The 57,671-nt window shown below is 33.9% G+C and carries 50 protein-coding genes (1 of these 50 cut by a window edge); 33 read left to right on the top strand and 17 right to left on the bottom strand.

Going from position 1 to position 57,671, the window contains the following annotated elements; genetic code table 11:
- The 5 genes from sufC to EOV51_RS04725 all read left to right on the top strand — a co-directional run.
- On the top strand, positions 1 to 55 hold the end of the coding sequence (gene sufC / locus EOV51_RS04745) for a Fe-S cluster assembly ATPase SufC (protein WP_128150374.1). Its footprint begins 680 nt before the window's first position; the window shows 55 of its 735 coding nt (coding positions 681–735); the start codon falls outside the window, past its left edge; the stop codon is at positions 53 to 55.
- Positions 56 to 98: 43 nt separating this feature from the next.
- On the top strand, positions 99 to 1,361 hold the full coding sequence (gene sufD / locus EOV51_RS04740) for a Fe-S cluster assembly protein SufD (RefSeq protein ID WP_128150372.1): 1,263 nt from the start codon (positions 99 to 101) through the stop codon (positions 1,359 to 1,361).
- A 340-nt stretch (positions 1,362 to 1,701) separates the two neighbouring features.
- The gene (yaaA, locus tag EOV51_RS04735) at positions 1,702 to 2,460 is read left to right on the top strand and encodes a peroxide stress protein YaaA (protein ID WP_128150370.1); all 759 of its coding nucleotides are present in this window, start codon (positions 1,702 to 1,704) and stop codon (positions 2,458 to 2,460) included.
- A 64-nt stretch (positions 2,461 to 2,524) separates the two neighbouring features.
- Entirely contained in the window at positions 2,525 to 3,385 is an 861-nt protein-coding gene (locus tag EOV51_RS04730; protein ID WP_128150368.1) for an SDR family NAD(P)-dependent oxidoreductase, read from the top strand.
- Positions 3,360 to 4,892, top strand: coding sequence for an AMP-binding protein (locus EOV51_RS04725; RefSeq protein ID WP_128150366.1), 1,533 nt, complete (start codon positions 3,360 to 3,362; stop codon positions 4,890 to 4,892). Before EOV51_RS04730 ends, EOV51_RS04725 begins: the two co-directional genes overlap by 26 nt.
- Here EOV51_RS04725 and EOV51_RS04720 read toward each other — a convergent pair.
- A complete protein-coding gene (locus EOV51_RS04720; RefSeq protein WP_164875245.1) occupies positions 4,889 to 5,434 on the bottom strand; it encodes an RNA polymerase sigma factor in 546 nt (181 codons plus the stop codon). The genes EOV51_RS04725 and EOV51_RS04720 overlap by 4 nt on opposite strands.
- 187 nt (positions 5,435 to 5,621) lie before the next feature.
- On the opposite strand from EOV51_RS04720, the gene EOV51_RS04715 reads away from it, so the two are divergent.
- The 7 genes from EOV51_RS04715 (at position 5,622) to EOV51_RS04685 (ending at position 11,900) form a co-directional block, all read left to right on the top strand.
- Positions 5,622 to 6,188, top strand: coding sequence for an HdeD family acid-resistance protein (locus EOV51_RS04715; protein ID WP_128150362.1), 567 nt, complete (start codon positions 5,622 to 5,624; stop codon positions 6,186 to 6,188).
- Between the two features lie 240 nt (positions 6,189 to 6,428).
- On the top strand, positions 6,429 to 6,707 hold the full coding sequence (locus EOV51_RS04710) for a co-chaperone GroES (protein WP_128150360.1): 279 nt from the start codon (positions 6,429 to 6,431) through the stop codon (positions 6,705 to 6,707).
- Between the two features lie 35 nt (positions 6,708 to 6,742).
- Positions 6,743 to 8,371, top strand: a complete 1,629-nt coding sequence (gene groL / locus EOV51_RS04705; RefSeq protein WP_128150358.1) for a chaperonin GroEL — start codon at positions 6,743 to 6,745, stop codon at positions 8,369 to 8,371.
- Between the two features lie 77 nt (positions 8,372 to 8,448).
- Entirely contained in the window at positions 8,449 to 8,973 is a 525-nt protein-coding gene (locus tag EOV51_RS04700) for an RDD family protein (RefSeq protein WP_128150356.1), read from the top strand.
- A gap of 94 nt (positions 8,974 to 9,067) precedes the next feature.
- Positions 9,068 to 9,994: a mevalonate kinase family protein gene (locus tag EOV51_RS04695; protein WP_128150354.1), complete on the top strand. Its 927-nt coding sequence runs from the start codon at positions 9,068 to 9,070 to the stop codon at positions 9,992 to 9,994.
- A gap of 47 nt (positions 9,995 to 10,041) precedes the next feature.
- Positions 10,042 to 10,944 (top strand): UbiA family prenyltransferase, encoded by a 903-nt coding sequence (locus EOV51_RS04690; protein ID WP_128150352.1) that lies wholly within the window; start codon positions 10,042 to 10,044, stop codon positions 10,942 to 10,944.
- Between the two features lie 50 nt (positions 10,945 to 10,994).
- Positions 10,995 to 11,900: a pseudouridine synthase gene (locus EOV51_RS04685; protein WP_128150350.1), complete on the top strand. Its 906-nt coding sequence runs from the start codon at positions 10,995 to 10,997 to the stop codon at positions 11,898 to 11,900.
- A gap of 68 nt (positions 11,901 to 11,968) precedes the next feature.
- Here the strand turns inward: EOV51_RS04685 and mltG are convergent, their stop codons facing one another.
- A complete protein-coding gene (mltG, locus tag EOV51_RS04680) occupies positions 11,969 to 12,991 on the bottom strand; it encodes an endolytic transglycosylase MltG (RefSeq protein WP_128150348.1) in 1,023 nt (340 codons plus the stop codon).
- Positions 12,992 to 13,088: 97 nt separating this feature from the next.
- Between mltG and EOV51_RS04675 the strand changes: the two genes are divergently transcribed.
- Entirely contained in the window at positions 13,089 to 13,805 is a 717-nt protein-coding gene (locus EOV51_RS04675) for a shikimate dehydrogenase family protein (protein ID WP_128150346.1), read from the top strand.
- A 1-nt stretch (position 13,806) separates the two neighbouring features.
- On the opposite strand, the gene EOV51_RS04670 is transcribed toward EOV51_RS04675, so the two are convergent.
- From EOV51_RS04670 to EOV51_RS04650, 5 genes are all read right to left on the bottom strand, one after another.
- Entirely contained in the window at positions 13,807 to 14,736 is a 930-nt protein-coding gene (locus tag EOV51_RS04670) for a hypothetical protein (RefSeq protein WP_128150344.1), read from the bottom strand.
- Between the two features lie 24 nt (positions 14,737 to 14,760).
- A complete protein-coding gene (locus EOV51_RS04665) occupies positions 14,761 to 15,522 on the bottom strand; it encodes an SDR family NAD(P)-dependent oxidoreductase (RefSeq protein ID WP_128150342.1) in 762 nt (253 codons plus the stop codon).
- Between the two features lie 92 nt (positions 15,523 to 15,614).
- A complete protein-coding gene (locus EOV51_RS04660; RefSeq protein ID WP_128150340.1) occupies positions 15,615 to 16,271 on the bottom strand; it encodes a hypothetical protein in 657 nt (218 codons plus the stop codon).
- Between the two features lie 18 nt (positions 16,272 to 16,289).
- Positions 16,290 to 17,654 (bottom strand): DUF5689 domain-containing protein, encoded by a 1,365-nt coding sequence (locus EOV51_RS04655; protein WP_128150338.1) that lies wholly within the window; start codon positions 17,652 to 17,654, stop codon positions 16,290 to 16,292.
- Between the two features lie 24 nt (positions 17,655 to 17,678).
- The gene (locus EOV51_RS04650; RefSeq protein ID WP_128150336.1) at positions 17,679 to 20,474 is read right to left on the bottom strand and encodes a carboxypeptidase regulatory-like domain-containing protein; all 2,796 of its coding nucleotides are present in this window, start codon (positions 20,472 to 20,474) and stop codon (positions 17,679 to 17,681) included.
- A 77-nt stretch (positions 20,475 to 20,551) separates the two neighbouring features.
- Here EOV51_RS04650 and EOV51_RS04645 point away from each other — a divergent pair, with 77 nt between their 5' ends.
- Positions 20,552 to 21,760 carry an endonuclease/exonuclease/phosphatase family protein gene (locus EOV51_RS04645; protein ID WP_228427726.1) on the top strand — a complete coding sequence of 403 codons (1,209 nt, stop codon included), beginning with the start codon at positions 20,552 to 20,554 and terminating at the stop codon, positions 21,758 to 21,760.
- A gap of 1,423 nt (positions 21,761 to 23,183) precedes the next feature.
- Here EOV51_RS04645 and EOV51_RS04640 read toward each other — a convergent pair.
- The 6 genes from EOV51_RS04640 to EOV51_RS04610 form a co-directional block, all read right to left on the bottom strand.
- The gene (locus EOV51_RS04640; protein WP_128150334.1) at positions 23,184 to 23,513 is read right to left on the bottom strand and encodes a hypothetical protein; all 330 of its coding nucleotides are present in this window, start codon (positions 23,511 to 23,513) and stop codon (positions 23,184 to 23,186) included.
- 107 nt (positions 23,514 to 23,620) lie between these two features.
- The gene (locus tag EOV51_RS04635; protein ID WP_128150332.1) at positions 23,621 to 24,067 is read right to left on the bottom strand and encodes a hypothetical protein; all 447 of its coding nucleotides are present in this window, start codon (positions 24,065 to 24,067) and stop codon (positions 23,621 to 23,623) included.
- A gap of 8 nt (positions 24,068 to 24,075) precedes the next feature.
- Positions 24,076 to 24,570, bottom strand: coding sequence for a transposase (locus tag EOV51_RS04630; RefSeq protein ID WP_128150330.1), 495 nt, complete (start codon positions 24,568 to 24,570; stop codon positions 24,076 to 24,078).
- A gap of 376 nt (positions 24,571 to 24,946) precedes the next feature.
- Positions 24,947 to 25,465, bottom strand: a complete 519-nt coding sequence (locus EOV51_RS04620; RefSeq protein ID WP_128150328.1) for a pentapeptide repeat-containing protein — start codon at positions 25,463 to 25,465, stop codon at positions 24,947 to 24,949.
- Positions 25,466 to 25,757: 292 nt separating this feature from the next.
- Complete coding sequence (locus EOV51_RS04615; protein ID WP_128150326.1) at positions 25,758 to 26,105, bottom strand: hypothetical protein; 348 nt, start codon at positions 26,103 to 26,105, stop codon at positions 25,758 to 25,760.
- 114 nt (positions 26,106 to 26,219) lie between these two features.
- The gene (locus EOV51_RS04610) at positions 26,220 to 26,771 is read right to left on the bottom strand and encodes a MepB family protein (protein WP_128150324.1); all 552 of its coding nucleotides are present in this window, start codon (positions 26,769 to 26,771) and stop codon (positions 26,220 to 26,222) included.
- Between the two features lie 483 nt (positions 26,772 to 27,254).
- Between EOV51_RS04610 and tgt the strand changes: the two genes are divergently transcribed.
- The 4 genes from tgt to tsaB are packed head-to-tail and all read left to right on the top strand — an operon-like array spanning position 27,255 to position 30,378.
- Positions 27,255 to 28,385, top strand: coding sequence for a tRNA guanosine(34) transglycosylase Tgt (gene tgt, locus EOV51_RS04605; protein ID WP_128150322.1), 1,131 nt, complete (start codon positions 27,255 to 27,257; stop codon positions 28,383 to 28,385).
- On the top strand, positions 28,382 to 29,482 hold the full coding sequence (locus EOV51_RS04600) for an LptF/LptG family permease (protein WP_128150320.1): 1,101 nt from the start codon (positions 28,382 to 28,384) through the stop codon (positions 29,480 to 29,482). The genes tgt and EOV51_RS04600 overlap by 4 nt, the downstream gene beginning before the upstream one ends.
- 23 nt (positions 29,483 to 29,505) lie before the next feature.
- A complete protein-coding gene (locus EOV51_RS04595) occupies positions 29,506 to 29,706 on the top strand; it encodes a hypothetical protein (protein ID WP_128150318.1) in 201 nt (66 codons plus the stop codon).
- 6 nt (positions 29,707 to 29,712) lie between these two features.
- Complete coding sequence (tsaB, locus tag EOV51_RS04590) at positions 29,713 to 30,378, top strand: tRNA (adenosine(37)-N6)-threonylcarbamoyltransferase complex dimerization subunit type 1 TsaB (protein ID WP_128153291.1); 666 nt, start codon at positions 29,713 to 29,715, stop codon at positions 30,376 to 30,378.
- Positions 30,379 to 30,390: 12 nt separating this feature from the next.
- On the opposite strand, the gene lpxB is transcribed toward tsaB, so the two are convergent.
- The gene (gene lpxB / locus EOV51_RS04585; protein ID WP_128150316.1) at positions 30,391 to 31,506 is read right to left on the bottom strand and encodes a lipid-A-disaccharide synthase; all 1,116 of its coding nucleotides are present in this window, start codon (positions 31,504 to 31,506) and stop codon (positions 30,391 to 30,393) included.
- A gap of 212 nt (positions 31,507 to 31,718) precedes the next feature.
- Positions 31,719 to 32,498, bottom strand: coding sequence for an alpha/beta fold hydrolase (locus tag EOV51_RS04580; protein WP_128150314.1), 780 nt, complete (start codon positions 32,496 to 32,498; stop codon positions 31,719 to 31,721).
- Between the two features lie 178 nt (positions 32,499 to 32,676).
- Here EOV51_RS04580 and EOV51_RS04575 point away from each other — a divergent pair, with 178 nt between their 5' ends.
- Positions 32,677 to 34,077, top strand: a complete 1,401-nt coding sequence (locus EOV51_RS04575; RefSeq protein WP_128150312.1) for an amino acid permease — start codon at positions 32,677 to 32,679, stop codon at positions 34,075 to 34,077.
- 30 nt (positions 34,078 to 34,107) lie between these two features.
- Here EOV51_RS04575 and EOV51_RS04570 read toward each other — a convergent pair whose 3' ends face one another.
- On the bottom strand, positions 34,108 to 34,452 hold the full coding sequence (locus EOV51_RS04570) for a hypothetical protein (protein WP_128150310.1): 345 nt from the start codon (positions 34,450 to 34,452) through the stop codon (positions 34,108 to 34,110).
- A gap of 190 nt (positions 34,453 to 34,642) precedes the next feature.
- Between EOV51_RS04570 and EOV51_RS04565 the strand changes: the two genes are divergently transcribed.
- From EOV51_RS04565 to glpC, 5 genes are all read left to right on the top strand, one after another.
- Positions 34,643 to 35,626 carry a glycosyltransferase family 2 protein gene (locus tag EOV51_RS04565; RefSeq protein ID WP_128150308.1) on the top strand — a complete coding sequence of 328 codons (984 nt, stop codon included), beginning with the start codon at positions 34,643 to 34,645 and terminating at the stop codon, positions 35,624 to 35,626.
- Between the two features lie 32 nt (positions 35,627 to 35,658).
- The gene (gene menB, locus EOV51_RS04560; RefSeq protein WP_128150306.1) at positions 35,659 to 36,477 is read left to right on the top strand and encodes a 1,4-dihydroxy-2-naphthoyl-CoA synthase; all 819 of its coding nucleotides are present in this window, start codon (positions 35,659 to 35,661) and stop codon (positions 36,475 to 36,477) included.
- Positions 36,478 to 36,697: 220 nt separating this feature from the next.
- Positions 36,698 to 38,353: an anaerobic glycerol-3-phosphate dehydrogenase subunit A gene (gene glpA / locus EOV51_RS04555; RefSeq protein ID WP_128150304.1), complete on the top strand. Its 1,656-nt coding sequence runs from the start codon at positions 36,698 to 36,700 to the stop codon at positions 38,351 to 38,353.
- Complete coding sequence (glpB, locus tag EOV51_RS04550; protein ID WP_128150302.1) at positions 38,350 to 39,633, top strand: glycerol-3-phosphate dehydrogenase subunit GlpB; 1,284 nt, start codon at positions 38,350 to 38,352, stop codon at positions 39,631 to 39,633. The genes glpA and glpB overlap by 4 nt, the downstream gene beginning before the upstream one ends.
- The gene (glpC, locus tag EOV51_RS04545) at positions 39,614 to 40,828 is read left to right on the top strand and encodes an anaerobic glycerol-3-phosphate dehydrogenase subunit GlpC (RefSeq protein ID WP_128150299.1); all 1,215 of its coding nucleotides are present in this window, start codon (positions 39,614 to 39,616) and stop codon (positions 40,826 to 40,828) included. The genes glpB and glpC overlap by 20 nt, the downstream gene beginning before the upstream one ends.
- 84 nt (positions 40,829 to 40,912) lie before the next feature.
- Here glpC and EOV51_RS04540 read toward each other — a convergent pair whose 3' ends face one another.
- On the bottom strand, positions 40,913 to 41,680 hold the full coding sequence (locus EOV51_RS04540) for a DeoR/GlpR family DNA-binding transcription regulator (protein ID WP_128150298.1): 768 nt from the start codon (positions 41,678 to 41,680) through the stop codon (positions 40,913 to 40,915).
- 285 nt (positions 41,681 to 41,965) lie between these two features.
- On the opposite strand from EOV51_RS04540, the gene EOV51_RS04535 reads away from it, so the two are divergent.
- The 9 genes from EOV51_RS04535 to EOV51_RS04495 all read left to right on the top strand — a co-directional run bounded on the left by EOV51_RS04535 (position 41,966) and on the right by EOV51_RS04495 (position 57,212).
- Positions 41,966 to 43,546: a glycerol-3-phosphate dehydrogenase/oxidase gene (locus EOV51_RS04535; protein WP_128150296.1), complete on the top strand. Its 1,581-nt coding sequence runs from the start codon at positions 41,966 to 41,968 to the stop codon at positions 43,544 to 43,546.
- A 30-nt stretch (positions 43,547 to 43,576) separates the two neighbouring features.
- Complete coding sequence (gene pgtP, locus EOV51_RS04530) at positions 43,577 to 44,938, top strand: phosphoglycerate transporter protein PgtP (protein WP_128150293.1); 1,362 nt, start codon at positions 43,577 to 43,579, stop codon at positions 44,936 to 44,938.
- A gap of 133 nt (positions 44,939 to 45,071) precedes the next feature.
- Positions 45,072 to 46,307 (top strand): glycerophosphodiester phosphodiesterase family protein, encoded by a 1,236-nt coding sequence (locus tag EOV51_RS04525; RefSeq protein WP_128150291.1) that lies wholly within the window; start codon positions 45,072 to 45,074, stop codon positions 46,305 to 46,307.
- A gap of 200 nt (positions 46,308 to 46,507) precedes the next feature.
- The gene (locus EOV51_RS04520; protein WP_128150289.1) at positions 46,508 to 47,368 is read left to right on the top strand and encodes a hypothetical protein; all 861 of its coding nucleotides are present in this window, start codon (positions 46,508 to 46,510) and stop codon (positions 47,366 to 47,368) included.
- Between the two features lie 119 nt (positions 47,369 to 47,487).
- A complete protein-coding gene (locus EOV51_RS04515) occupies positions 47,488 to 48,789 on the top strand; it encodes a hypothetical protein (protein WP_128150287.1) in 1,302 nt (433 codons plus the stop codon).
- Between the two features lie 75 nt (positions 48,790 to 48,864).
- Positions 48,865 to 50,370: a glycerol kinase GlpK gene (gene glpK, locus EOV51_RS04510; protein ID WP_128150285.1), complete on the top strand. Its 1,506-nt coding sequence runs from the start codon at positions 48,865 to 48,867 to the stop codon at positions 50,368 to 50,370.
- Positions 50,371 to 50,823: 453 nt separating this feature from the next.
- The gene (locus tag EOV51_RS04505; RefSeq protein ID WP_128150282.1) at positions 50,824 to 51,570 is read left to right on the top strand and encodes a hypothetical protein; all 747 of its coding nucleotides are present in this window, start codon (positions 50,824 to 50,826) and stop codon (positions 51,568 to 51,570) included.
- Between the two features lie 201 nt (positions 51,571 to 51,771).
- Positions 51,772 to 54,156 carry a hypothetical protein gene (locus EOV51_RS04500; RefSeq protein WP_128150280.1) on the top strand — a complete coding sequence of 795 codons (2,385 nt, stop codon included), beginning with the start codon at positions 51,772 to 51,774 and terminating at the stop codon, positions 54,154 to 54,156.
- A gap of 233 nt (positions 54,157 to 54,389) precedes the next feature.
- On the top strand, positions 54,390 to 57,212 hold the full coding sequence (locus tag EOV51_RS04495) for an FAD-binding and (Fe-S)-binding domain-containing protein (RefSeq protein WP_128150278.1): 2,823 nt from the start codon (positions 54,390 to 54,392) through the stop codon (positions 57,210 to 57,212).
- The last annotated feature ends 459 nt before the right edge of the window (positions 57,213 to 57,671 follow it).

Raw genomic sequence — 57,671 nt, 5'->3', positions numbered from 1 at the left:
CGGAACTAAAGAACTAGCTCTTGAATTAGAAGAAAGAGGATACGATTGGTTATAAAACCAAATAAATCAATTAAAATCTTGCTAATTAAATTTTTGAAATGAATATTTTACAACATACAGAGTTAGAAAAAATAAAAACACAGGCACAGTCTTCTGTTGAAAAGCTGGCATTTCCAAGCAAAAAAGACGAAGATTGGAAATATACACGGGTATCTGCATTTAAACCGGAAAATTTCATTCCGGCAGTTCATCAGCCCGCAACTCAGGAAATAATAAGCCAAAACTCCATACAAAATCTGGATTCTTTCAAAATTGTTTTTGTAGATGGCATATTTACTCCTGAATTTTCTAACTATCCAAAAGACAAACTTATAGTACTACCGTTTTCAGAAGCATTGAAAAATGAAAAGTATCAGCAGATTTTTGCAGAAAAATTCAATACGCTTACAAATCAGGAATATTTCACAATATTAAACACAGCCTCCACACAGGAAGGTACTTTTATCTATGTTCCTAAAAATACCGTAGAAGAAAAACCGGTGGAACTTTTGTATATTAACAGTTCTCAGGAAAGACCAGCTTTGCAGACTATCAGAAACTTATTCATTGTTGAAGATAACTCGCAGGCTTCGGTTACAGCAAAAGTACATACTCTTTCCGAACACGAATTCTTAACCAACATGGTTACGGAAATATTTGTGGGGAAGAATTCTCATTTCCGTTTGTATAAAATACAGGATGATGCTCCGGAAACAAATTTACTGGACAGTACTTTTGTTGCACAGGAACAAGATAGCCAGGCATATATACACACGTTTACCTTTGGAGGAAAAATCACTCGAAATGAACTTTCCTTTGATCATAAAGGTGAAAATATAAATTCAACTTTAAAAGGAATAACTATCATCGGAAATGGACAAGAAGTAGGAAATCATACGCTGGTACAGCACAATCAGCCAAACTGTGAAAGCCACGAACTTTACCGGGGTATTTATAATGGGAATGCGCACGGAATTTTTAATGGTAAAATAAAAGTGCATGAGATTGCACAAAAAACCAACGCTTTTCAGCAAAATAACAACGTATTACTTTCAGATAAGGCTAATATAGATACTAAACCACAATTGGAAATTTTTGCAGACGATGTTAAATGTTCTCATGGGTGTACTGTGGGTCAGTTGGATAACGATGCCCTATTTTACATGAAGCAACGGGGAATTCACGAAAAGGAAGCAAAAGCACTTCTTATGTTTGCTTTTGCCGCAGACGTAATGGAAACAGTTACCCTTCCTGAATTAAAAAATACAATTAATAAAGTAATAGCTAAGAAACTGGATGTTTCTTTAGATTTCGACTTTTAAGATACTATTAAAATATGTAAAAAAAGCTGCATGTTTTATGCGGCTTTTTTACTTAAAAATTAATTATTTGATTTTCAAATCAAATAATTAACCATTCGCATTATTACAAATTAAATCTGAATTTCAATACTGTTAATAAAAAAAGGCTTGTTTTTTTTAAACACTATTTAAAGCATAACCAACATTACAGTTGTTATAAATAACAAAACAGAAGAAAATATAGCCAATTTTATTATTATCAAAGTACAAGGATGTATCACAAATATTCTACGAATATTAATGAGAATAAAATGAGTCTAATCATTTTTTAATAACTTAGCAATAATAAACCTTATAAATCATGAAAATCCTTTTATCTCCAGCCAAGCTTATGAGCATGGAATCTTCATCAGAATGGAGCCAACGAACTCAGCCTGAATATATAGAACGTAGTAACCAGCTACAAACCATTCTAAAAGAATATAATCCTTCGGAGCTGGAAAAATTACTGGATATATCTCCAAAACTATCTAAAGAAAACTGGGAAAGGAATCAGGCATGGAAAGCAAAACCATCTAATAATGAGAGTCTTCAGGCGGTACTAGCATTTAAAGGAGAAGTATACAGAGGGCTGGAGGCAGAATCACTGTCAAAAAAAGGATTAGATTACTTACAAAAAAATCTCTTTATTCTTTCAGGTCTTTACGGACTATTGAAACCTTCGGATGTGGTTATGCCCTATCGGCTGGAAATGGGGAAAAAACTAAAAACCGGTAATTCTAAGGATTTATATGAGTTTTGGGGTGAAACCCTAACCACCCACCTGAAATCTACTTTAAAAAAAGACGAACCTATCATAAATTTAGCAAGTAAAGAATACTTTAAAGTTTTAAATACCAAAGAATTAAACCATCCGATTATAGAAGTGGACTTTAAAGATTTCAAAGATGGAAAACTTAAAAGTATTATGATGTATTTTAAAAATGCACGAGGAAAAATGACCCGTTGGTGCGCAGAAAATGAAATAAAAAAGGTGGAAGATTTAAAAACCTATCATGAAGATGGATATGAGTTTTCTGAAAAAAATTCGGACGATACTCGTTTAGTTTTCATCCGGTAACATTGCCGAAAGCTTATACTTAATTATTTGAGTTAAATAAAAATTTTCATTCGCCTACCCAAAAATGAATAAATTCAACTTTTGTGAATATTTTCTGTATCCTCCTTTAAATTTAAACAGGGAAAAGCTTGAACAAAAGTTATCTGGCAAAACCTTACTCATAACCGGAGCATCGTATGGAATCGGCAAATCTTTATGTTATTTACTAGCAGGAATGTCTGTTCATCTGGTGATTACTGCCCGTTCTACAGATAAGCTCTTAATCCTAAAATCTGAAATTGAAAAACAAGGAACCAAAGTATCTGTTTTTAGTTGTAATTTGTACAACACCTTAGAATGTGAAAATTTAATTAACTTCCTCAAAAATATAAGTGGAGGAATTGATATATTTATATCCAATGCCGGAAAATCAATTCGAAGACCGTTGAATCAGTCGCTAGAACGATTTCACGATTATCAGAGAACCATGAACCTGAATTACTTTGCTCCGGTTCAACTTTGTCTTTACTTAATACCGGTATTAAAAAAAAACAAAGGACATATTATCTCCGTCTCTGCCGTAAATGTTCTTCTTGAACCTGCCCCATATTGGGCTGCTTATCAAGCATCAAAAACGGCATTCGACCAATGGTTACGCTCTAATATACCCGAATTAAAAACCATGGACATTACTACTAGCATTATTTATCTGCCATTAGTGAAAACACGAATGATAGTCCCCACTCCGATATACAAAAATTTTCCTGCAAGAAAACCCATAGATGCTGCTATAATAATTGCAAAAGCGATTATTTCAAAACAAAACAGTTACAAGCCCTGGTGGTTATTTATCTGTCAGTTTGCCTCACTGACAGCAAGTAAATGGTTTAGAATAATATGTACTTTTTATGTGAAAAAAAATGAAAAAAATAGGAATTCTTTATAAAGCAAATTTCCTCTCACCGAAAGGAATTTTTTTTCTCATTTTAGCTTTTTGCCTGCATGGTATCAATTTATTAACTCTTTTAAAATTTGCTTCTAAAATATATCCCAACCGAATAGCTGTTAAAGATGATCGTGAATCCGTTACCTATAAGGAATTATATATTAGAACTCTTCAAACAGCCGTAAAATTAAAACATTGTTTCATTCTGAACCCAGGTAACAAAGCGGGAATCTTATGTAAAAATCACCTTTCTCTGCTGTATTCTATTTTTTCTTTTTCTGCATTAGGGATAGATATATATCTTTTAAACACAGAAATGTCTGAGAAACAACTTTCAGACTTTATACAATTACATCCGTTGGATCTCCTAGTTTACGATTCTGACAAAAGAAATGTAATTACTGCTCAGCCTGACCAGCGAGCTATTCCTGCTTACGGATTATTTGAAGATTCCATTCAATTTTTTTCAACTCAGAAACAAGTTAATTTATCATTACCCAAATCTTATGGCGGAAAACTTGTTGTTTTTACCGGAGGAAGTACGGGAAAACCTAAACCTGCGGAAAGGAAAACTTCAGTATCTGATTTCTTATCCCCTTTTTACTCATTACTTTCCGAACTAAAATTATATCAATACAATAACGTTTACATCACCACCCCGGTTTATCATGGATTTGGATTTGCTGCACTTTGTCTGTCAATTTCTTTAGGAAGCCATATAAACCTTACAGCAGATTTTGACTCTGAAAAATGTGCGAACCTTATTCAATCGGAAAAAATTGAAGTCATTACAACAGTACCCACCATTTTAAACCGCCTAATCTCTTATTCAAAAAAACTTAAAACTTTACGTTGCATTATTTCCGGAGGCTCTCACTTATCACCATCTCTAATTAAAAACATCAGTAATCACCTGAATCAGGTACATCTATATAACGCATACGGAACTTCTGAAGTTGGATTTTGCATTCTTGCAACCCCTTCGGATATTGCTCGTTTCCCTAACTCTATCGGAAAACCCATCAACAGGACTTTTGTAACGATTAAAGATCGTCATGGAAACACAACAAGCATTAATCAAATAGGACAAATTTTTGTATCCTGCCCATGGTCAGCTCATAAAAATCAATTAATAAATACCGGCGATTTAGGATATAAAGATAAATCAGGTTACATTTATCTTACAGGAAGAATTGATGAAATGATCATATCTGGAGGCATAAACGTATATCCCCTTGAACTGGAATTTATTCTTTGTGAACATCCATATGTACAAGAGGCAGTTGTAATTGGAATTGAAGATGACGATTTTGGTCAGAGGCTCTGGGCTTTTGTTGTAAGTAAAAACCGGAGGGTATCTGACGAAACAGTTTTACAGGAATGGCTTAAAGGGAGAGCTACCCGGTATCAGATTCCCAAAGGAATAACATTTATCAATCATCTGCCGCTTACCCCAATGGGTAAACCGGACAAAAATAAATTATTACAGCTACTCGCTCCTGTTTAATCTTTTAACTTTTTAGTTTCCTGCATTTCAACCAACAATTTTTTTGCTCGCATAAGGCTTACTTTAACATTCGCCAGAGACAATCCTGTTTTTTCTACTATATCATTAAGCTTTTTTCCTTCCAGATAGCGTAACTGTACCAGTTTACGATAGTTACCGGGTAAACTTTCCAGCTTATGTTCTAAAGCTTCCAGATTTTGCCGATTTATGAAAAGCTGCTCAGGAGAAGGTCCAGTATCTTCCAAATCCGGATACTCATCGGTATGTACCCCTCTGTCTTTACTTTTTTTTCTCAGATAATCGATGGTGGAATTGTGAGCAACGGAAATTAACCAGGTTTTAAAGTCAAAATCTGAATTATAAAGAGAAAGTTTCTGTAAAATTTTAGTAAAAGTCTCTACCGTTAGCTCTTCAGCGGCATCATCCTCCTTTACTAAAGAAAAAATATATCCTTTTATATCGGCCCAAAACAAGTTAACCAACTTGCTCTGTGCTTGTTGACGGGAATTTTTTGCTTCTTCTATTAATTCTAATAAGTCCACGTTTTCATCATTAATTACAGGTAATATAATAAACTGCAATAATAATACCTAAAATAATTGTATTCTATATTTCATAATCACACATATCATAACTACACATATTTTCTTGAAATCCGTTAATTAAAAAGAGTTTAATGGCATTATTTTTGAATCGTATAAATATAGAAACAATATAAAAATATATATTATGGAACCATTTCTTCAAACAGGCAAAAGAATTGTCAAAAATTGGTGGGTAATGCTTATTCTAGGTATTCTTTTCCTTATTGCAGGGGTAATAACAGTAACCCAACCTGCGCCCTCATTAGTATTCTTAACCACATTTTTTTCAGTTTCTTTCTTTGTTCTGGGTATTTTCGAAATTTTCTTTTCTTTAAGTAACACTCATACCAGTTCATGGGGATGGTATCTTGCCGGAGGTATATTAGATTTACTAATCGGTATCATATTATTAAAATCCAGCATGATTACACAAATGGGAATTTTAGCTTTCTTCATTGGTTTCTGGCTTTTGTTTAAAGGTGTAAGCCTAATAGGTCATTCCTTTGATCTTAAGAATTTAGGAATAAACAGTTGGGGATGGCTACTGGTATTAGGAATATTGGAACTCATTCTTTCATTTGTCATTATACTTTTTCCACCTGTAGGGTTAGCTGCTCTTCTAATTTGGATTAGTATATCCCTTATTTTCTTAGGTATTTATTATATAGGCCTTTCGTTCAGCCTTAAAAACATTAAAGATAATATAGAGTAAATTTTCTATCAGTTAAAAAATCCCGGCTTTTAAATTGTTGCAATACAAAAGCCGGGATTTTTTGTGCGTATACATCTTGAATATTTATCGTCCCGACTACAGTACTTTAAAACAACAAATTATAATGACAACTTGACACGTTTACTTTCATTTTGTCATTCAAGTAGGTATTGGCATGTTTTTCGAAAACTCAATAAGTACATTTTTTTAATTAAATTAAACAAAAAAAATTATAAGGTTATGTCAGAATTATCAATTAGACCATTAGCTGACCGTGTGGTAGTAGAGCCGGCAGCCGCTGAAACAAAAACCGCATCAGGAATTATTATCCCTGATAGTGCTAAGGAAAAACCTCAGGAAGGAGTAATCGTAGCCGTTGGAACCGGAAAAAAAGACGAACCACTAACTGTAAAAGTAGGTGATAAAGTTCTTTACGGTAAGTATTCAGGAACAGAATTGAAACTGGACGGTAAAGATTATCTTATTATGAGAGAATCAGATATTTTAGCAATCGTTTAATTAAAAATTCATTTTAATCATTAAAAAAAAATACAATGGCAAAAGATATTAAATTTAATATAGAATCTAGAGACGCTCTTAAAAAAGGAGTAGATGCTTTAGCAAATGCAGTAAAAGTTACTTTAGGACCAAAAGGAAGAAATGTAGTAATACAAAAACCTTTCGGAGCTCCTCATGTTACCAAAGACGGTGTAACTGTAGCTAAAGAAGTTGAGCTGGAAGATCCTATCGAAAACTTAGGGGCTCAAATGGTGAAAGAAGTTGCTTCTAAAACTAACGACATTGCAGGTGATGGTACTACTACCGCTACTGTATTAGCTCAGGCTATCGTTAGAGAAGGCCTTAAAAACGTGGCTGCTGGAGCTAATCCTATGGATTTGAAAAGAGGAATTGACAAAGCGGTTATTTCAATTGTTGAAGAATTGAAAAAACAATCTCAGGTTGTTGGTTCAGATTCTGAAAAAATAAAACAAGTTGCTTCTATTTCAGCTAATAACGACGAAACCATTGGTTCTTTAATTTCTGAAGCTTTCGGAAAAGTAGGTAAAGAAGGAGTTATCACCGTGGAAGAGGCAAAAGGAACAGATACTTATGTTGATGTAGTTGAAGGTATGCAGTTCGACAGAGGGTACCAATCTCCTTATTTTGTAACAAATACTGATAAAATGATCACGGAACTGGATAACCCGTATATTTTATTATGTGATAAAAAAATATCCAGCATGAAAGATTTACTTCCGGTTTTAGAACCAGTTGCTCAACATGGTAAATCTCTGCTTATCATCTCTGAAGAAGTTGATGGTGAAGCTCTTGCTACCCTAGTTGTTAATAAATTAAGAGGTTCTCTTAAAATTGCAGCGGTTAAAGCTCCAGGATTTGGAGACAGAAGAAAAGCTATGCTGGAAGATATCGCTATATTAACCGGTGGAACCGTTATTTCCGAAGAAGCAGGATTAACTTTAGAAGGAGCTACTCTGGAAATGTTAGGTACTGCTGAAAAAGTAACTATTGATAAAGATAATACTACCATTGTTAACGGTGCCGGAAGTGATGAAAACATCAAACAAAGAGTAAACCAAATCAAAGCTCAAATCGAGAACACAACTTCAGATTATGATAAAGAAAAACTTCAGGAAAGACTTGCTAAACTTGCCGGCGGAGTTGCTGTTCTTTATGTTGGTGCTGCTTCTGAAGTAGAAATGAAAGAGAAAAAAGACCGTGTAGATGATGCTTTGCATGCTACCCGTGCGGCTGTTGAAGAAGGTATAGTTGCTGGAGGTGGTGTAGCTTTAGTAAGAGCTATTGATGGAGTGGCTAAACTGGAAGGAGCTAATCAGGATGAAAATACCGGTATAAAAATAGTAACCAGAGCTATTGAAGAACCTTTACGTCAGATTGTAGCTAATGCAGGTGGAGAAGGTTCTGTTGTAGTTAATAAAGTTATGGAAGGTAAAGATGATTTCGGATACAACGCAAAATCAGAAAAATATGAAAATATGCTTGCTGCTGGGATCATTGACCCAACTAAAGTTACTCGTGTAGCCTTAGAAAATGCAGCTTCCGTAGCTGGAATGCTTTTAACTACTGAATGTGTAATTACAGACATCAAAAAAGATGAACCTGCGATGCCACCAATGGGTGGAGGTATGCCGGGAATGATGTAATAAAATAATTTTTTTAAATATAAAACTGTCAAAAAGATCTTTTTGACAGTTTTTTTATTTTTGCAAAAAAACTAACTATGGAAAAATTTACGATTGTTGAAAATAATCTGGCTCCAAAAAGCCTTAGATTTATTAATTATTTTATAGACTATGTGGTATTTATCCTCATATACTTCATTTTATTAATAGGTCCTTTTTATTTTTCAGAATATACTGTTATGGATATAATAAAAATAGTAAATGAGCCTGGAATTAAACTTATGACAAGACTTATTAATATGCTTCTATATGCTTTATTTATGTGGGCGGTTGAAGCTTTACTAAAAGGAAAGAGCTTTGGAAAATTCATAACCGGAACTAAAGTAGTAACTGAATATGGTGAAACTCCTACCCTGCAAAATTATTTGTCCAGAAGTTTTTCTCGTATTGTACCCTTTGAATTTCTTTCATTTTTTGGGAGAACTGGCTGGCACGACAAATGGTCAAACACAAGAGTAGTGAAAGAAAAAGATTTTGACAGAGATATGAATGCTTTACAGGCTATTGACCAAATCGATGGAAAGGAAAATCCTGACGAAGGTCTATCATCTATTTCATTATAAACCAACTACATTTGCAAATTTATTAATAAAAATGCTTATAGTTGAAAAATTGTTAGTAATTTTGCAACGTTTTAAATAGGGAACAAATATTCACATGAAAAATCCTTTATTTTACGCAAAGATCTTACTTTTTGGAGAATACGGAATCATTGAAAATTCAATGGGCCTCACCTTACCTTTCGATTCCTACAAAGGGACTCTGAAGTTTTCTTCACAAGAAGATAAGATACATCTTGCCTCAAATATATCTCTGCAAAAATTTGCAGAGTTTTTAGAAACACTAGATTTACCCACTAAATTTGAGCTGGATGTTGCTAGTCTGAAAAATGACATTGAAAAAGGAATGTATTTTGATTCCAATATACCTCAAGGCTATGGAGTTGGAAGCTCCGGAGCTTTGGTAGCAGCCATATTTGAAAAATATTCTTTAAATAAATTATCTTCCGAACAAATTTCCAAACAGGATTTAACCGACCTGAAATTAGTTTTTGGAAAAATGGAATCTTTTTTTCATGGAAAAAGCTCAGGTATTGACCCTTTGATTTGTTACATGAATATTCCTTTGTTAATTCAGTCAAATTCAGAGGTTGACAAAGTGGGTGTAACTCGTACTTCGGAAGGTAAGGGCGCTGTTTTCTTGATTAATTCCGGTATGCCCGGTGAAACTGAGCCTATGGTAAACATCTTTTTTGAAAAGCTAAAAAATGAAGGCTTCCGTAAAACCCTTAAAGAAGAATTTATCCGATATAATAATGACTGTATTGAATCATTCCTGAATCGGGATATGAAACCTTTCTTTAAAAATTTAAAAAAGCTTTCTCTTTGGGCACTCAATAACTTCACACCGATGATTCCAAGCGAGTTTTTAAAAATATGGAAAAAGGGAATTGATACCAATACCTATTATTTAAAGCTTTGCGGTTCCGGTGGTGGTGGATATATACTTGGCTTTACTCAGGACTATGAAGCGACTGAAAAAATGTTGGAAGGCTATAATAAAGAAGTAGTTTATCGATTTTAAGTCTACAATTATAAGTTTTTTGTACTTTTACTTGACATAACCCTTCTATGGAAGCTTCAAGTACTAATATTTTACTTATTAATTTGTCTCTTTTGGTGAGAGTACGAATATTAAATGTGATCATGCTTATTCTGGCAATGTACATTTCGGCTTTCTACCTGTTTGATCACACCGGTCTTTTCTGGGAAAAATTCAAAAATATAAAACTTCACGGCATAGTTTTCTCTTCGGCACTCAGTGCGATGGCGGGCTACATCATTAATTTTTTTTACGATCAGGATAAAGATCAAATTTATCGACCTATTTCTACAATGATGCAACGATTTATACAACAAAGCACTGCATTAAGAATTTATCTGATTTTCAATTTTATATCCCTCACAATTACTTTATTTTTGTCTTATAGAATTTTTATTTTTTTTCTGGTTTACCAATTCTTAATATGGTTATATAGTCATAAACTCAGCCGGCTGGTTTTTATTAATAATCTCACCAATTCTATATTGATGATATTTCCTTTCCTGGCACTCTTTCTGTTCTATGAAAATTATGCTCCCTACATTTTATATCTTGCCGTTTTCCTTTTTCTCATTATTCTGATCCGGGATATTTTTAAAGATTTTCATTCGGTAAAATATGACACACTTTTTCAATACCATACTCTTCCTAACACTTTGGGGTTCATTCCAACCAAAATAATACTTATCTTTTTACTTATACTTTTAACCTGGGTTTCCGTACATCTTACCTTTGAACCACATTTAGTCGAAATCAGGCTATATTACCTGCTCACAGCATTATTATGCATGGGGCTTATACCCGGACTTTGGTTTTCTGATCGACGTTTAATTCAGGTTCTGATAATTATGATTAAATTCTGGATTTTTTTAGGAACTATTTCCCTATTATTTATTGATGGGAATCCCTTACCTTTGCATTTTAGAGGTTAGTAGAATCAATATATTACCTCTACGCCAAATATTAAGTATATTCAAAAGTAATGAAAAATAATTCAAATAACAGAAGAGGCTCAGGAAGAAATGAAAAATCGTATAAGAGAGATTCTTCATATTCAAAAGATACCCGTAAGGAAAACAAAGTTTCCAAATTTGACAATAAAAGAGAAGATAAACCAAAAAGGGATTTTAAATCTCCTCCAACGTTCAGAAAAAATCAGACAAAGAAAACTCCGGAAAAAGAAGGAACCCGATTAAATAAATATATTGCTAATTCAGGAGTTTGCAGCCGTAGAGAAGCCGATTTATTTATACAAAACGGAGTTGTACAGGTGAACGGTAAAACAATTACCGAATTCGGATATCAGGTAATGCCCGGTGATGATGTATTTTTTGATGGAAGATACATCAGACCGGAAAAAAACGTTTATGTGCTTTTAAATAAACCTAAAGGATATATATCTACCACCAAGGATGAAAAAGCCAGAAAAACCGTATTGGATCTGGTTGCTAATGCATCTCCATACCGATTATATCCGGTGGGAAGATTAGATCGTCAGACCACAGGAGTATTACTGCTTACCAATGACGGAGAGCTTACCAAAAAACTTACGCATCCTTCTCATGAAATGAAAAAAATATATCATGTAACCCTGGATCGTAAAGTTTCAGTTGAAGACTTCAATAAACTTCTGGAAGGACTTCGTTTTGAAGAAGGAGTTGCAAAAGTGGATAAAGTATCCTTTATAGAAGGAGCTCCTAAAAATGAAGTAGGTGTTGAAATTCATATCGGATGGAATCGTATTATCCGAAGAATGTTTGAGAGACTGGGTTATAATGTTGAAAAATTAGACCGGGTAATGTTTGCCGGATTGACTAAAAAATCACTCAAACGAGGATATTGGAGAATTCTAACAGACCTGGAAATAAATAATTTAAAAATGCTCTAATGGGAGCATTTTTTTTATATATACTTTCTGACATTCAGATCCTACACATTACAATACCCAAAAAATAATTATTTAATCCCTCTTTTATCCAGCCATTCTCTATAAGCTCTGGCATTTCTCATATGTTCATCAGCATTGGAAGTAAATGCGTGTCTACCTGTATTCTCAATTGCACACATGAACAGATAGTCAGTTTTGGCAGGATTGAGAACCGCATCTATAACAAATTCATTAACCATGCAGATAGGTAATGGGGGTAAGCCTTTGTATTTATATGTATTATAAGGAGAGTCAACCGATAAATTTTTTACCCTTCGAATGAGTACTTTAAATCCTTTTACCTTTCGTTCTGCATAGATAACCGTAGGATCAGACTGAAGCTTCATACCTTTTTTTAAACGGTTTAGATATAAACTTGCAATAACAGGTAGTTCGTCCTTTTTCATATATTCTCTCTGAACGATAGAGGCTAAGGTATAAACTTCCAATCTTGTTAAGCCTAATGTCTGAGCCTGGTCAATTCTTTGATCTGTCCAAAAATTAGTATACATTTTATCGAATCTTGAAAAAAATTCTTGAGGAGGAGTATTCCAATACATAAAATAGGTATCCGGTGTAAAGAATATTTTCAGTTGCTCTACATCTGAAAATCCTTTTTGATGAGCAACGGATTTAAAATAATTGATAAATGTTATAGAATCACTTTCCAGATTTTTCCCTAAATCGCCGGCAAGCTCATAAACATCATCATAGCTCTTCAAGCGTAAATGTACCTCTTCCTGTAAACCAAGACTTATTTTGCGAATAATCTCCTTATTAGTTTCTCCTTTTAACAATTTGTACTTACCCGCTTTTACTTTTTTTGACAGATCCGACTGATGAGCTGAATGATCAAAACTGGCGGCATCAATTAAATAAGGCGATAGTATTTTTCTTACCTGATCATAGGTTGCATGAGTAGGTATAAAAACGATTCCATTTCTGGAAATATTAGAAGAATAATTCTTTTTGTAATAAGGGTAGCCGATAAATATTCCTGCTATTACACCTATACAAATAAGAACTAAGATTAGTCTGAAAACTTTTTTCATACACTTGGGGATTTCCGCACTTCAATATTTAGGTATAACGCAAAAATACAATAAATTTATATCTTTGTATTTACTAAAAATTGTTAAAATTATAACTATGAATCTGGGTCTTCTGGGAAAAAACATATCTTATTCCTTTTCACAAAATTATTTTTCACAAAAATTTAAAACATTGGGTTTGGATGGATATACATATCAAATATTTGATATACAGGATAAGAAAGATATTCCTACACTTTTTGAAATGGAAGAACTAAACGGTTTCAATATCACCATACCCTACAAACAGGAGATTATTAAGTATTTAGATGAACTAAGCCCTGAAGCTGAGAAAATTGGTGCAGTTAATACAGTAAAAATATCCGGAAATAAAAAAACAGGTTATAATACAGATGCTGTTGGTTTTAAAAATTCGCTGATTCCCTTATTAAAACCTCATCATACTTCGGCCCTTATATTAGGCAGTGGAGGTGCATCCAAAGCTGTAGCCTATGTTTTAAATTCTCTACAGATTGATTACCTGGTTGTTTCCAGGACAGGAAATACTAATTACGACTTACTGGATCAGAAAATTCTGGATAATCACCCTTTAATTATTAATACAACTCCCGTGGGAACTTTTCCTAATATCGAACATATGCCTTCTGTTCCTTTTGAGCATTTTACTCCTGAACATCTGGTCTATGATCTCATCTATAATCCTGAGGAAACCCGACTGCTAACCGCAGCCCGAAATAAAGGAGCTCAAATTAAGAACGGTCTGGAAATGCTTCACCTGCAAGCAGAAGCCGCCTGGGATATCTGGAATTCCTGATTCATTGCTGAATAAAAGTATTGTAAAAAGATACTAATTTATCGTATTCTTTTCCGATCATTTTATAATACGTCTCAGCAGATTTATAATCCGCTTTTTCTACTTTTTGCAGAAGAATTCCCACATATTCATGTATTAGACCACAGGATAAATAAAAATCTTGGTATACAATCAGATAATCTGCAGATTTTAATAAAGAATTATTCTTAGGCAAATTTTTGTTATGTTGAATAGAGTTAAAAAATTCTTTGTTTTTTTGAGACAAAGACTCCCGAATCAAAGTGGCCTGCTGTAGCTCCTTCCATATTCCTTGAACCTGAGTTAGATTTTCTTTCATAGGAACAACAAACTCAGCAATTTTACTGGTTTGTAATAACCCTTTTTCTGCTTCATTACCAATAAGCTCAGCTTCGTGAGATACCTCATCCCATAAAGCTACTGCATTTGTAACCTTAGCATTAAGACTGTCTTTTAAAGAATTATAAAGCTTACGATCATCATCTTTTATATATCTTCGAAGGACAAAATAATCCGATATCTCCTGGCAAGTACTTAAATAGGAAGCATATTGATTTTCCGCTAGGATAATTTTTTTATGTATTTCATTTTTTACCGGCAGGTTAGAAATATTTTTATAGGTTTCGAGATATTGAGTACGCTGACCGGAATCTTCAATTACTAAAGGCAAAATAAGAGGTTCCGGCTGTGCATCATATTTAATTTTTATGAAGTTATTTTCCGACTGTGCCAGAACATTTTCATATTTCTTCAATTGTAAAACAACAAAATTCCGATAATAAATAACGGCGTTACTATATTTTATAGTAGACTCATATACAATCGATTGTTTGTTTTTAACTTTCTGCGCGCTTAACCATCCACAAAAAAGTAATACAAAACATCCAAGAATAAGTTTGTTTATTTTTAACATAGTAAAAACCAAATTTAATATTATTTATGATTTTTTATTAAATATAGTTCCTGATGCCTGAGCTTTAGGTAATAGGGTCATGTCTGCTATCTGTACATGATCGGGTCTGGAAACAGCATAATAAATAGCATCCGCAATATCTACTGCCCGTAAAGGTTCAAAACCTTGGTAAACAGCATCAGCTTTATGAGCATCTCCTTTAAAACGAACAAGAGAAAATTCTGTTTCTACAGCTCCGGGAGCTATATTAGTCACTTTGATTCCTTCCGAAAGTAAATCCATCCGCATCCCCTTGCTTATAGCCTCAACAGCATGTTTGGTAGCACAGTATACGGAACCTTTGGGATAGGTTTCTTTACCTGCAATAGAACTGAGGTTTACGATATGTCCACCCTGACCATTTGCAATTAGTATAGGAACCACTGACTTGGAAACGTTTAAAACACCTCTGACATTAGAGTCAATCATAGAGTCAAAATCATCCAAAGATGCCTCCTGAAAAGAATCCAGCCCGTGAGCATTCCCTGCATTATTAATAAGAACAGTCAGCTTTTTCTTCCATTCTTCCGGAATACTGTTTATAGCGTTTACAACCGAGTCTCTGTCACTCACATCAAATTGTAAGGTCATCACTTTTACCTTTTCCTTGAGCTCAGACTGAACTTCCTCCAAACGTTCTGCCCTTCTTCCACAAAGAATTAAATCAATACCGTGATGCGCAAACAGTTCTGCTGTTGCTTTTCCGATTCCTGAAGTAGATCCTGTAATTAAAGCTGTCTTTTGCATACCCTTGTTTTTTTGTTTGATAAAGGTACAAAATGAAAATAAAAATAGCTGCTCAGTAAGCAGCTATTTTAAATATATTATACTATTTGGTATTACCATTCATAATTCTCTATGAACTCAATATCTTTAATTCTAAATCCCCTTGTGTTATCCGTTGACAATACTGAAAATTCCAGTTTAGAATTATCCATAATTAAATTATCCGGAATACGAACCATTACTCCTATATACTTATTTTTATTGTTGGATACGTTTAGTTCCGTATCAGGAATTGACAGTTTTTGATCATTAAGAGTTACTGTCAACAAGTTTGTATTTCCAATATCTCCGGCATTGTAAACATTAGCATTGAACCGATATCTTAAAGTAATATTTTTTCTATTGCCTATCATCAGATGGTCTAAGGTTAGAGATGAATTTTTAGCAGCAGGCATCCACAAAAAAAATCCTTTTTTAGCCAAATCATTAGTCCCGTTTATTTTTCTAATATCGGCGGTTCCATAAGCATCGCTATACGCTACCCCTTCTTTTTCATTATCAAAATTAATAACCGCGGCTACTTTAGGCCAGGGACTAGCTGATATAGGATCTCCGTTGCTTTTAGTCACCTGATTAAAAGTTTCTTTAAAAAAACCGGCAGCAGGAACCGGAGGTACTGAATAATCATCGTTGCTTACACAGGATAAGGTAACTACAGCCGCTAAAATAGCTATCAATGAATATATGTATAATTTTTTTATATTTTTCATACTAATTTTCTTTTACCGTTATTTTGAATCACCTGTTACTTTTATATTATCAATACGTATCCCTACCGTATTCAGCGTTGCTGTTGTATAAAACTCCAGAGTCATAGTTTCTGTAGAAGGCAAATCCTCCGAAGGTTTAATAGTTACATACCCGCTGTTGGATATTTCTGTGGGAGGAATGGTTAACTCTATTCCGTTGCATTTTACTTTTAAAATTGAGGCATCGGAAGAAACCGCATTGTTCGTTCTGAGCTTATATGATACCCTAACATTAGTAATTCCGGAAGTATTTATTCCCGCTATGGTTAATGATGAAGCCCGATTGGCAGGAAACCAGACATGTTTGTTAATAGAAGCTGTTGAACGTACATCGGCCGTAGCGTTGGCATCGCTGTACTGTACAGGAGCTCCCATGTCAAACCCGGTTACGTTAGATATTTTCGGCCACGGACTTGCCCATGCTGTTCCATCTGCTTTCAGACAATTGGAAAACGTTTCGTAAAACAGTGGTGGAGTTTTATCAAAACCTTGTAAATCGTTAATGCTTCTAAGCAGAAACTGATAGGTTTTGTATGAGCCATCATAACGAGTGACCACTCCCCTTGCCCTTCCTTCTGAGTACGGAATGGTATAAGAACCAAAATTTGCATAATCACTTACCCTTACGGTAAAATAATCCGTTGGCAAGTCATTTACCTGATTATTAGTAGCTGTTTTTTCTCTTACAAAAGTTGAGCCTGCCTCATTGAATTCAAGATCACTCAGCTCAACCAATGTGCACAAATAGGCTTCATTATTGTTTACATCTTTTACCGTTAATGGTTTTCCTGAAGCATTTGTTTTTATAACTAAATCTTCTTCATCTTTTCTCTCGTTGCCAAGAACTATCTGAGAGGTCATCACGTTTGGAGAAATCTGATCCACAATATATCGTGTAGATTGTGTAGGTTTCATTCCAATCTGTACCATTCCATTTTGTTTTCCGTAATAAAGTCCTTTTAGCTTCACGTATATTTTTGCCCCCAAAGGATAATAGGTATAAATGCTGGATTTGTTAATACTTAGCATAATTCCCTCCTTTCCATCGGCAGTTACTATAAATAAATTTTTATAAATATTCCCTGCCTGATCGGAAGAAATTACAAATCCCTCGAGAATATCATCGTCGCCAAAAGGAAGAGATTCCGCAAGAGTGTCATTTACCGTTTTCCCGGTAAAAAGAGGAGCGGAAGATCGTATCTCCGTCAGGGTACGAGTAGGTGTTAACTCCTGACCTGCATTTGGAGCAGGGGCTTTATAATCATCATCGTGGACACAGGCCGTAGTTGAATAAACAACAAAAAAGGCTATCCATATTTTAAGAAACGTTTTAACTGTTTTCATAATCACTAATTTGTCACTTTTCATTTAGAATCGTAAATACACATTTAGGAAGTAAGATCTACCCCTATCGTAAAATAATTTGTTTCCAAACAAGGGATAAGTCCTTGCCTGATCTTCTGCAAGCTGAGCATAGTTTGAATATCGTCCCTGTTCAAAAGCTCCGGTAACATATCCTCTTTCATTAAAAATATTGTTAACTGAAAGACTTACTCCCATACTGTATTTTCCAAAACGGAAAGATTTACCTGCATTTGCATTCAGCATAAATACGTCCTGATATTGTTTTTGTTTTAATACAGCCCGTACAGTTTCCGGTGTTGCTCCTTCATACGGATAAGCAGGATCTTCCATAACAAAGTTTTTAGTTCTGGAAAGTGCTGAAATATCTGAATATATATCTTGTAGGAAATTTCCGGTTACTCCTACCCACCAATATCTGGGATTATTGTATCTAAGTCCTAAGGAATATCCTTTTTGAGGTGTTCCTGCTATTTTGTAATCTTTTATATACGATTTACCAAAGCTGTTTACACCGGTAGCCACATCGCTTAAAATATATAAATCCGGGTTATTTTTATAAGTGTACTGTCCTACAGAAGCAATTCCCGATAATGTAAGCGAAGTCATGATTTTCCAGTCAATACCGATTTCTGTGCCCAGATAATCTTTTTCCACCCCGGTGAGCACTTCAGATATAAATGCATCCCCATTACCATCCAGACTAACCCCCTGAGCATAGTAGCGGGTAATTTCCACTGCATCTTTAATTTTCGTATAATATCCTGTAGCCCTTGCTTTTACTGTTGGAGTACGAAGCACGTAACTAATATCACTGGCGTTTATTTTTTGATTGGTCAGGTTAGGACTCATCTGATTGTTTAAACGAGGATTAGCAAATATTTCGTTTAAGGTAGGAGCAGATTCATAATAGGCCGCATTTAAGGTAATAAAATTACGCCCGTTCATTTTATATGTAAGACCTGCCCGCATTCCTGACTCTATGAAATTAGCTTTATTACTTTTTCCGTAAGAATTATCTGCGTATAGGCCATGTCTGAATTTACCGTCTCTGTAGGCCTCATTCCAGGCAAATAATAAAGATACAGCCATTTCCCATTTATCCAGAGTTAACCGGGTAGTTGCATTGGCAGATACTTCCTGACGGTGTAGTTTGTAATAATATTCTGTTTTATCTCCTTTTCTGGCTACACTTCCCGGGCGTTCAATATTATAATCATCAATTGAAGTTGCAGAACCATCTCCTTTCAGAAAAGAAGATTTGTTAATTACAAGGTCTGCTCCCAGCAAATCGTTGACTTCCCTGTAATTTTCAGAATTCAGATTCTGATAATTCAAATTAAGGATAAATTTCCAATTATCTGCAAACTGAGTACTTAAGTGAGTGGCAGCATTAAAGGTTTTATCTTTAATCACATCGTCTACTAAGAAAAAAGTTGCACGTCTGCCGGTTATCCCGCTATACGGATCTGTGTAAGTAGGAGCATTATAATTTGCATTGTATAACCGTTCCCAGTTTACCTGAGTAACTGAGGTATCGTTGCTCTCCCATGCATCCAGCATTCTTTGATATTCAGTAGCATTTCCTACACTTAACCAGTAGCTGGGCAAATTTTTATAATAAGTAGGGGATGGATTATCGGCTTCGAAACGGTTCAAACGGGAACTTTTATTATACCCGAACTGATAAGAGGCTGTGGTTGTCAATAAGGTCTTTGGTGAAATGTCCCAGTAATGGCTCAGCATGAACATGGGTTCAAAAATACGTTTTACTCTCTCATTTCTTTTATCTCCATCCTGCCAACCCCAATACGAGTTGTAGTTCTTGCCTCTTAAATCATATGCTTCCTGTGTATTAGGACTGGAACCCGATTTTCTTGAAGGTGAGCCAAAAGCTGTCAGGTTAATTCTATGTTTATCCGACAATTTTTTTTCTATAGAAGCAAAATATGCATAAGAATCATTATAGGTACCGTCAATTACACCTTCTTCCATCCATCTGCGGGATCCCGAAATAGTAAAAGCCCATCCGGAAGGGAGCATACCTGTAGAATAGGTAGCCATTAAACGATGCTGATAAGTACGGTTAGTTAACGAATAAGATAAATTTAATCCTTTGCGATAGTTGGATGCCCGCGTATCGTAGTAGGTGGTTCCTCCCAGATCGCTGAAAGAAAAATCGGATACGGTATTATTCTCGGCCAACTCATACGGATATTTAATTACGTTGTTCAGCCCTCCCCAGTTACCAAAATCGGGTCTCCCGGTATGGTTTTTTGACATGGGTATACCGTTAAATAAAATATTGGAATACCGGTTATCCGTACCCCGGACTTTAAACCAATACGCTCCCAGCTCAAAGGCTGCAGTACGTGAAAAGACATCTCTTGAAGCCTGTAACAACCCTATTCCTGTTTGTCCTACGGTAGATCCTTCATCTGTAGATAAATCTCCGTCTGTTAACGTGATCATTCCGACATCTACCTGCGAAGGATTGTATTCCAATTTAATTTCGCCCATATCTTTTTTTATTTCTCCCTGTGAAAGTGTAAAAGATAATGTGGAAGGAATGTATCCGGATTTTGTTACAATTAAAAGATATTTTCCCGGAGTAAGATCTTTTATCTGGAAATATCCGACAAAATCTGTAGAAACCTGTAAAGAGCGATCTTCCCCTAAGCTTATTGTGGCATGATTTACGGGCTTGCCATCCTGATCTTTAAGATAGCCGAAAATCATAGTTTGTGCAATGATTACCTGATAGAAAAACACTATCAGACAACTCAGCCTAAATTTCATCATACTTAGTTATTTTCGTTAAACTTATGTTAACAAAACTAATTATTTATTTTTACATTTGTGCAAATAAATCAATCAAAATGAATAATTTATTGTTAAGAATCATATTTCCTTGCTTTTTTATTACGCTTTATTCAAATGCTTATGCGCAGAACTCTCAAACGAGGAATTATAAGACGGCAACCGTTATGTTTTATAACGTGGAAAACTTATACGACACCATCAAATCGGCAGATATCATAAATGGCAATTTATTACCGGAAGATCCTAACTATCAAATCAGCGTTCCTGAAGACAGCGCTCTGGCTTCAGGGTTAGAAATTTACAAGGGAGAGCTTAGTTTTGAAAAGCTTAAAGGAAAACAGGTGATAAGAAAACAGATTCTGACGGATGAGTTTTACTATCAGGGCACCAAGGTCTGGAATTCAAAAAAATACCAGCAGAAAATAAGTAATCTGGCCAAAGTAATATCTGAGGCGGGCAGAACCGAAACACATGCTTCCCCTGCCATCGTAGGCTTATGCGAGGTTGAAAACGAACACGTTTTAAACGACTTGTGCAAGGAACTGCGAAAGAAAGGAAGTGTTTACGGGTTTGTACATTTTAATTCTTTTGATGCGCGGGGGGTAGATACCGGACTTTTATATGACAAGTCCCGTTTTATCGTAACAGGACAAAAAAGACTGATTGTCAGTCTGGAAAGGAACTCGGGCTACCGGGAATATACACGGGATATTTTATGGGTAGAAGGACTGCTGGATGGTGAAAAAATGTATTTTTTTGTCAATCACTGGCCTTCAAGAAGAGGAGGAGAACAGGCCAGCATGCCGAAAAGAATTAAAGCGGCAGAGGTGCTAAAAAAAGCCATGGACAGTATTCTCACTGTGAACCCTGATGCTAAAATCCTGGCTATGGGAGATTACAACGACGATCCTACCAGCCCCAGCATTAAAAAAACCATCGGAACTTTTTCCAGAAAAAGCGATATAAAAAAAGGATTGTATTTTAATCCGGCAGAACAATTATACAAAAAAGGATCCGGTACTCTAGCTTATCAGGACATTTTCAGCTTTTTTGATCAGCAGATCATGTCTCCGGCTATGGTCAGCAATCCCAACCAAGGATATCAATATTACTCTATGAATGTTTTTTCCCCACTTTATTTAACTACTAAAGAAGGACAATGGAAAGGCTACCCCTTCCGTTCGTTTTCGGGAGATAATTATACCGGCGGATACAGCGATCATTTTCCGGTTTACACAATTTTAATCAAGGAAATTAACCCGTAGATATTCTCGATAAGCAACCTAATAAAAAAACCGGCATTCTCATTTAGAATGACGGTTTTTTTTAATGTACTATCTTTTTTCGATTTTTTTAAAAAATCAGAATTTACTTCATAAAAAAGGCCCCGAAGATAGTCGAGGCAAACTTAACAGTTTAAGATAAATAAAAATGATTTACAATATAATCTTAGTTCCTTATAAATCATATTATAAACTAAAGATTTTATATTAAACTAACCTTAGTCCTTTTTTTCAATAAAATACTATCAATTTATTAGATTATCAATCATTAGAAAACCATAACATATTTTCTTCTATTATATCTTTTACGATTTTTTCATTAAATGCAGTTATACAAAATCTTGTATCAGTGTACTAGTAAAACGGATGTGTTTTATTAATTCTTGTTTTTTACCTTATGATTGTTCAATCTTTTACCATAGTTTTAAAAACCATTTTCCTAAACTATAGACTATTGATTTCCTAAAAGTTATTAGACAATTTCCTTCGTAAAAACCTATTTTATTTTAGTATCATCAATAGCTATAACCTTCATAAACATGCAAAAGTTATCCTCTAAAATTTATATCTCCTGATATTTGATTTTCATCTTGATCTATCTCATAATATCCCAAGTCGAAGTCCAAAGATAAATCATCTAAGATTTCCTCGATTTGTTTTAATATTTTAATGAAATTTGCTTCATAACCTTCGTAATCTATATGAATAAAATATTCAACGCTATCAGTTGTATTTATATATAGTTCAAAATAGTTTTCAACATATTCATAATCATATCCAAAAATCCTCGTTCTATATGATAGATTTGGAAATACCTTTTTTTAAATTTTCATACAATATTTGAGGGTCAGGGTCATTTATGCTTCCGTCTCCTCTAAATTTGTTTAAATTCATAAATGGTTCTATACCAAATTCCTGGTTTTTACTTTTATAAATATATTTTCAACATTAAGATGAGAAATTTAGATTACAATGTTACTTTTAAACTCTTTACCCCTTCTACCCCTCCATTATCAAACTTTGTATTGATAATAAAACGAAAATAATTATATCTAATATCTTTATTAGCACCGCGATTAAATGAAAATTATTATTCAGAATATCTTGTGCTAAATTTCTTAATTCTGCACTACTCATATTTGATAAATCAAAATTCACTATATTTTATCTTATTTTCCGCAATTAGATGACTTTATAATCTCATCAAATTTACTTTGCTCAACCATAGAACTATAAGATTAATATCTTTTGTGTTTGCTGTTATCATAGATGAGTCTTGAATTCTAATATCTCTTGTAAAGATGACAATTTTCAAATAAATCAGATATTGACTGATTTATTTGTTTGATTAAGTCCGCTAGTATAATTATTTAATTTTCTGACAACAGTAAGCTCAAAGCTAATATTAATACTTATTTAATAGCATATCTATATAATTGTCAATAACAATCTTTTTTTCAGAATTATTTTTTAAAAAATCCTGAATTATTGGATTTATAAAAATTATTAGATTAGGGATTGTTATATTAATTGATTTTTCAATAGTTGTAAAATCAAAAAACGTAATCGTTCCGTTATTTTCAAATTCATATCCATTAAAATCCCTCATACACCCTATACCTCTATAGATCATATCTAATTCAGATTCTATACTTTCAGAAGGTATTATGTAGAAATAATTAATTATTGGAATATATTTTGGATCAAAAAAAACATAAATTTCATTAAGTATCATATTACTAATTTTTAACAGCATGAAAACTTTGACTCTGTTGCACTGTTGCTTTATATTCTACCTTAAGCTCTTTTAATCGTTTATTCATAAATTAATAAAAAAAAGAACTAAGATCTACAACATTCTTTATTATAATCATCAACCCAACTAAAATCGCCATCTACAACACAAGGTAGAAGAAATGTTTGTATCAAAATACAAATATTTCTAATGCCATCTTTCACCTTATCCAAGCTGGGATCATCATCCAACTCATGTAACAACGGATCTTTGTAATTCGGGTCTTTCATTTTTTTATCTCGGATTACTCCCACAGCACGTGATAGCTTTAATGAATCTTGCATATCGTTACGCCCAGTGTAACAATTTGGAAAAACAGCATACATATGACTGTCAAATCCCTCTATAATTAATAGCTCACATTTTGGAAAATACAACACTATATCTGCCCCAGATCTTGCTGTTTCATAAGGACAAGGCCAATCAAATTCTTTTAATATTTCATTCAGAATATCAATTTTGAAATAGGTTTCGGGGTAATACATTTCTTCCATATTTTTTTTTATTTTATGGCTGTACCATCCAGAAGGATAGTGTAGCCTTTTGATTTCAAATATTCAACTTCTCGACCAAAGATAGATTGTATTTTATTACCATTTACATCTAAGACAAATTCACGAAGATTGTCAGTAACATAAATAGCTTTTTCGTTCAATGGATTGGAAACTAACCTAAAATTATCTCCTCTTTTAATAGCATCATCCAGCCATGGATTATTACTGATTGCTTTTAATATTTCTCTGGATGCAAAGCCTTTAAAATCCCTCAATATATTTTGTAGCAAACACCCTTCCTCTGCTCTAACAATCATATGAACATGATTGGTCATTATACACCATGCAAACAGTTCCAAGCCCTTATGGTTCCGACAAAAATTCGAACTGTCAACCAATATATCTTTATATTCATTACGGGTAAAAACATCAACCCAATCTTTAACAGCAAAGCTGATAAAGTAAAGCCTATCAGGATTATGAAATTTATATCTTCTACTCATAATAGTTATAATCTATTTTTACTGCGCAACACACGGACTGGAAGTCCGCTCCAGCAGGGGGTTTCAGATATTATTTACCAATCAATCTCCCCTTTTTCTCGCAAACGTTGTACTTTTACTCCAAATTGATAGCCTATATTAAAAATATCAGTTAAAGTAAATTACATTTATTATTTTGAAATCAGTATTATACATTTCATTGTACCATTCCAATGTTTGTTTCAAATAATCCTCACTATTACACATTATTCGAAAAATAGTTTTTTTATAACTTTCCATATGCTTTTTATTTTATACCATCTATTAATATTAGTCTACTATCTTTAGTTTTAAAAACTTTATTTATTGGCTATGTGTTATACATTGGTTCTTTGATCTAAAGAGGTATAATTTTATTATCCCAAACATTACAATCTTCTATAATATTCTTAAACCCGTATTCTTTAGACAAGTTATAATTATTTATAAACTTTGTTTTTTTTATCGTTGCTTCGTCGAAGTCAGCAGCCGAAAAATCACAAGAGAGAAAGATCGAATCCTCAATTAAAGCTCCTTCCAAATTCATCTCAAACAAGTTACATTCAATGAATTTACAACCTTTTATTTCACTTTCGGAAATGAATAATTTAGATAAATTACACTTTATAAATATACAATTATCGAATTTCCAGTTATAGCAAGCAAAAGGGGTATTAATTAAATCAGACTCATTGAAAATCGAATTCTCAAAATATACATTTGAATCATTTGCATAGATATACCCACCTCTTTCAACAATCAGATCTTTAATAATTGAACTTTCTAAATCTATTGGGATAAGAAAATTTGATTTCCCACTTTTTATCCGAAGATCATCTATAATTTTTTTCAAATTTTCATTATCTAATATTCTCATGTTTCTTAAGTATTATTGGAACAATGGAATTCGTCTCATCCTGATATTTTAATTCTCACTTATTATTTTTTCTAAATAATTAATATTTAATAATTTTATATACTTTTTTACACTTAAATACCAGATAAAAATTCGTTTTCCAAGTAAATTGCTTTAATATTTTCTTCAATACTCTCCATCGAAAGAATCCATTCTCGAGTAACTTTTCCTCTAGTTATTTAAATCATCTATTCTACTAAAGATTACTAAATAAATGTCCGACAAATTTCCCAGAACCTCCAAGCATAAACTTTTAATTTATTTTTTTCATGTAAGAAATATGATATTCAGGAGTTGTTGTTACTCCAGCCTTATTTTCTTCTTGATAATCTAATGAAAATTGCATTTCTGCATCTTTCAAAACATTTACAATTTTATTAATAAGTAATTTACTGTTTAATAAATTGTTTTTGATTCTTCCTGACAAATAAAATGAATTAGAATAAGGTTCAATTGACAATTCAATTTTGTTATCTTCATAGATCAAAATTGTTCCTTGTTCAATTTTCTTAAAATTTCCTTCTAGCAGAATTCTTTTTAATACTTCTTCAATTGTATTTATGTCGTTAGAATATATCGTTGAATAAATTGCTGTCTCCATAAAATTTATAATTTAATGAATGGTTTTAGATCTAAACTTCCTCCAAAGGTTTGAGTTGTAATATTTTCAATATTTAAATTGAGACAAACACCTCGCTGACATTCAATGGAGTATTTAAGTTTGAAATAAAGAAATTACTTTTTCTTTATCAATTGGAATATTTTTATTCGTAAAATCTACAAAAAATTGTAATTGCCATTTTTGCGTTTTTATAGCTTGTTTACTTGTTGGAAAAGTCCAGGGAGGATATATTCTAAAAGCAGTTTTTCCTTTATTATCTTCATTAGACATGATACCTTTTTTAATCAGAATATTCTTATCAAAAATAAATTGTCCTACATTATCTTTATCTGCAGATCCAATAATTAAAAACTCTATATCATCGTTGCTATCAAAAGGAAGGATGATATCCGATAGCCTTTTCCAACAGGTCACAAACTGACCTATTTTAGTTGGAGTTGTCTTACCTTCCCTAAATAAGACATTTTTATTTTTTATACTAAATCTACAGGCATTGTATTCCAAACTTTCATTTTCTCTAACAGGATATTGTGTTATTTTCATCCCAGATTCAGCATATAAATGTTTTATTGCTAATTCTAAATTAATTGGTAATTCTTTTGGAATAAATGTTCTATTTTTTTCTTTGTTATGTTTATTGTCCATAGCCTTACCTCCATTATAAAACTATTAAAGTTATATTTTTGATTGTTTTATCTAATTATTTACACTCTTTTCTAAGTTTCTAGAAAATATTGGATAGACATGCTTTCTGTTCTGTCTATACTCTCATAAATCAATTAAATTTTTCCGAAAAAAAGATGCGAAATCTAAAAAGACATCCATATCGTTTTCTCTTACAATTTGCAACTTTGGAACATTTAAAGGTTCAACAGCTTCAAACAAATCATTTTCTTCATACGGAAAGAATCTCTATGGAGATCTTGCGATAAAGAACTTAACCGATGATTGGCAATAGTCAAATCATTGTTGCGACGTATCACAAAGATAATAAATTTTGAAAGCGATTCACAATACTAATAAGTACTTACCAGATTTCAACCATCCGATCCATTATAAGAGCGAACAAAATGTTAAAATCTTCTATTTTTCAGAAGATTTCTTAAATCTCTTTATATATTTGCATCTATGTTTTTTAAAGCAATTGAAACCGATAAAAACTCTAAGGCGCGGGCCGGAATTTTAGAAACGGATCACGGCAGTATTGAAACACCTATTTTCATGCCGGTGGGTACTGTAGGAACTGTTAAATCTGTACATCAGCGAGAGTTAAAGGACGATATTCAGGCACAGATTATTCTGGGCAACACTTATCATTTGTATTTACGTCCAGGAACGGATATTTTATATAAGGCCGGAGGGCTTCACCAATTTATCAACTGGGATCGCCCTATTCTTACCGATAGCGGAGGATATCAGGTGTTTTCACTTTCCCAGACACGAAAAATTCAGGAAGACGGGGTACGTTTTAAATCTCATATAGATGGTTCGTACCATTTTTTCACACCAGAAAAATCAATGGAAATTCAACGTTATATCGGAGGAGATATTTTTATGGCCTTTGATGAATGCACCCCCTACCCTTGTGATTACTCCTATGCCAAGAAATCACTGGACATTACTCACCGCTGGCTGAAACGATGCGTCAGCTGGTGCGAGGAAAATCCGGAGGTTTATGATTATAAACAACATTTATTCCCCATTGTGCAGGGCAGTACATTTGAAGATTTGCGGAAAATTTCTGCTGAATTTATCGCTTCTGTAGGAGCCGATGGAAATGCAATCGGGGGATTGAGCGTGGGTGAACCGGAAGAAGAAATGTACCGTATTACTGAGGTAGTTACAGATATTTTACCCAAAGACAAACCCCGCTATCTTATGGGCGTAGGTACTCCATGGAATATTCTGGAATCTATTGCACTGGGAGTAGATATGATGGACTGTGTTATGCCCACCCGAAATGCGCGCAACGGTATGCTTTTTACCTGGCAGGGAGTTATCAATATAAAAAATAATAAATGGAAAGATGATTTTTCCGTGCTGGATCCGGAGGGTACTTCTTTTGTAGATCAGGAATACAGCCGTGCATATCTGAGACATCTTTTCTCAGCCAACGAATTTTTGGGTAAACAAATAGCATCGATTCACAATTTAGCCTTTTACCTGGATTTGGTACGCACAGCACGTAAACATATTCTGGCAGGAGATTTCAATGCCTGGAAAAACTCCGTAACCCCGCAGCTGCGCACCCGCTTATGATAAACATACTTGATCGATATATTATCCGTAACTTTCTGGGAACGCTTTTTTTTATGCTTATCCTTCTTATCGCAATTTTTGTGATTATTGATATTCAGAGCAACTATCAGGATTTTAACGAAAACGGATTCAGCATTGTAGATACCTTACGGATGTATTATCCGTATTACGTGGTTTGGGCGGTTAATGTTTTTGCCTCCATTCTGGTATTTATTTCGGTTATTTATTTTACTTCACGACTAACCAATAATACGGAAATTGTAGCTATTACCAGTTCGGGAACCAGCTTTTTCCGGTTTTCACGCCCCTATTTACTCGTGGGCATTTTTATAGCCTCTCTTTCCTTGGTGACCAACCACTTTCTCCTTCCGTGGGCGAATATTAAAAAAAATGAATTTAATGTAAAAACTCTTACCGGTAGTAAAAGGGAAGCTTATTTTGCGAACCAGAACATCTCATCACAAATATCGCCTACAGAATATTTGTTTGTAAACAGCTACAATAGACAGTCTCAAAGAGGTATCGGCTTTATGTATCAGAAATTTAACTCTCAGAGAGTTTTACTGCAAGAAATACGTGCCACTGAAATATACTGGTCTGATAAGGATAACACTTATGTTTTAGGCGGATATTTTGAAAAGACCTATTCTGATAAAGGAAAAATCCTTACACTTAAAAACGGACAAACCCTAAAAAAACATTTTAATTTTACTCCCGACGAGCTTCTTCCGGAAGCCTTTGTTGCAGAAACCATGAATACTCCGGAACTGCTGAAATTCATTAAGAAAGAGAAGATGAAAGGCGCTAATAACGTAAATATTTATCTTAATGAACTGCACCAGAGAACCAGCGCTTCTGTAGCTGTTTTGATCCTTACCTTTTTAGCTCTTTCATTGTCTTCGACTAAGCGAAGAGGGGGTATCGGGTTAAACCTGGCCATAGGTATTTCATCTGCCTTTCTCTATATATTTTCATTCCAGGCACTTCAGGTTTTTTCTTCCAAAGGAATTATGCCTTCCTGGTTTGCTGTATGGCTTCCGAATTTTGTATTTGGAATCGTTACCCTGATTTTATATTTTAAACGTGCCTATGCATAAGTAATTAGTTATATTTAAAAATCATGAACAAAAACAAACTGGCAAATATAATTGCATTTTTAATAGGTCTCTATTTTATAGTCCGTGCTTATTTCTGGTATAAAAACAGCAATGGCGAAGATGAAAAAAATATATATATGGCTGTTTTATACCTGCTGATAGGAATTGTTGCTTTTAGTGCCCAAATATTTGTAAACACGAGAAAAAAGAAAAAAGATAAGTAACTCATGATTCATATCCTTCACATCGAAAGCTCATCAAAAAACTGCTCTGTATCCCTCGGAACTAATGGAAAGCTGAATTCTTTATGCGAGGAAATTTCTCTGGATTTCAAACATAATGAAAAATTGCACACTTTTGTGGAATGGGCTCTGGAAGGTGCTGAAATAGAACTAAAGGATCTTCATGCTGTTTCGGTAGGCAAAGGTCCCGGCTCCTACACGGGTCTACGAATTGGTGTTGCCTCGGCTAAAGGATTTTGTTTTGGTAACGATATTCCGCTTCTTTCCATTAATTCTTTATATTCATTAGCTTTTCCTTTTTTTCATTTGGAATACGACTTTATTATTCCCGTTATGGATGCGCGAAGAATGGAAGTGTATACCTGCGTATACGACCCGACAGGAAACGAAGTTGAAAGCACCCACCCGCACGTCCTTGCCAAATCTTCATTTGAAAAATACAGAGATAAAAAAATACTTTTTGTAGGAGATGCTGTAGAAAAAACTCAATCTTTCTTCAGAGATCTTGATCCGAATTTGCAAAATTTTTTCACATACGAACTCTCATACCCCTCTGCTAAAAACATGATTGAAGCTTCTTTCCAAAAATATAATTCTAAACAATGGGAAGACGTTGCTTACTTCGATCCGCTATATCTAAAAGAGTGGAAATAATCTTTTTTTAGTTTATCCTTTTTTTAACTCTTCTACCAATAAATGAGCGGTATTTTTAGATGCTCCCAAATCTCCAAGTTTATGCCTGAGTTCGTCATACTCTTTCTTTAGTTTTTTCTGATAATCACTCTGGGTAATTTTTGTTAATTCCTTTTTTAAATTATTATAATTCAAATCATTTTGTATAAGCTCCTGTACTACTAAACGATCCATTATCAGATTAACGAGTGATATGTACCGTATATGTTTAATTAAGCGTTTTGCTATTTCGTAAGAAATCCTGCTTCCTTTATAACAGACAACCTCCGGCACATTTAATAAAGCCGTTTCAAGTGTTGCTGTTCCGGAGGTTACTAAAGCAGCCTGAGAAATTCTTAAAAGGCTATAGGTTTGATTGGATACAATTTTAACATGAGAGCTTAAAAACTGCTGGTAAAACTCTTTATCCATGGATGGAGCACCTGCAATGACAAACTCATATTCCGTAAAATCTTTTTCAACGGAGAGCATAGCTGAAAGCATTTTTCTGATTTCCTGCTTCCTGCTTCCCGGAAGTAAAGCAATGATAGGTTTTGTGGAAAGACCATGGGTTTTCCTGAATTCAGATTCATTCAAATCCGGCATATCTTTTAATACATCCAGCAAAGGATGACCTACAAAATCAACCGTATAATCATATTTCTTGTAAAAATCCTTTTCAAAGGGAAGAATCACAAACATACGATCTACATACTTTTTGATGGTTTTCACCCTTCCTGATTTCCATGCCCAAACCTGCGGCGATATATAATAAAAAGTTTTAATTCCTGCTTTTTTGACAAATTCACATATTCTGAGATTAAAACCCGGATAATCAATAAAAATAACGCAATCCGGACGATATTGAAGAATATCTTTTTTACAGAATCGAATATTTCCGAGGATAGTTCTCAGATTCATAATAACTTCTGCAAATCCCATAAACGCCAATTCTTTATAATGCTTTACCATATCACCTCCCTGGGCTTGCATCAAATCCCCTCCCCAGAAGCGAAATTCAGCCTGAGAATCTTCATTCTTAATTGCTTTCATTAAATTGGATCCGTGTAAGTCTCCAGAAGCCTCGCCTGCAATAATATAATATTTCATACGTATAATAATCTAGGTTTTGAAGGATTTGAACCCCTCCACATATTGTTAAAAATATTTTTCCAGTTAATAGCTGAAAATTCTTCCTTATTTATACCTGATAACCACAAGGCTTTTAACATACATTAAGAAAATGAATAAGAATATACTTTCTATCAATTTCAAAAATGAATACTGAACGGAAAAAGCTAAAATCAAGTATTAAAAAAGGTTTACACATTTAAAAAATGATTTACCGCATCATAAAACGCAACAGGATTGTCCGCCTGAACCCAGTGTGATGCCTTAGGTATTACTTCCAGTTTTTCTTTAGGAAACTGCTGTCTGATATAAAATTCATCTTGTTTTAGTATATAATTGGAATTTTCTCCTGCAATAAATAATGCAGGCCCCTCATAGATACCAAACGATATAGGTTTATTGATTAGCTGAGTATAGTTATCGGTTAGAGATTTGAGGTTAAATCGAAAATCGAAGTGCTCTTTATCTGTACGGTAAACATTCTTCATTAAAAACTGAATAATACCCGGCTCCTGAATATAGGCAGACAATGCTTCTTCTACTTCTTTACGGTCGTTGATTCGGGAAAAATCCACACTCTGCAATGCTTTAATGACTGCCTGATGATGAGGTGGATATGCTTTGGGTGCCATATCTACCACTATGAGTTTGTCAACCAATGAGGGATGCTTGATTGAGCATTCCATTACAGCTTTACCTCCTAATGAATGACCCAGTAAAATAACTTTTTGTAACTGGTAGTGGTTGCAGTAATTCACAATATCGTCAGACATAGAAGTATAATCCATAATGTCAGAATGAAAACTTCTTCCATGGTTGCGCAGATCAATAAGATGAACTTCCCGGTCTTCTGCAAATTTCTTACCCAATGTTCCCCAGTTATCCAGCATACCAAATAACCCATGAAATATTAACATAGGGGTTGTTTCCGGCTTTTCATATATTTTTGAGTGTAAAATCTGATTTTCCATTTATTTACAATAACTTTTTACAAAAATACAGATATTATCACAGAATAATACAACATAAAATTTCGTTAGTTTTAAACTCTTGTATTTTAAAAATTGGTATATATATAATAAAAAAATGTATTTTTGAACTATACTTTATTAAAAAGCCTTTACAATTAATTATAAAAAGTCAGATTTTATGAATAACTCAAATGAAAATTTAAAAAGACACCTCACCAACAGACATATCCAGTTAATTGCAATTGGTGGTGCTATAGGTACAGGATTGTTTATGGGTTCCGGTAAAACTATCAGCCTGGCAGGTCCTTCCATATTATTGGTTTATGCCATTATTGGTTTTATCATATTTTTTGTCATGCGTGCCATGGGAGAATTACTTTTATCGAATTTAAAATACAAGTCTTTTGTTGATTTCGTAACGGATTTACTAGGACCTATGGCTGGCTTTTTTATGGGATGGACCTATTGGTTCTGCTGGATTGTAACAGGAAGTGCTGATTTGATAGCTATATCCGGATATATAGAACAATTATACCCCGGATTGGTAGCTCCCTGGATTCCTGCATTGTTATGTGTTTTATTATTTTTCTTTCTTAATTTATTGACTGTAAAACTTTTTGGCGAAACTGAATTCTGGTTTTCTATTATTAAAATATTAGCCATAGCCCTGTTGATTCTGGTAGGTATTTTTTTAATTATCTATCAGTTTGAAACGCCATCAGGAGTTACGACTTCGTTATCGAATATTTGGAATGACGGGGGAATATTTCCAATGGGATTTACTGGCTTTATGGCTGGTTTCCAAATTGCTGCTTTTGCATTCGTAGGTGTTGAACTTGTAGGAACCACAGCAGCAGAGGCCAAAGATCCTGAAAAAACACTACCTAAAGCTATTAATGCCATTCCGGTCAGAGTAATCTTGTTTTATGTATTGGCCTTAGCTGTAATTATGTCTGTTATGCCATGGCGGACTATTGATCCGGACAAAAGCCCTTTTATAACACTATTTTCTTTTGCAGGTATTGCTGCGGCCTTCCATATTACCTATTTTGTTGTTTTAACCTCTGCCGCTTCATCAGCCAATAGCGGAATTTTTTCTACCAGCCGTATGTTATACGGTCTTTCTTCCAGCAGCAAGGCACCCAAAATATTTAATAAACTTTCAAAAGCATCGGTTCCGGCCTATGGTCTTACATTTTCATGTGCGTGCCTGATACCTGCAGTATTCTTACTGTATATAGGTAATGATGATGTAATGAAAGCTTTCACTTTAGTTACCACTGTAGCTACCGTACTATTTGTATTTGTATGGTCTATGATTTTATTTTCTTATATAGCATTTCGTAAAAAGAGGCCAGAACTTCATAAAAAATCCAAATTTAAAGTTCCCGGCGGATTATTTTCCATTTATCTATCTTTACTTTTCTTTATCATTCTTATTGTAACTTTTTGGTTCGAAGGTGATACTCAACAAGCTCTTATATTTACTCCCTTATGGTTTGTGATTTTAGGGATATGTTATTTCCTGATTCCTAAAAAAATAAAAAGTCAATGGAAACCTTTTTCCGAATCTGAATAAGAAATATTTATACTATATACAACCCTGATATTATTCGTTATTATCAGGGTTTTTTACTTGATTCAGGTGCTCATGCAGTTTATTTATTGAATCCAGAAGCTCCTTATGATTCTGATGTATCATTCTGATATTTTTATGTATAACTATACCACTACCTGCAGCAATAGATGCTCCCAACGCACTTAGAACATTAGTATAATTACCGAAAATCAGTTGTGAAGTATCTGACGGAGCATATTCTTTCCAGGTAGGTATTATTGCACACATCAGGGCAAATATCACCAGATAAAAAAATAGAAAAAGATAAATGAAAATGGATAGTTTACTAGATAAAACTGCAGGTATCTGACTAAAGACACGATTTAATAGATTCATTACTTACGTTTTTTTTATTTCTAATTTAAAAAAACTTATATTATTGACAATGAAAAAATTAAAAATTAGAAATTAGATTATCTATGTACTTATAAACATAACTTCTTACTCTTAAGAATTCTTTTGATATAATTATATGCAAGTCATCTCTCTAAATTATTTATATTTGATATTAAATAATCCATTTTGAATGTTAATATCTATAGTTGTGCCCGTTTATAATGCTGAAAAATTTTTAAAAAAATGTCTGGATAGTATTATTAATCAAACATATAAAAATTTTGAGTTAATCCTGATTAATGATGGATCCACAGATTCCAGCCTTAACATTTGTAAGGAATATGCTGAAAATGATTCTAGAATTTGTATTATCAATCAGACAAATAAAGGAGTTTCAATTACAAGAAATACCGGTATTAATTCAGCGAAAGGAGAATATATATGTTTTATTGATTCAGATGATTGGGTAAATCCAGATTATTTAAAAGATTATATAGATCATCTTTCAAGCCCCTCTCTGCTTTTAGTTCAAGACATTAACAGGTTTACTCATAATGTCTTTGAACCTTTTTCTCAAGGTTATGCTAATGAGATAATAGATCTTAACGATCAACTAGATACCTTTCTTAATAATTATAAATATACACAAGGGTATCCTTTTAATAAATTTTACAATCTTGGAATTCTGAAAAAAAACTCAATTTTGTTTCCAGAGGATTTAAATATAAATGAAGATGAAATTTTCTATTACAATTATCTAACCCATGTTAATAAACTATTTTTTTTAAAAAAAGCAAATTATAATTACTACTATCGTGAAGATTCTTTAAGCAGGACTGCTAACTTCAAGAGCTACTATTTATATATGGTGTATTATTATAATTACTTCAACGAACTAGAGAGTAAGGCTGATCCAAAGTTTAAGGAATTTTTAAAAAATCTGAAAGTTGAAAACTATAATAATAAATTTATCTATGCTTTTAGAAGCGTACTTTATCAGGAAAAATCAAAAAAAATAAGAATCGAAAATTTAAAACTTTTAAATCAACTTCCAGAAGATTTCATTAATAAAATTCAACCTAGAACACTATTACAAAAGATTGATTTTTTTCTTTTAAGAAAAAAATTCTATTCTCTTTTAGATACTATAATTTTATTAAAAATAAGAAAATAAACTAAAATTTATATATTATAAAAACAGATACAATGGCAAGAAACTGGCAAACTATAAAGGAGTATTCCGATATATTATTTGAATACTGGGAAGGTATAGCAAAAATAACCATTAATCGTCCACAAGTATACAATGCTTTCAGACCGGAAACCAATTTTCAGATGCTGGAAGCAATGGATTATTGCCGTGAACATCCTGAAGTTGACGTAATCATTTTAACCGGTGCAGGTGATAAAGCTTTTTGTAGTGGAGGTGATCAGAATGTTAAAGGAGTGGGTGGCTATGTAGGTGAAGATGGAATTCCCAGATTAAATGTACTGGATTTGCATAAAAAAATTCGTGAAATTCCTAAACCTGTGATTGCCATGGTAAACGGATATGCTATTGGAGGCGGACACGTTCTTCATGTTGTCTGTGATTTAACCATAGCTTCAGAAAATGCTAAATTTGGACAAACAGGACCTAAAGTGGGTAGCTTTGACGGAGGTTTTGGTTCCTCTTACCTTGCACGAAGTGTGGGCCAGAAAAAAGCAAGAGAAATATGGTTTTTATGTCAACAGTATACAGCTCAGGAAGCTCTGGATATGGGGATGGTGAATAAAGTTGTTTCTTTGGAAGAACTTGAAAATACTACTGTAGAATGGTGTCAGATCATGCAGGAACGAAGTCCACTTGCTTTACGTATGATTAAAAGATGCCTGAATGCTGAACTGGATGGACAGCATGGATTAATGCAGCTAGCCGGTGATGCTACTCTTATGTATTATCTGATGGATGAGGCGCAGGAAGGTAAAAAAGCATTTCTTGAAAAACGAAAACCTGATTTTAAAAAATTTCCAAAATTTCCATAAATAGTAAGGCCATTATAAAATGGCCTTTTATTTTTTATTATCTGCATGCTTAATAAAGCTGTTTCGTTTTGAAACCATCAATAACACCTTTTACATATTGATATTATTTATATTTAGACTAAATTAATATAATCATTTACTGACGAATGTCAGATATAAAGATTACATTTTCTTTCGTTTTGTTTCGTATTTTTGATATACAAAACAAATCAAAAGAATTTTGAAAACAACAACGACAGCATCTACTCATACGGAACCCTGGGATGTAATTATCATAGGAGGAGGAGCTACAGGTGCAGGAACTGCAAGAGATTGTGCTCGCAGAGGTTTGAAAACACTAATGCTGGAAAGACATGATATTGCTACTGGAGCCACGGGCAGAAATCATGGATTATTACACAGTGGAAGCAGGTATGCTGTAACTGATCGAGAGTCAGCAGAAGAATGTATAAAAGAAAATATGATTCTCAAAAAAATAGCCCGTCATTGCGTAGAAAAGACAGACGGTCTGTTCTTAACCTTACCTGAAGATGATTTAAGCTATCAGTCAAAATTTATAGAGTCATGCCAGGCAGCAGGAATAAATGTCCAAGCTATTGATCCAAAAGAAGCCTTACTCAGAGAACCTTCTGCTAATCCTACTATTATTGGGGCAGTACTGGTCCCTGACGGAACTGTTGATCCTTTCAGACTAACTCTATCAAACATTTTAGATGCTAAAGAACATGGTGCTGAAATACTAACCTATCATGAAGTTTTAGGATTAATAAAAGAACAAAATAGAATTATAGGAGTAAAAATTTACGATCATGTAAACAAAGAAGAAAAAGATATTTACGGAAACATCATTGTAAATGCCAGCGGCATTTGGGGGCAAAAAATAGCTGAATATGCAGATTTGAAAATTAAAATGTTCCCGGCAAAAGGTTCTTTACTGATTTTCGGACATCGTGTAAATCAAATGGTTTTAAACCGTTGTAGAAAACCTGCCGATGCAGATATTCTAGTTCCCGGTGATACGATATGCCTTATAGGAACAACCTCAACCCACGTACCTTTTGAAGAAGTAGATCAAATGTACGTTAACCCTGAGGAGGTTGACATACTCCTACGAGAAGGAGAAAAATTATCCCCATCACTTGTAAACACTCGCATACTAAGAGGTTACGCAGGAGTAAGACCTCTGGTTGCATCAGATGATGATCCTTCCGGCAGAAATGTTAGCCGCGGTATTGTACTCCTAGATCATGAAATTAGAGACGGATTAGAAGGTTTTATAACTATTACGGGCGGTAAACTAATGACATACAGATTAATGGCTGAATGGGCTACCGATTTAATCTGTAAAAAACTGAATAATACTACCCGATGTACAACTGCCGAAGTAAATCTTCCAGGCTCGCGACTTACAAAAGAAGAAGTAAATAAAAAAATTATTTCAGTTCCTTCTTCTATAAGGGAATCAGCTATCTATAGAATGGGTGATAAAGCTGAAAACTTATCCTGCAATACAGACATTGAAAACAGCCTGGTGTGTGAATGTGAAGAAGTATCTGCTGGTGAAGTTGAATATGCTTTCAAAGAACTACATGTTAACAACTTAATAGATCTGAGAAGAAGAACCCGGGTAGGTATGGGCACCTGTCAGGGAGAACTTTGTGCGTGCAGAGCTGCAGGACTTATGAATCAATATAGTAATTTACCTGCAAATAAATGTAAGGAATCCCTATCTGTATTTCTTAACGAAAGATGGAAAGGAATACGACCTATTGCCTGGGGAGATACCCTACGGGAAAGTGAGTTTACCAGCTGGATATACGAAGGGGTTTGTGGGCTGAACCTATCAGAAGAACAACTAAAAAATACAAAAAAATGACTTTTGATACAGTAATTATAGGAGGAGGATTATCTGGTTTAATTAGCGGGATACGCTTACTACAAAACAAAAAAAAATGCGCAATTATATCTTCCGGACAAAGTGCCTTACATTTTTTTTCCGGCTCTTTTGATTTATTAAATTTTCTGCCAAATGGAGAAAAAGTTGCATATCCTCAAAAGGAAATTAATAAACTTATAAAAAATTTCCCCGAACATCCTTATACCAAATTAGGTGAAAATGAATTTAATAAGCTTACAGAACAAGCTGAGCAATTACTAAAACAAGTAGGACTACATGTCCAGGGCTCTTCAGAAAAAAATCATTTCCGAATAACACCTTTAGGAGAACTCAAACCAACCTGGCTTACAATGCCTCAGTTTGCTATTACACATAATGATTCATTGCTACCTTGGAAAAAAGTATGCCTTATTAATATTAAAGGTTTTCTGGACTTTCATCCAGAATTTGTATCGGAAGCTTTTAAAGCGAAAGGTGTCAAAACAGAAATTCAGTTTTTTGATCTTCCGGAACTGGATAGAATCCGTAAAAACCCAAGTGAATTCAGATCTACTAATCTTTCAATCATACTCGACAAAGAATCTTCACGGGAGAAAATGATTGAGGATTTTTCAGTTTTTAGTAAAAACTCTGATGCTTTAATACTTCCGGACTGCTGGGGTCATAAAAATAGTTCATTACTGTCAGATGTTATGAAAGAAATAGGAAAACCAATATTCCTGCTGCCTACCTTCCCCCCTTCGTTGATCGGAGTATACACCCAGCAATTTCTTAAAGACTGCTTTACTAAATTGGGTGGAACCTATATGCTCGGTGACTCTGTCACAGAAGCCAATATTAAAAATAACCGTGTAACCGAAGTATTCACAAAAAATCATGGAAATATCCCTTTTAAAGCAGACAATGTAATTCTTTCATCAGGTAGTTTTTTCAGTCAGGGAATAATTGCAGATATGAATAAAGTATATGAACCTGTTTTTTCGCTAGATACAGATTTTTTAGAAAAAAGAAGTGACTGGTATAACCGAAATCTGTTTGAAAATCAGAAATATCAACAATTCGGAGTAAAAACAGACAACAACTTTAGAGGATTAAAAAATGGAAAACCTATTGACAATTTGTTTGTAACAGGTGCAATACTAAATGGCTTTAACCCCATAAAAGAAGGCTGCGGTGCTGGTGTATCCATACTAACAGCTCTATACGTTGCTAATCAAATTTTAATTAAAGAACAAACCTATGAATCTGCTGGTCAATAAAAGCGAAAATAACTTTGAACAATGCATTAAATGTACTATTTGCACAGTGTATTGCCCTGTATCTAAAGTAAATCCTGAATACCCTGGACCTAAACAATCCGGTCCGGATGGAGAAAGACTTCGCCTTAAAAATCCTGATTTTTACGATGAATCATTAAAATACTGTATTAATTGCAAACGCTGTGAAGTAGCTTGCCCTTCAAATGTAAAAATAGGAGATATCATACAAATGGCCCGAATTAAATACAGTCAAAAAAAACCAACACTTCGGGATACTATTCTGGCTCATACCGATTTTATGGGTACTTTAGCCACGCCTTTTGCTCCTGTTGTAAATGCTATAACCTCAGCAAAACCGGTTAAAAAAATATTGGATCCGCTACTTCAAATTGATAAAAGAAGAAATCTGCCCAAATATTCATTTGGCACATTCAGAAACTGGTATAAAAAGATAGCGGAACAGCAAAAGACTTTTGCTGAGCAGGTTTCTTATTTTCACGGATGTTATGTAAATTACAATAATCCACAGCTAGGAAAAGATCTAATCAAAATAATGAATTCGCTAAATATTGGTGTTCAACTTTTAGAAAAAGAGAGATGCTGCGGGATTGCTCTTATATCGAATGGCTTTATTGATAAAGCTGCCAAAAATGCAAAACTGGATGAGCAAGAAATACGAAAATCAGTATTAGAGAAAAAATTACCCGTACTTACTACTTCTTCATCCTGCACATTTACTATACGAGATGAACATCCTCATTTATTAGGAATAGATAATCGTGAAGTTCGAGACGAGATCGAACTGGCAACCCGATATATATACAGATTATTAAGCACAAACCAATCTAATATTCCTGAATTCAATAATGGTAAATTAAAAATAGCCTATCATACTCCCTGTCATATGGAAAAGTTAGGCTGGTCATACTATTCTATTGAATTATTAAAATTAATACCTAAGGTAGAAGTTACAGTTCTCGACTCCAATTGCTGCGGTATTGCCGGAACCTTTGGATTTAAAAAAGAAAATCATGAAACTTCAAAAAAAATCGGAGAATCCCTGTTTAAGCAAATTGAAGAGGGAGGATTTGATCTGGTATCCTCCGATTGCGAAACCTGTAAGTGGCAAATTGAAATGTTTACATCTAAAAAATGTGAACACCCACTCTCAATTCTGGCTAAAGTGTTAGCATAGATAATTTTACAATTTTTTAACTTCGAAGCCCCTGTAATACAGGGGCTTCTTATTATTAAAAAACATATAAATCGTATAGCTAAATTATTTAGCTATAATAACTTCAACTCCATGATCCTCAAAAGCACTTAAATCTTTATCAGAAATCTCACTGTCTGTAATTAATACATCCACTTTATCCAATCCACAAATTTTACCAAAACCTCTTTTATTTATTTTAGTAGAGTCTGCCAGAATAAATACTTTTTCGGCTGATTCAATCATTACCTTGTTTAAATGAGCTTCTGTAGAATTAGAAGTGGAAAGTCCAAATTCTAAATCTATACCATCTATGCCCAGAAACAATTTATTGCAGGAAAATTTTCTTAATTCAGATTCCGCCAATGAGCCAACAATAGATATAGAACTTTTTCTTAAGTCTCCCCCTAACTGAATAACGTCAATAAAAGGATCTGTGCTCAATTCCATTGATATTCTTAGAGCAGAAGTTACCACCGTTAATTTCTCAAAACCCGATAAAATTTTAGCAAGATAATAAACGGAAGTGCCCGATGCCATAATTATAAAATCCTGATCATTAATAAACTGGCGAGCTGCTTTCGCTATCTTTTGTTTTTGTGATACCTGAACAAACTCCTTTTCAGTTATGTTTTTTTCAAATGCATACAAAGATTGTTTACTTGCACCACCATGAGTTCGGTACAAAAGCCCTTTATTTTCCATGTATTGCAAATCTTTACGAATAGTAACTGCCGAAACGTTCAACATTTCGCAAAGATCATTTACTTTTATAAAGTTATGATTATCCAACTCATCTGCTATCAGTTGTTGCCGTCTATTTAACCTCACCATGAATCATTTTTTTAAAGTTTAAAATTAATCATTTTTTTCAGATAAATCCTCCATTTTACGTTATAAGTCAATAAAAAGAAATAAACAAAACTAAAAAAAAGTTTTGTTTAACTTTCATTTCATTAATCATTGTACAAGTTCAAATCACCCTGTAAATCTTTACTGAAAAAGGATTAACTAAATAAAATTAAGAAAAAAAGATATTGGAAAAAATCATATTGTTTCGTATTCTTTTTTTTGTAAATTTACAATCTACACAAAAGAAGCAAAAAATAATCAAACAAAATGAAACGAACAGAGCAATTATCCAAACTAAGCAACTCAACAAATAATGAATGGGATGTAATTATTATTGGTGGAGGATCCAGTGGTTTAGGTGCTGCAGTAGATGCTGCCACCCGTGGATATAAAACTATTTTATTCGAAGCTCATGATTTTGCAAAGGCTACATCCAGCCGTTCCACTAAATTATTACACGGAGGAGTGCGTTATCTAGCACAGGGAGATATAGCCTTAGTTAAAGAAGCTCTCAGAGAAAGAGGCCTTCTTGAAAAAAATGCCAGCCACCTGGCTAAAAAACAAGTATTTGTAATTCCTAATTATAAATGGATTGATGGTCCTTTCTATACCATCGGTTTAAAAATTTACGATATGCTTTCCAAAAAATTAAGTTTAGGAAAATCAGAACATATCAACAAGAAAAAAACATTGGAAATGCTTCCTACGGTTGAACCCAAAGGGCTACATGGAGGAGTTATTTACTATGATGGTCAGTTTGATGATTCCCGTATGGCCGTTAACCTTGCTCAGACAGCTGTAGATCATGGGGGTGCTATTATCAACTACATGAAAGTTACCGGTTTATTAAAAGACAATGAAAATCAAATCTGTGGAGTTAAAGTCAAAGATGAAATTCACGGAACCGAATATGAAGTAAAAGGTAAGGTAGTTCTTAATGCTACAGGAGTATTTACAAATGAAATTCTAAACATGAATGATCCTAACCATAAAAAAACGGTTGTTCCAAGTCAGGGGATCCATTTAGTTTTAGACAAATCTTTCCTTCCAGGCGACAATGCTTTAATGATACCTAAAACCAGTGATGGAAGAGTATTATTTGCTGTCCCTTGGCACAACAGATTGGTCGTAGGAACCACAGATGTTCTAGTTGAAAATCCTAGTTTAGAGCCAAGAGCACTTGAGAAAGAAATTGAATTTGTACTGGCAACAGCTTCTCAATATCTTACAAAAAAACCGACTCGCAAAGATGTTCTTTCTATATATGCAGGACAAAGACCATTGGCAGCTCCGGACAAAGACGGTGGTAGCACTAAGGAAGTTTCCAGAAATCATAAAATTCTTGTTTCCGATACCGGATTATTATCAATTATCGGTGGTAAATGGACTACATTCAGACAAATGGCTGAAGATTTTATAGATAAAGCTATTACAATAGGAAAAATCCCTTCCCGACCATGTAAAACAGTAAATCTATCTATTCATGGAAATATTCCTGCTGAACAAGTAGACAGAAGTAAACACGATTATATTTACGGTTCAGATATTCCGGAAATCAAAAAGCTGGAACAAGAAAATCCTGAATTTGCAGAAAAATTACATCCTTCCCACGCTTATACAAAAGCAGAAGTTGTATGGGCAGTACGTAAAGAAATGGCTGAAAAAGTGGAAGATGTGTTGGCCCGAAGAGTCCGGTTATTATTCGTTGATGCTAGAGCCTCCATCGATTGTGCCCAAAGTGTAGCTGAGATTATGGCAAAAGAACTAGGATATGATAATGAATGGATAACTAAGGAAGTACAGGAATTTAAAGAATTGGCCAAAGGATATTTATTGGTAAATTATTAAAAAATCAACAAAAAATAAAAAATTACTGGAATGTCAAATTTTTTATCACCGCCTAAACCCGTAAAAAGGAATGATACATATTTTAAAGATCAATTTTATAAGTCTAAACGATTACAAGTATTTATTGGTATATTTCTGGGTTATGCAGCTTACTATTTAGTTAGAAAGAATTTTTCATTAGCAATGCCTTATCTTATCCAAATGGGATTCTCAAAAACGGATTTGGGAATAGCTTTTTCTTTCAACGCCACAGCTTACGGACTATCAAAGTTCATTATGGGTGGTATATCAGATAGAAGTAATGCAAGAAGATTTCTGCCATTAGGTTTGATTCTCGCTTCAATTGCTACAATTTTAGCAGGCACATCTATAGGAATGTACAATGTAACAGTAATGGCTGTCTTTCAATTTTTAATCGGATGGTTTGGAGGTATGGGCTGGCCTCCTTGCGGCAGGGTAATGACCCACTGGTTTTCCATTAAAGAAAGAGGAACTAAAATGGCTGTATGGAATTTAGCTCATAATGTAGGCGGTGGCTTATTAGGACAAGTGACCAAATGGGGAATTCTATTTACCATTTCTATGGGTATGACTTCGCTGAGCTGGAAAGTTGGAATGTTCTGGTTTCCTGCAGGAATCGCAATATTAATAGCTTTGATTTCTTATGTTTTAATTCGTGATAATCCACAATCATGTGGCTTGCCAAGTATAGAGGAATATAAAAACGATTATCCGCTCAACTATTCTGAAGAGTCAGAAAAAACATTATCGACCAAAGAGATTTTTTTTAAATATGTTTTAAACAATAAAATGCTTTGGATTGTAGCTTTTGCAAATGCATTTGTATATTTTATCCGTTACGGAGTTCAAGACTGGGCTCCAACTTATTTAATGGAAACAAAAGGTTATACTCAGGAACAAGTAAGTAATGCGTACACCTATTATGAGCTGGCGGCCATTCCGGGAACTTTGCTTTGCGGAGTGGTCAGCGATTATATATTTAAAGGTAAAAGAGCTATGACTATTATTATATTTATGATATTTGTAATTATATCGATTTTCGTATATTGGAAAAATCCGGATAATAGAGTTATTGACTTTATTGCTCTAATTTCCATTGGTTTTTTCATTTATGGCCCTGTAATGCTTATTGGAGTACAAGCATTAGATTTGGCACCTAAAAATGCTGCTGGAACAGCTGCTGGACTTACAGGTTTTTTTGGCTACTTTATAGGAACTTCTTTACTAGCAAATATAATAATGGGTAAAGTTGTTGATCTATTTGGATGGTCTGCAAGTTTTGAAATGTTAATAGGAAGTGGAATACTTGCCATCATTCTTATGGCTTTTACTTATAAAAAAGAACAAAGTCTAAACAAAGAAAAAGTGTGAAAATAATAACTATCCCGTCGGTTATCTTTTTTCATTATTAGTATTCGAACAAGTGAACAGAAATATTTTTATAAACCATTGGTCTAAATCAACCATCTAAAACTAAACAAAATCACAAAAATTAAGTATAAATATGAGAACATTAAAACTTGCTGTCTTTGTATGTATGAGCATGCTTGGTTTTTCATGTAATAATGATGATAACTACGCATCTGCAGAACAAGACAAAACAATTCACAAGCTCTCTCCTTTCATGCAGATTGTCAGAGATTATGTGCCCAATAACGCAGTAATCGGGCATAGAGGAACCTCTTACTGGGCTCCTGAATCTACAGAAGCAGCCTACAGATGGGCTCGTAATATAGGTGCAGACTATCTCGAAGCGGATCTTCAAATTACGAAAGATGGAGTTATTCTCGTAGTACATGATGATGTGTTAACCCGTACTACTAACATTAAAGATGTATATCCGGATAGAGCCACTCACCCTACTTCCAGCTTTACTTATGAAGAACTATTACAACTGGATGCAGGAAGCTGGTTCAATATAGATCCTAACACTACATCAGACAGAGCGAGAAACAGTTTCAGTACACAGAAACAACCAATCAGCACGCTTGAAGATTTAGTTATGTTTGCCCGTGGATATCGTTTTGTTAGAGATGCAAAAACAAATAACGTTGTTTACATAAAAGATGCTAACGGTATTCCTAGACCTCAATATGAAATAGATCCACAAGACAACCTTAACAGACCCGGAATTTATATAGAAACAAAAGAGCCCAAATTAAATCCTGGTATTGAACAAGCATTAGTGAAAGAGTTAGACAGACTTGGGTGGAATATTATAACTAATCCGGCAAATGATACGGCTCATTTTATCAATGGAAAAGTGAATATCGGAAATACCAATGGAAAAGTAGTATTGCAAACCTTCTCTCATGAAAGCTTACTCATTCTTAAAAGTATCTTTCAGGGAAAAATTCCGACGGCACTTCTTTTCTGGAAAGGTAGTGGTGCAGATGATATAAACGATGACTCACCCTCTACCTATATACAACATATAAACTTTGCAGTTGATAATATGGCTCATTTTGCAGGACCATCTATTGCTGGAGGAACTCCTCCTGATAATTGGCCTGAATTGTTAAATCCATGGCAGGCGGAATTGATACACAAATCGTATTTAAAAATACACCCGTATTCATTTGATAATAAAGATCAGATGGTAAAATATTCTCCTTATTGCGAAGGAATGTTTACCAATCAGTCAGATATGACGATTCAATATTATCGTGATCAGGGATTACGCTCAGGCGGTTCTTCTCCTATGGATGCAAAAACAGTATTAGACAATCTAGGTTATTAATAGAACTCCACATATCATAAAAATATACCCTCTCTTTTATTGTTTGATTGACTTGACACGATCATGAAGATTAACAATAAAATATTATATTAGCCCCTGATTTTCAAAGTTCGAAAAATAGAATTTTCATATTCAGGACTCATTCAAAAACTGTTACTAAACATTTTCAAATAAATTAACAATTAATAAAAAAACAGATTATGAAGAAATTAATACTTGCGTGTTTGTTATTAGGATTCGCCTCTATTAATGCACAGAAACTTGCCTCTTCAGGAAGTGATTACAAACTTAAAAAAGTTATACCTGTTGATGGAAGACAAGGAATAGCTATTGACAAAGATTATTATTACGTTTCCAGCAGTACTGCCCTTTTTAAATATGATAAAAACGGAAAGTTAATTACCAAAAACGATAAACCTTTTGAATATTTTAAAAAAGAGGTTAATCATTTTGGTGATATTGACGTATATAATGGAGAAATCTATACCGGAGTAGAATGGTTTGAATCCGGAAACGTTAGAAACATCCAGATAGCTGTTTATGATGCTAAAACCTTAGATTACAAATATTCGATAGACTTTGGACAAATCGAACAGCCGGAAGTATGCGGTATTTCCATCGACAAAAAAAATAATATTGCATGGATGGCCGACTGGACACAAGGATATTACATTTACAAATACGATTTAACTGCTAAAAAGTACATCGGAAAAATCCATTTACAACCCTCTCCTCAATGGCAGCAAGGCATCTATTATATTGATGGAAAAGTTTTAATTACTGCTGACGATGGTGATGCTGATTTAAACGAACCGGATAATATTTATATTGCAGATGTTAGTGATCCTAACCAAACCCGTGCAGGAGTAAGTTTGTTCCGTTCAATTCCTGAATTTAAAAAGGCTGGTGAAATTGAAGGCTTAACTATAGATCCGGTAACCAATGACCTGGTAATTTTAAATAATCGTGGATCCATCATTAAAATGGGAATGCCATCCGGTTTCTATGAAGGTTATGATAAAGAAATTCATGAACTATATATTTTTGAAAGAGTTAAATAATGATTTGACTCATTTAAATGTATGATAAAAGTAATAAGGCATCGGTAACTCTGTGTTAAACTTTGCCTTATCTTTATCAACCTAATTAAAATCTAACTAATTAATATAAAATAACTATCATGAATTTGAAGAATTATTTATCCATTTTATTATCCACACCTTTCTTACTGGCCTATGGGCAAAAAATGTCTCTCGAAAATTTTCAGCCTGAAAATGATTCAATTAAGAAAAAAACTTCTTTTGTTGAAAGAATGACAAGCGATAGCTCGCAATTAGCTAAAGGTATTAAACTTGACTTTTTAAAAGAACTAGTTGGTGGTGATGAAAATAGCTTTACCCCTACCCTTAAGTACGGAATAGGAATGGTCTTGGAAACTATTTATCAGGAAGTTCCTACAAATAAATCAGTTCATAAAGAAGCTAATTCCAGTTACAACTTTCAGCCTGCAGCATTTAAAATAGGTTTTTTGCATACTGATATGGATATAACCCCTAAACTAAGCGCAAGTGTAACCTGGAATTTACATGCCAGCAAAATAACGGATGCATTTATTAAATATAAATTCCATCCATTATTAAATGTACAATTAGGACGTTTTAAAGGTGCTGGTAACAGAGCCGCTAACATGACTTCTGCTTATGATCTGGATTTGGTTGACTTTACTTACACATCGGAAAATCAAAGTACAGATATGGGGGCTCCTGATTTAAGACATTATGGAATTAACTTTTCAGGATCTATTAAAAACATTGTAAAATATGACTTTTTCTGGCATAACAGCGATAGCAACCGTGACAGATATTGGTCAGGATTTAATGATGGCCCTAAAGAAGATCAGGGAAATCATGGACTGGAATTCAAAAGCTGGGATGCTGCTTTACGTATTTTCCCGGTTAAAAATGTAGAGTTTGGAGGACATATAGGTTCTGTAAACCTTCCGGGAATGGGTAATAAACAAGCTTGGGCTTATTCTGCTTTTGTGTATTACGTAAATCCACATAAATATAAATTTAAATTTGATTACGGTACTCATAAACAAGTTCGTTTTGTAAAGCCTGACGGATCTCTTGCGGGTAGCATTGGTGACAATATGGATTATACCAAGCACGAATTCAGAAAAGCCAACAAACTGGGATATTCATTCTTAGCCGGTGTAAATATCACTCCTAGAATTGAACCTGTAGCAAGATTTGAGTATTACAATCAGGGAAATAAAGATATTACAGGATTAGGCTATGAAAAGTTATATTTATACACTGCAGGAGTTAACTTCTATGTGTATCCAAACAGCCCTAGAATGGCTAAGATAACAGCTTTCTACCAACACAGAGATGAAAGTGGAGGGCCAAAAATAGCAAATGACTGGTTTGGATTAAGTTACCAAATCGTGTTGTACAACAATACAAAAGGAAATTTCTAATTTATAAATTCGTGTGTTAGTTTATCTAACACACGAATTTATTATCAATGATACTTTAACTAAAATAACAAAAAAATGAAAGACAAATTTATTTTAGCACTTGATCAGGGAACGACATCCTCAAGAGCTATTTTATTTAATCATGGCGGAGAAATAGTTTCAGTGGCTCAAAGAGATTATACACAACATTTTCCCAAACCGGGCTGGGTAGAACATGATCCGGAGGAAATCTGGTCGTCTCAGATATCTGTTGCAGCAGAAGCCATTGCAAAAAAAGGAATTTCCGGTCTTGATGTAGCTGCTATCGGAATCACTAATCAAAGAGAGACTACAATAATCTGGGACAGAGAAACCAGCGAACCCGTTTACAATGCAATCGTTTGGCAAGACAGAAGAACTGCAAAATATTGTGATGAATTAAAGTCTCAGGGACTGACAGATGAAATCCGGGAAAAAACAGGTTTGATTCTTGACGCTTATTTTTCCGGAACTAAAGTTAAATGGATTTTAGACAATGTTCCCGGAGCCAGAGAAAAAGCAGAACAAGGAAAATTATGTTTCGGAACTGTTGATACCTGGTTAATCTGGAAACTTACCCGTGGTAAAATGCATGTAACAGATGTATCCAATGCTTCCCGTACCTTATTATTTAATATTCATACAGAAGAATGGGATGAAGAATTATTAAAATTATTTAGTATTCCCAAAGCTATACTACCTGAAGTTAAACAAAGCAGTGAAATTTACGGGGAAACTTCAACCACCTTGTTTTCAACTAAAATTCCAATTGCAGGTATTGCAGGAGATCAGCAGGCAGCACTATTCGGACAGTTATGTACTGAACCTGGAATGGCAAAAAATACGTATGGAACCGGGTGTTTTCTTTTAATGAATACAGGAGAAAAAGCGGTTTTATCTAAAAATAACCTTTTAACAACTATTGCATGGAAAATTAACGGTAAAACTTTTTACGCGCTAGAAGGAAGTGTTTTTGTAGGAGGAGCTGCAGTACAATGGATACGTGATGGTGCTAAATTAGTAAAAACTTCACCAGATACTGAAAATCTGGCTAAAACAGTACCTGATAATGGAGGCGTATATTTTGTTCCTGCTTTGACGGGATTAGGAGCTCCATATTGGGATCCTTATGCGAGAGGTGGAATCTTAGGAATAACCAGAGGTACCACTGACGGTCATATTGCCCGTGCTACTTTAGAAGGTATTGCTTATCAGGTGTATGATTTAGTTAAAGCCATGGAGGCTGACTCAGGAGTTAATGATCTGGAACTAAGAGTAGATGGAGGAGCCTGTGCTAATAACTTAATGATGCAATTCCAGGCTGATATATTCCGATTTGATGTTATAAGACCAAAAACCCTTGAAACTACAGCATTAGGTGCCGCCTATCTTGCCGGATTAGCTGTAGGATTCTGGAACAGTATTGATGAATTACAAAGTCAGAGATCCATAGACAGAGTATTTAAGCCTGAAATGGAAAAAGAAATTGCAGATCACAATATTAAAGGCTGGAAAAAAGCTGTCAGCAGAGTATTGAATTGGGTAGACGAAGAAGATAAATAAGTAAACAAACATAACCACAAAAACTGTAAATTATGATTTCTTCTTATGTAAAATGTTTAGCTATAACTTATCCGTTGTATGCAATAGCATACAACAAGTTATAAAGGTATTGAAATAAACAAAAATTAAGATAAAGCTTTTATTTGAATATTTTTATCTGTTCACAATATTTCCGAATAATTTATATTGGATTTAACAAATAATTTTATTCAATTTAACTAATCTTTATCTATATTATTTGTGGTAATTACATAAAAAAGCTACTTTAGTATTCTGATTACTTTATACTAAACACTCTTTTGTACCAAAACCAACAGTTTTTAAATTTTATTACTCCAATTTGTGAGCGAATAATTTTCAAACTGTTATGGATATTTCAAATTTAATTTTAAATGTATTACGTTATTTCAGTGCCTGAAGTGAAAAGTACTAAACAAATTTAATAAGATTAATATGAAAAAAACACTTGTTTTAACTATGACATTTTTAATGTCAACAGTAGTTCTATGGGGCCAGGAGGCTGATAGACTTGATTTTAATTTAAGCCTTCGATCGAATCATCTTTGGAGAGGTATAACTGTTAGTGATGTCCCCATAGCAGATGTAGATATACATTATGCTCTTGACAATAAAAAGAATCTTAAACTTGGAGTCTGGGGAGGAATCGGTTTATCAGACCATAAAGGCGAACATTATCATGAGATTAATTACTATCTTAACTATGCTACAAAAATGTGGGGATTAGGAGTATGGGATGTATTTAACTCGACAAGTTTAACTGGAAAACCAGCTGATATATGGAATTACGATCACAAAACGTCCGGCCACAGATTTGATTTACGAGGATATCTCGTATTTGCTGAGTCATTTCCTCTAAGATTGGAATACGGAACTTCCTTTTATGGAAATGACCGTAACGAAAGAGGAGACCAACGCTGGTCATCGTATGGCGAACTGAATTATCCTGTAATTCGTGGAAAAGCAGTTGATTTAAGAGTATTCTGCGGTGCCGGATTCGGACTTACCGGACATTCACACTTTTATGGCAACGGAAAACACGATGTGGATGTTGTTAGTGTAGGATTTACCGCTTCTAAAAATGTTCCTGTTTTAGGATATAAACTACCTGTATCAGCTACAGCCATGTGGAATCCATCAGTGAAACAGGCCAGAGTACAGATTGCGGCCTCATTATTCTAACAAATAAATTAGATAAATAAAAAATTGCTGGGTACTAGTTAAACAGCAATTTTTTTATTTAAACAGATCTATTGAATATTACGTTTTTTTTTTACTTTTGTTCTTGGAATTATTTTTATTATTTATTTTAAATCAATCACTATCATAATTTTAAGCAAAGCATTTAAGTTTACGTTATAATTATTAGTACATTCTCTATCAATGCAAAAACTTACTAAAGGAAAAATTACCTTACTATTTTTAATTATATTACTCCTTCCTTTATATCTAAGCTCACAGACTAAAATAAAAGTTGTTGATATTGAGAATAACTTACCGATTCCCAATGCTTCAATTTACGACAGACTTGAAAATTTACTTGGCTATACCGATGATGAGGGTACACTTTGTTTAACTTCTCACCAGGATAAAATACTTATTCGTGCAGACAATTTTCTAGCCAAGTCGGAGACAGTGGGAAATTTTGACAAAACAATTTATTTATTTAAAGACAATTCAGATAAAAACAGTGATCCAAAGGCTTTATATTTCTTAAAAAAGATGTGGGAAAATCGAAATAAAAATAATCCTTATTTTTTACCAAACTATAAATTCGATTCTTATGTGAAATTCACCTTGGATGTACCATCCGATTCTATAAAATTTATTCCAGATCCGAAAAAAAAACTAGATTCATTAAACAATAATATCAAGAAACTACTTGAAAAAAGTAAAGTTTTTATTGGGGAAAGAACGATGGTCTACGAATACGATCGAAGATACGGAAAAAAAGCATTAGTAACAGCTTATAAAGCCGGCGGCTTTGATAAACCTGAATTTTTCAACATTGCTATTTCTCAATCTCTTGTTAATGATTATCCTGAAATATTAAAGCCACGAGAATTACAAAGTAATGTATCCCGATTAGTAGACAGCCTGTATATTAATTCGAGAAAAACTTATGTTGTATACACCTATTCACGTGGTAAAAGCGAAACACAATTTTACAGAAATTTGACTGTGTTCATAGATGCTGAAAGTTATGCCTTAGTTAAACTAATTGGAAATACTTCAAAAGTATCCAATGTGTATTATGAAATAAGCTATGCTCCCTATAAAAATATTTGGTATGCTGAGACTGAATACATGAAAACTGAAATTCTGAGTAGCAGCTTTATAAAAAAAATTAATAAAATACTTCCTAAAGGTCTTCATTCTATAACAAGGCTAACAACAACAGCAACAGTAGAATCACACTTTTTAAATTTTAGAAGTCCAGAAATATACACCTCTAAAGATTTTAACGGATACGAATATGAAATATCTAAAAGTGTTTCTCATAATGTCGATGAAAAAATATCGTCACTCAGAACAGATAGTCTGACTAAGAAAGAAGAAAACACGTATACCGAACTTCACAGGATTTTTAAAGAGTACAAAATAGAACCCAAATTACGATTTTTAAGAAGCTTAACTTCCGGAGAGCTTGAATTGGGACCATTGAGCATGGATATATATAGCTTATTCAGTCATAACTTATATGAGTCTTTCAGGTATCAACTCGGAGGTCATACCAATTACAAATTCAGTAAAGATGTACAGTTAGGAGCCTATATTGCAAAGGGTACCCGGGATAAAGAGGTGAAGGGGGGAGGTGAAATAACTTTTTATATAAATAAAAAACAAGGGGGAGAACTTACAATTAAAGCCGAAACGGATGTATTACCTATAGGTCGTACAAAAACCAAATACCTTACCCCCAAAGATGAACTTTCCGCAAAACCTAACAACATCTATAACAGTAACTATTTTACTTATAGAAAGTTTGAGCTTTCCTACCAGCAGGATTTCTTTAAAAATATTGACATTACATTTTCTGTAGATTATCAGAGGCAGCGAGCTAACTTTGATTACATGTTTAAAAATTATGATCCCAATGCCTGGTTCAATTATGTTAATACTGCCATCAGGCTCAGATATGCACCAAATGTCAAATATATTGAAACTGTAACCGGTAAAAGCACCTTAAAGGATCGACCTCCGTACTACTATTTTACCTATTCAAAATCTTGGAACTTATTTGAAAATAGTACCGCAACCCACCGTCTGTATTTATCAGCATTATACTCCTTTATGTCCAAATGGGGAACTACTGAATTTATAGGAAACCTAGGAGCTACTTTTGGCGACACCCCTTTAATGAATACCTATGAAGGAATGGGAGTTGCTAAACACGGGAATAGTATTTGGGCACGATTTAGTGTTAAAGGTTTTCAAAGCTTTGAAACGATGAATCCTTCCACTTTTTTCTCTGACAGATTCATATCTTTTCAGTTTACACATCATCTGAGACCTATACGTGTCAATGAATTTAAATCTTTATACTTTGCCCTTTTTTACAAAGGATTATTAGGAGGTATGTCTAATAAAGACTACCATAGCCTGTTTGAATTTGAGGTTCCCAGAGATTATTATCAGGAAGTAGGTTTTGAAGCAAACAAGTTATTATTAGGATTTGTCGGGGTTGGTGTTTATGCTCGATTAGGAGCCTATAAGAAAAGAAACCTGGATCAAAACCTATTTGTAAAATTAACCTTAGATCTTTGATAAAAGTGATCATTTTTTCAAAACTTTTATTATCTTTTCAAACTACAAACTATAATTTTCAGAGATTTATACCTTAGTCAAATAAATTTGGTTATTTACTTTTCTATCATTAACTTAGAATATCAGAATTATAGAATAAACTTTTCTTAGTTTAAAATGCAACATAGCCGCAAACAAGAAAATTAAATTTCATATTCTGATATACTTTACAAATACAAACTAAAGCCAAATTTATGTTACCAGAAAAGTATATATTGTTCCTTGATGAGGTATCTAAAAAAATTGATCCCAAAAGAATTATTACCGATCCCTTAAAAACACTAGCCTATGGAACCGATGCAAGTTTTTACCGGTTAATTCCTAAAATAGTTATACAAGTACATACGGAAAAAGAAGTTAAAGAGATCCTCAAAATTACCGGAAAACTCATTATTCCTGTCACCTTTCGGGCAGCCGGAACCAGTCTATCGGGCCAGGCAATCACAGATTCTGTTTTAGTAGTGGCTTCTCACAAATGGAAAAACTATTTAATACTTGACAATGGAAATAAGATTAAACTACAGCCAGGAATTGTAGGGTCCCGTGCTAATATATATTTAGCTCCATACGGGAAAAAAATAGGCCCGGATCCCGCCTCCATCAATGCTGCCATGATAGGTGGTATTGCATCTAATAATGCCAGCGGAATGTGCTGCGGAACATCTCAAAATTCGTATCAAACAATTGCTGATATACGTATGGTCCTCTATGATGGCACCGTACTGGACACCTCAGACAAAGTCAGTAAAGAGTATTTTAGTAAAACTCATTCAGAGATCATTGAAGGTATATATAAAATAAAAAACACTATCCTTAAAGATTCAGTTTTATTCGAAAGAATTAAAAGAAAGTTTAAAATAAAAAATACTACAGGGTATAGCATAAATGCTTTTGTGGATTATGAAGATCCTATAGATATCATTAAGCATCTTATGATAGGCTCTGAAGGAACTTTAGCTTTTATTTCCGATATTACCTATCATACTGTTACCGATTACAAATACAAAGCCTGTTCTCTTCTTTTGTATGATACCATAGAAAGAGCATGCGAAACAGTTCCCGCATTAAGAAACAGCCCTGTCTCAGCAGTAGAGCTACTTGACCGGGATTGTATTCGATCAGTAGAAAATGATGTGGATGCCCCGGAATATTTTAAAACCCTACCCGAAAGTGTAGGTGTTTTACTTGTAGATATTCAAGCTGATAGTATTGAAGAACTAAGAGAGAAAGAAGCCAATATACGTGTATCCATAGAGTCTATACCTGTAATGCAGCCGTATGAATTTACTACAGATCCGAAAGAATACAATTTTAACTGGAAAGCACGTAAAGGATTATTAGCTTCAGTGGGTGGATTAAGAAAAAAAGGTACTACCTGCTTGATAGAGGATGTTGCTTTTCCTGTACCTCGACTTGCTGAAGCCTGTTCTGATTTGAAGAATTTATTTAAAAAATACGAATATCACGATGCGGTTCTATTTGGACATGCTTTGGAAGGTAACTTACATTTAGTTTTCTCACAAGATTTTTCTGATTCTAAAGAAATTCAACGATATGCAGATTTAATGGATGAACTTGCCGATATTGTAGTTGACAAATTTGATGGTTCTCTTAAAGCAGAACACGGAACCGGACGCAACATGGCTCCTTTTGTTGAAAAAGAATGGGGTGAGGCCGCTTATAAATTAATGGTGGAGATAAAAAATATTTTTGATCCTCATCAACTGATTAATCCGGGTGTAATTATAAATCCAAATCCTGAGATACATCTTGAAAATCTAAAACCTTTACCTGAAGCTCATGATTTGGTTGATAAATGTATGGAGTGCGGTTTTTGTGAGCCTTCCTGTGTTTCTGAAGGATTAACGCTCTCACCAAGACAACGCATCGTGGTTGAAAGAGAAATTGCCCGATTGAAAAAAACGGGAGAAAATGTAGAAAGGCTCAACCACTTTGTCAAAGAATCTGCTTATAATGTTGACGAAACCTGTGCTACCGACGGATTATGTCTTCTTGCCTGTCCCGTGGGAATAGACACCGGCATTTACGTTAAGGCTTTAAGACACAATCATATTACCCCTTTTGAAAATAAAACGGCGAATTACATCACCCGTCATTTTAGCAAAACCACTCATCTGCTGAAAAACGGCTTACATTTAACCCGCTTAGCCCAAAAGATTCTGGGAAATACTACTATGTATTCTTTTGCATCGGGATTAAGAAAAATATCTGGTAACAGAATTCCGCAATGGAATCCATCCATGCCATTTCCTAATAAGTATAATAATATGGCTCCGGCTTCTCAAAGTGATTCATTAAAAGTAGTATACTATCCTTCCTGTATTAACCGTACCATGGGAATATCGAACAAATATCAGGAAAACGAAGTTCCGTTAACCGAAAAAACAGTTCAGATTCTGACCCGTGCAGGATACACAGTTATATATCCTGAGAATATGACTTCTCTTTGCTGCGGAATGCCTTTCAGTAGTAAAGGTTTTAATGATGATAGCGACAAGAAATCACAGGAATTAGAAAAAGCTCTTCTCACAGCCTCTGCAAATGGTAAATACCCAATACTTTATGATATGAGTCCTTGCTATTATACTTCCCATTCTCATTTTTCAAATGAAAACTTAAAAATTTATGATCCTATCCATTTTATGCTGGAATTTGTAATGCCCAAACTTGAAATTAAAAAACCGAAGGATATAGCTACGGTTTTTCCTATTTGTTCAGTAAAAAAATCCGGTCTAATGGAGGATCTGGTAAAATTAACCCGGCTATGTGCTCAAGATGTAAATCTTATACAAACAAATTGTTGCGGTTTTGCCGGGGATCGGGGATTTACTCATCCTGAACTTAATAAACATGGACAAAGGCATCTAAAAGAACAAATTCCGGCAGGTTGTACTGAAGGGTATTCCACCAGTCGAACGTGTGAAATAGGAATGGAAGAGTATAGTGAGATTAACTTTAAATCTATATTTTATTTGATTGATGAAGTAACCCGATAATTAAATAGCACATATATGTAAACAATGTATTAAAAACATATTAATTAATTGCAATAAAAAAAATAATATTTATTTTAAATTTTATTTAAAATAACCTATTTTTGCTTTAAAATATATATCTCTCTATATGGCTGTGCTCTTTTATTGTTTGTATATAATATTTATAAACAAATATTTTAATTGTCTAAAAAAAAGAAATAACCTGCTAAACGGATATTTCTCAGATTTCTCAAAGCTTAATCTCAATCGCAAATAATTACCCAGAACCAATATACGTCAAAACGATAGTAAAGAGAATTATTCTTTACAATTATCTGAAAGCGGGAAAATTCCCGCTTTTTTTATTCCTAAAATTAATTAAGCTAAATTTATCTTTTATAAAAAACGAAAATAGAAATTAAAATAATAAATAGTAAATTATCTTAATTAAAACATTACAAGTTGGAATCAACACTTATT

Origin of the sequence: Apibacter raozihei (assembly GCF_004014855.1) — a bacterium.
GTDB classification, from domain to species: Bacteria; Bacteroidota; Bacteroidia; order Flavobacteriales; family Weeksellaceae; genus Apibacter; species Apibacter raozihei.
This window is presented reverse-complemented; position numbering and strand designations above follow the sequence as displayed.

What these genes read in the sequence shown, in the direction of transcription:
- sufD (WP_128150372.1), top strand. Translation starts at nt 99, where the DNA reads ATGAATATTTTACAACATACAGAGTTAGAAAAAATAAAAACACAGGCA.
- yaaA (WP_128150370.1), top strand. Translation starts at nt 1,702, where the DNA reads ATGAAAATCCTTTTATCTCCAGCCAAGCTTATGAGCATGGAATCTTCA.
- EOV51_RS04730 (WP_128150368.1), top strand. Translation starts at nt 2,525, where the DNA reads ATGAATAAATTCAACTTTTGTGAATATTTTCTGTATCCTCCTTTAAAT.
- EOV51_RS04725 (WP_128150366.1), top strand. Translation starts at nt 3,360, where the DNA reads ATGAAAAAAATAGGAATTCTTTATAAAGCAAATTTCCTCTCACCGAAA.
- EOV51_RS04715 (WP_128150362.1), top strand. Translation starts at nt 5,622, where the DNA reads ATGGAACCATTTCTTCAAACAGGCAAAAGAATTGTCAAAAATTGGTGG.
- EOV51_RS04710 (WP_128150360.1), top strand. Translation starts at nt 6,429, where the DNA reads ATGTCAGAATTATCAATTAGACCATTAGCTGACCGTGTGGTAGTAGAG.
- groL (WP_128150358.1), top strand. Translation starts at nt 6,743, where the DNA reads ATGGCAAAAGATATTAAATTTAATATAGAATCTAGAGACGCTCTTAAA.
- EOV51_RS04700 (WP_128150356.1), top strand. Translation starts at nt 8,449, where the DNA reads ATGGAAAAATTTACGATTGTTGAAAATAATCTGGCTCCAAAAAGCCTT.
- EOV51_RS04695 (WP_128150354.1), top strand. Translation starts at nt 9,068, where the DNA reads ATGAAAAATCCTTTATTTTACGCAAAGATCTTACTTTTTGGAGAATAC.
- EOV51_RS04690 (WP_128150352.1), top strand. Translation starts at nt 10,042, where the DNA reads ATGGAAGCTTCAAGTACTAATATTTTACTTATTAATTTGTCTCTTTTG.
- EOV51_RS04685 (WP_128150350.1), top strand. Translation starts at nt 10,995, where the DNA reads ATGAAAAATAATTCAAATAACAGAAGAGGCTCAGGAAGAAATGAAAAA.
- mltG (WP_128150348.1), bottom strand. Translation starts at nt 12,991, where the DNA reads ATGAAAAAAGTTTTCAGACTAATCTTAGTTCTTATTTGTATAGGTGTA.
- EOV51_RS04675 (WP_128150346.1), top strand. Translation starts at nt 13,089, where the DNA reads ATGAATCTGGGTCTTCTGGGAAAAAACATATCTTATTCCTTTTCACAA.
- EOV51_RS04670 (WP_128150344.1), bottom strand. Translation starts at nt 14,736, where the DNA reads ATGTTAAAAATAAACAAACTTATTCTTGGATGTTTTGTATTACTTTTT.
- EOV51_RS04665 (WP_128150342.1), bottom strand. Translation starts at nt 15,522, where the DNA reads ATGCAAAAGACAGCTTTAATTACAGGATCTACTTCAGGAATCGGAAAA.
- EOV51_RS04660 (WP_128150340.1), bottom strand. Translation starts at nt 16,271, where the DNA reads ATGAAAAATATAAAAAAATTATACATATATTCATTGATAGCTATTTTA.
- EOV51_RS04655 (WP_128150338.1), bottom strand. Translation starts at nt 17,654, where the DNA reads ATGAAAACAGTTAAAACGTTTCTTAAAATATGGATAGCCTTTTTTGTT.
- EOV51_RS04650 (WP_128150336.1), bottom strand. Translation starts at nt 20,474, where the DNA reads ATGATGAAATTTAGGCTGAGTTGTCTGATAGTGTTTTTCTATCAGGTA.
- EOV51_RS04645 (WP_228427726.1), top strand. Translation starts at nt 20,552, where the DNA reads ATGAATAATTTATTGTTAAGAATCATATTTCCTTGCTTTTTTATTACG.
- EOV51_RS04640 (WP_128150334.1), bottom strand. Translation starts at nt 23,513, where the DNA reads ATGATACTTAATGAAATTTATGTTTTTTTTGATCCAAAATATATTCCA.
- EOV51_RS04635 (WP_128150332.1), bottom strand. Translation starts at nt 24,067, where the DNA reads ATGGAAGAAATGTATTACCCCGAAACCTATTTCAAAATTGATATTCTG.
- EOV51_RS04630 (WP_128150330.1), bottom strand. Translation starts at nt 24,570, where the DNA reads ATGAGTAGAAGATATAAATTTCATAATCCTGATAGGCTTTACTTTATC.
- EOV51_RS04620 (WP_128150328.1), bottom strand. Translation starts at nt 25,465, where the DNA reads ATGAGAATATTAGATAATGAAAATTTGAAAAAAATTATAGATGATCTT.
- EOV51_RS04615 (WP_128150326.1), bottom strand. Translation starts at nt 26,105, where the DNA reads ATGGAGACAGCAATTTATTCAACGATATATTCTAACGACATAAATACA.
- EOV51_RS04610 (WP_128150324.1), bottom strand. Translation starts at nt 26,771, where the DNA reads ATGGACAATAAACATAACAAAGAAAAAAATAGAACATTTATTCCAAAA.
- tgt (WP_128150322.1), top strand. Translation starts at nt 27,255, where the DNA reads ATGTTTTTTAAAGCAATTGAAACCGATAAAAACTCTAAGGCGCGGGCC.
- EOV51_RS04600 (WP_128150320.1), top strand. Translation starts at nt 28,382, where the DNA reads ATGATAAACATACTTGATCGATATATTATCCGTAACTTTCTGGGAACG.
- EOV51_RS04595 (WP_128150318.1), top strand. Translation starts at nt 29,506, where the DNA reads ATGAACAAAAACAAACTGGCAAATATAATTGCATTTTTAATAGGTCTC.
- lpxB (WP_128150316.1), bottom strand. Translation starts at nt 31,506, where the DNA reads ATGAAATATTATATTATTGCAGGCGAGGCTTCTGGAGACTTACACGGA.
- EOV51_RS04580 (WP_128150314.1), bottom strand. Translation starts at nt 32,498, where the DNA reads ATGGAAAATCAGATTTTACACTCAAAAATATATGAAAAGCCGGAAACA.
- EOV51_RS04575 (WP_128150312.1), top strand. Translation starts at nt 32,677, where the DNA reads ATGAATAACTCAAATGAAAATTTAAAAAGACACCTCACCAACAGACAT.
- EOV51_RS04570 (WP_128150310.1), bottom strand. Translation starts at nt 34,452, where the DNA reads ATGAATCTATTAAATCGTGTCTTTAGTCAGATACCTGCAGTTTTATCT.
- EOV51_RS04565 (WP_128150308.1), top strand. Translation starts at nt 34,643, where the DNA reads ATGTTAATATCTATAGTTGTGCCCGTTTATAATGCTGAAAAATTTTTA.
- menB (WP_128150306.1), top strand. Translation starts at nt 35,659, where the DNA reads ATGGCAAGAAACTGGCAAACTATAAAGGAGTATTCCGATATATTATTT.
- glpB (WP_128150302.1), top strand. Translation starts at nt 38,350, where the DNA reads ATGACTTTTGATACAGTAATTATAGGAGGAGGATTATCTGGTTTAATT.
- glpC (WP_128150299.1), top strand. Translation starts at nt 39,614, where the DNA reads ATGAATCTGCTGGTCAATAAAAGCGAAAATAACTTTGAACAATGCATT.
- EOV51_RS04540 (WP_128150298.1), bottom strand. Translation starts at nt 41,680, where the DNA reads ATGGTGAGGTTAAATAGACGGCAACAACTGATAGCAGATGAGTTGGAT.
- EOV51_RS04535 (WP_128150296.1), top strand. Translation starts at nt 41,966, where the DNA reads ATGAAACGAACAGAGCAATTATCCAAACTAAGCAACTCAACAAATAAT.
- pgtP (WP_128150293.1), top strand. Translation starts at nt 43,577, where the DNA reads ATGTCAAATTTTTTATCACCGCCTAAACCCGTAAAAAGGAATGATACA.
- EOV51_RS04525 (WP_128150291.1), top strand. Translation starts at nt 45,072, where the DNA reads ATGAGAACATTAAAACTTGCTGTCTTTGTATGTATGAGCATGCTTGGT.
- EOV51_RS04520 (WP_128150289.1), top strand. Translation starts at nt 46,508, where the DNA reads ATGAAGAAATTAATACTTGCGTGTTTGTTATTAGGATTCGCCTCTATT.
- EOV51_RS04515 (WP_128150287.1), top strand. Translation starts at nt 47,488, where the DNA reads ATGAATTTGAAGAATTATTTATCCATTTTATTATCCACACCTTTCTTA.
- glpK (WP_128150285.1), top strand. Translation starts at nt 48,865, where the DNA reads ATGAAAGACAAATTTATTTTAGCACTTGATCAGGGAACGACATCCTCA.
- EOV51_RS04505 (WP_128150282.1), top strand. Translation starts at nt 50,824, where the DNA reads ATGAAAAAAACACTTGTTTTAACTATGACATTTTTAATGTCAACAGTA.
- EOV51_RS04500 (WP_128150280.1), top strand. Translation starts at nt 51,772, where the DNA reads ATGCAAAAACTTACTAAAGGAAAAATTACCTTACTATTTTTAATTATA.
- EOV51_RS04495 (WP_128150278.1), top strand. Translation starts at nt 54,390, where the DNA reads ATGTTACCAGAAAAGTATATATTGTTCCTTGATGAGGTATCTAAAAAA.